The organism is Sphingobium chlorophenolicum (genome assembly GCF_000722875.1).
Taxonomy (GTDB): Bacteria; Pseudomonadota; Alphaproteobacteria; order Sphingomonadales; family Sphingomonadaceae; genus Sphingobium; species Sphingobium chlorophenolicum.
Window position 1 is genome coordinate 1 of sequence record NZ_JFHR01000038.1, and the last position, 50095, is coordinate 50095.

Annotated in this window: 38 protein-coding genes and 2 pseudogenes; 17 read left to right on the plus strand and 23 right to left on the minus strand. The window is 65.3% G+C overall.

Annotation, left to right across the window (positions count from 1 at the left end):
- Positions 1 to 77: 77 nt before the first annotated feature.
- The 10 genes and pseudogenes from BV95_RS15145 to BV95_RS15190 form a co-directional block, all read right to left on the minus strand.
- Positions 78 to 698: pseudogene (locus tag BV95_RS15145) on the minus strand (heavy-metal-associated domain-containing protein); the annotation flags it as partial.
- Positions 698 to 1174, minus strand: a complete 477-nt coding sequence (locus tag BV95_RS15150; protein WP_037453656.1) for a FixH family protein — start codon at positions 1172 to 1174, stop codon at positions 698 to 700. The pseudogene BV95_RS15145 and the gene BV95_RS15150, both read right to left, overlap by 1 nt.
- A gap of 3 nt (positions 1175 to 1177) precedes the next feature.
- The gene (ccoG, locus tag BV95_RS15155) at positions 1178 to 2608 is read right to left on the minus strand and encodes a cytochrome c oxidase accessory protein CcoG (RefSeq protein ID WP_037453657.1); all 1431 of its coding nucleotides are present in this window, start codon (positions 2606 to 2608) and stop codon (positions 1178 to 1180) included.
- Positions 2609 to 2652: 44 nt separating this feature from the next.
- A complete protein-coding gene (gene ccoP / locus BV95_RS15160) occupies positions 2653 to 3540 on the minus strand; it encodes a cytochrome-c oxidase, cbb3-type subunit III (RefSeq protein WP_037453659.1) in 888 nt (295 codons plus the stop codon).
- Positions 3533 to 3697, minus strand: a complete 165-nt coding sequence (locus tag BV95_RS15165; RefSeq protein WP_037453663.1) for a cbb3-type cytochrome c oxidase subunit 3 — start codon at positions 3695 to 3697, stop codon at positions 3533 to 3535. Before BV95_RS15165 ends, ccoP begins: the two co-directional genes overlap by 8 nt.
- A complete protein-coding gene (gene ccoO / locus BV95_RS15170; protein WP_037453667.1) occupies positions 3694 to 4440 on the minus strand; it encodes a cytochrome-c oxidase, cbb3-type subunit II in 747 nt (248 codons plus the stop codon). Before ccoO ends, BV95_RS15165 begins: the two co-directional genes overlap by 4 nt.
- Positions 4441 to 4454: 14 nt before the next feature.
- Positions 4455 to 6113, minus strand: coding sequence for a cytochrome-c oxidase, cbb3-type subunit I (gene ccoN / locus BV95_RS15175; protein ID WP_037453670.1), 1659 nt, complete (start codon positions 6111 to 6113; stop codon positions 4455 to 4457).
- A 267-nt stretch (positions 6114 to 6380) separates the two neighbouring features.
- The gene (locus tag BV95_RS15180) at positions 6381 to 7148 is read right to left on the minus strand and encodes a Crp/Fnr family transcriptional regulator (protein WP_037453748.1); all 768 of its coding nucleotides are present in this window, start codon (positions 7146 to 7148) and stop codon (positions 6381 to 6383) included.
- 225 nt (positions 7149 to 7373) lie between these two features.
- Positions 7374 to 8036 carry an OmpW/AlkL family protein gene (locus BV95_RS15185; protein WP_037453674.1) on the minus strand — a complete coding sequence of 221 codons (663 nt, stop codon included), beginning with the start codon at positions 8034 to 8036 and terminating at the stop codon, positions 7374 to 7376.
- A gap of 114 nt (positions 8037 to 8150) precedes the next feature.
- Positions 8151 to 9755, minus strand: coding sequence for an amidohydrolase (locus BV95_RS15190; protein WP_037453676.1), 1605 nt, complete (start codon positions 9753 to 9755; stop codon positions 8151 to 8153).
- On the opposite strand from BV95_RS15190, the gene BV95_RS23815 reads away from it, so the two are divergent.
- Together BV95_RS23815 and BV95_RS15195 are read left to right on the plus strand one after the other, a co-directional pair.
- A complete protein-coding gene (locus BV95_RS23815) occupies positions 9742 to 9897 on the plus strand; it encodes a hypothetical protein (RefSeq protein ID WP_156028674.1) in 156 nt (51 codons plus the stop codon). The two genes, BV95_RS15190 and BV95_RS23815, sit on opposite strands and share 14 nt — an antisense overlap.
- Positions 9898 to 10118: 221 nt before the next feature.
- The gene (locus BV95_RS15195; RefSeq protein WP_037453680.1) at positions 10119 to 14885 is read left to right on the plus strand and encodes an autotransporter domain-containing protein; all 4767 of its coding nucleotides are present in this window, start codon (positions 10119 to 10121) and stop codon (positions 14883 to 14885) included.
- A gap of 316 nt (positions 14886 to 15201) precedes the next feature.
- Here BV95_RS15195 and BV95_RS15200 read toward each other — a convergent pair whose 3' ends face one another.
- The 5 genes from BV95_RS15200 to BV95_RS15220 form a co-directional block, all read right to left on the minus strand.
- The gene (locus BV95_RS15200) at positions 15202 to 16800 is read right to left on the minus strand and encodes a sensor histidine kinase (protein WP_037453683.1); all 1599 of its coding nucleotides are present in this window, start codon (positions 16798 to 16800) and stop codon (positions 15202 to 15204) included.
- Positions 16773 to 17483 (minus strand): response regulator transcription factor, encoded by a 711-nt coding sequence (locus BV95_RS15205; RefSeq protein WP_051749807.1) that lies wholly within the window; start codon positions 17481 to 17483, stop codon positions 16773 to 16775. The genes BV95_RS15200 and BV95_RS15205 overlap by 28 nt, the downstream gene beginning before the upstream one ends.
- An 11-nt stretch (positions 17484 to 17494) precedes the next feature.
- The gene (locus BV95_RS15210; protein WP_037453689.1) at positions 17495 to 19078 is read right to left on the minus strand and encodes a DUF4153 domain-containing protein; all 1584 of its coding nucleotides are present in this window, start codon (positions 19076 to 19078) and stop codon (positions 17495 to 17497) included.
- A 350-nt stretch (positions 19079 to 19428) separates the two neighbouring features.
- A complete protein-coding gene (locus tag BV95_RS15215; RefSeq protein WP_156028676.1) occupies positions 19429 to 20571 on the minus strand; it encodes an acyl-CoA dehydrogenase family protein in 1143 nt (380 codons plus the stop codon).
- Between the two features lie 95 nt (positions 20572 to 20666).
- Positions 20667 to 21305 (minus strand): TetR family transcriptional regulator, encoded by a 639-nt coding sequence (locus BV95_RS15220; RefSeq protein WP_037453695.1) that lies wholly within the window; start codon positions 21303 to 21305, stop codon positions 20667 to 20669.
- Between the two features lie 251 nt (positions 21306 to 21556).
- Between BV95_RS15220 and BV95_RS15225 the strand changes: the two genes are divergently transcribed.
- A complete protein-coding gene (locus BV95_RS15225; protein ID WP_037453698.1) occupies positions 21557 to 22858 on the plus strand; it encodes a cytochrome P450 in 1302 nt (433 codons plus the stop codon).
- Between the two features lie 75 nt (positions 22859 to 22933).
- Positions 22934 to 24991, plus strand: a complete 2058-nt coding sequence (locus BV95_RS15230; RefSeq protein WP_037453701.1) for a 3-hydroxyacyl-CoA dehydrogenase NAD-binding domain-containing protein — start codon at positions 22934 to 22936, stop codon at positions 24989 to 24991.
- A gap of 168 nt (positions 24992 to 25159) precedes the next feature.
- Here the strand turns inward: BV95_RS15230 and BV95_RS15235 are convergent, their stop codons facing one another.
- The 3 genes from BV95_RS15235 to BV95_RS15245 are packed head-to-tail and all read right to left on the minus strand — an operon-like array spanning position 25160 to position 28331.
- Positions 25160 to 25966 carry an SDR family oxidoreductase gene (locus BV95_RS15235; protein WP_037453704.1) on the minus strand — a complete coding sequence of 269 codons (807 nt, stop codon included), beginning with the start codon at positions 25964 to 25966 and terminating at the stop codon, positions 25160 to 25162.
- 10 nt (positions 25967 to 25976) lie between these two features.
- Positions 25977 to 26864, minus strand: a complete 888-nt coding sequence (locus BV95_RS15240; RefSeq protein WP_037453707.1) for a crotonase/enoyl-CoA hydratase family protein — start codon at positions 26862 to 26864, stop codon at positions 25977 to 25979.
- Positions 26865 to 26891: 27 nt separating this feature from the next.
- Complete coding sequence (locus tag BV95_RS15245) at positions 26892 to 28331, minus strand: aldehyde dehydrogenase family protein (RefSeq protein ID WP_037453710.1); 1440 nt, start codon at positions 28329 to 28331, stop codon at positions 26892 to 26894.
- 451 nt (positions 28332 to 28782) lie between these two features.
- Here BV95_RS15245 and BV95_RS15250 point away from each other — a divergent pair, with 451 nt between their 5' ends.
- From BV95_RS15250 to BV95_RS23225, 4 genes are all read left to right on the plus strand, one after another.
- Entirely contained in the window at positions 28783 to 29946 is a 1164-nt protein-coding gene (locus BV95_RS15250) for an acetyl-CoA C-acetyltransferase (RefSeq protein WP_037453713.1), read from the plus strand.
- Positions 29947 to 29959: 13 nt separating this feature from the next.
- A complete protein-coding gene (locus BV95_RS15255; RefSeq protein ID WP_037453716.1) occupies positions 29960 to 31492 on the plus strand; it encodes an acyl-CoA synthetase in 1533 nt (510 codons plus the stop codon).
- A gap of 353 nt (positions 31493 to 31845) precedes the next feature.
- Positions 31846 to 33153: an oxygen-independent coproporphyrinogen III oxidase gene (hemN, locus tag BV95_RS15260; RefSeq protein ID WP_037453719.1), complete on the plus strand. Its 1308-nt coding sequence runs from the start codon at positions 31846 to 31848 to the stop codon at positions 33151 to 33153.
- Positions 33143 to 33355 carry a hypothetical protein gene (locus BV95_RS23225; RefSeq protein WP_081873403.1) on the plus strand — a complete coding sequence of 71 codons (213 nt, stop codon included), beginning with the start codon at positions 33143 to 33145 and terminating at the stop codon, positions 33353 to 33355. Before hemN ends, BV95_RS23225 begins: the two co-directional genes overlap by 11 nt.
- A gap of 20 nt (positions 33356 to 33375) precedes the next feature.
- Here BV95_RS23225 and BV95_RS15265 read toward each other — a convergent pair whose 3' ends face one another.
- Positions 33376 to 34464, minus strand: a complete 1089-nt coding sequence (locus tag BV95_RS15265) for a helix-turn-helix transcriptional regulator (protein ID WP_234703204.1) — start codon at positions 34462 to 34464, stop codon at positions 33376 to 33378.
- A gap of 85 nt (positions 34465 to 34549) precedes the next feature.
- On the opposite strand from BV95_RS15265, the gene cysD reads away from it, so the two are divergent.
- The 5 genes from cysD to BV95_RS15285 all read left to right on the plus strand — a co-directional run bounded on the left by cysD (position 34550) and on the right by BV95_RS15285 (position 40404).
- Positions 34550 to 35461 carry a sulfate adenylyltransferase subunit CysD gene (cysD, locus tag BV95_RS15270; protein WP_037453723.1) on the plus strand — a complete coding sequence of 304 codons (912 nt, stop codon included), beginning with the start codon at positions 34550 to 34552 and terminating at the stop codon, positions 35459 to 35461.
- Positions 35462 to 35582: 121 nt separating this feature from the next.
- Positions 35583 to 37496 carry a sulfate adenylyltransferase subunit CysN gene (cysN, locus tag BV95_RS15275; RefSeq protein WP_037453727.1) on the plus strand — a complete coding sequence of 638 codons (1914 nt, stop codon included), beginning with the start codon at positions 35583 to 35585 and terminating at the stop codon, positions 37494 to 37496.
- A 47-nt stretch (positions 37497 to 37543) separates the two neighbouring features.
- Positions 37544 to 38293 (plus strand): 3'(2'),5'-bisphosphate nucleotidase CysQ, encoded by a 750-nt coding sequence (locus tag BV95_RS15280; protein WP_409372077.1) that lies wholly within the window; start codon positions 37544 to 37546, stop codon positions 38291 to 38293.
- A 184-nt stretch (positions 38294 to 38477) separates the two neighbouring features.
- Positions 38478 to 38636 (plus strand): hypothetical protein, encoded by a 159-nt coding sequence (locus BV95_RS24370; RefSeq protein ID WP_169804647.1) that lies wholly within the window; start codon positions 38478 to 38480, stop codon positions 38634 to 38636.
- A 196-nt stretch (positions 38637 to 38832) separates the two neighbouring features.
- A complete protein-coding gene (locus BV95_RS15285) occupies positions 38833 to 40404 on the plus strand; it encodes a glycoside hydrolase family 16 protein (RefSeq protein ID WP_037453729.1) in 1572 nt (523 codons plus the stop codon).
- A gap of 167 nt (positions 40405 to 40571) precedes the next feature.
- On the opposite strand, the gene BV95_RS15290 is transcribed toward BV95_RS15285, so the two are convergent.
- Positions 40572 to 41912, minus strand: a complete 1341-nt coding sequence (locus BV95_RS15290; RefSeq protein WP_037453732.1) for an anti-phage deoxyguanosine triphosphatase — start codon at positions 41910 to 41912, stop codon at positions 40572 to 40574.
- Positions 41913 to 42083: 171 nt separating this feature from the next.
- On the opposite strand from BV95_RS15290, the gene BV95_RS15295 reads away from it, so the two are divergent.
- The 3 genes from BV95_RS15295 (at position 42084) to BV95_RS15305 (ending at position 45749) form a co-directional block, all read left to right on the plus strand.
- A complete protein-coding gene (locus tag BV95_RS15295; protein WP_037453735.1) occupies positions 42084 to 43280 on the plus strand; it encodes an AAA family ATPase in 1197 nt (398 codons plus the stop codon).
- Between the two features lie 59 nt (positions 43281 to 43339).
- Positions 43340 to 44425 (plus strand): ParB/RepB/Spo0J family partition protein, encoded by a 1086-nt coding sequence (locus tag BV95_RS15300; RefSeq protein WP_037453738.1) that lies wholly within the window; start codon positions 43340 to 43342, stop codon positions 44423 to 44425.
- A gap of 157 nt (positions 44426 to 44582) precedes the next feature.
- Positions 44583 to 45749 carry a replication initiator protein A gene (locus BV95_RS15305; protein ID WP_037453741.1) on the plus strand — a complete coding sequence of 389 codons (1167 nt, stop codon included), beginning with the start codon at positions 44583 to 44585 and terminating at the stop codon, positions 45747 to 45749.
- Between the two features lie 467 nt (positions 45750 to 46216).
- Here the strand turns inward: BV95_RS15305 and BV95_RS15310 are convergent, their stop codons facing one another.
- From BV95_RS15310 to BV95_RS15320, 3 genes are all read right to left on the minus strand, one after another.
- On the minus strand, positions 46217 to 47146 hold the full coding sequence (locus tag BV95_RS15310; protein WP_037453757.1) for a hypothetical protein: 930 nt from the start codon (positions 47144 to 47146) through the stop codon (positions 46217 to 46219).
- An 823-nt stretch (positions 47147 to 47969) separates the two neighbouring features.
- Positions 47970 to 48728 carry a Ros/MucR family transcriptional regulator gene (locus BV95_RS15315; RefSeq protein WP_037453743.1) on the minus strand — a complete coding sequence of 253 codons (759 nt, stop codon included), beginning with the start codon at positions 48726 to 48728 and terminating at the stop codon, positions 47970 to 47972.
- Between the two features lie 487 nt (positions 48729 to 49215).
- Complete coding sequence (locus BV95_RS15320) at positions 49216 to 49491, minus strand: HU family DNA-binding protein (protein ID WP_013849042.1); 276 nt, start codon at positions 49489 to 49491, stop codon at positions 49216 to 49218.
- Positions 49492 to 49899: 408 nt separating this feature from the next.
- Here BV95_RS15320 and BV95_RS23820 point away from each other — a divergent pair.
- Positions 49900 to 50095, plus strand: a pseudogene (locus BV95_RS23820) (ShlB/FhaC/HecB family hemolysin secretion/activation protein); the annotation flags it as partial.

Sequence of the window (50095 nt, forward strand, 5' to 3'; positions counted from 1 at the left end):
CGACACCCCCCCCCCCCCCTTTCCGCGGCCGCCCAAAGTTGTTAAAAAAAGACGCCCCCCTTCCTCCCCCCCCCCCCCCGCCCCGCCAGCAGGAAGAACAGCAGCATCACCGCCCCGTCGAACCAGGCATGCGCCCCGCCGATGACGGTCTCATACAGGCTCATTCCGGTGGTCAGCAGCACCCCGATGCTGATCGGCACGTCCATGTTCGTCCGCCGTTGCCGCAACGCCGCCCAGGCCGAACGGAAGAAGGGCTGCCCCGCATAGGCCACCGTCGGCAGCGCGATCAGCGCGGAAAGCCAGTGGAACATCCCCCGCGTGGCCCCCGCCGCCCCGGACCAGACCGACACGGACAGCAGCATGATGTTCATCGCCGCAAAGCCCGCCACCACCAGCGCCCGCGTCAAACGACGACTTTCCGCCGCCGCCACGTCCAGCCCCGCATCGGCCAGCGGCTCCGCCTCGAACCCCAGGGCGGCGATGGCCGCGCGCAGGTCAGGCGGGGTCAGCGCCGGATCGTGCCGGATGGCGACCCGCTTCGCCCCCATATTGACCCGCGCCGACAGGATGCCGGGCCGGCGGGGCAATCCCTCCTCGATCTTGGCGATGCAGCCCGCGCAATGGATGCCGGGGACGGCGAACAGGCTTTCGACCGCCTCCTCCGCCACGGGATCGGGGATCAGCGCTTTCGTGGCCATCAGTCGACCTCCCTCAACAGATGCTCCTCGCGCCCGGCAAGGCGCAGGTCGAAACGGATTTGCCAACGCCCCTCCGGCAAGGCCCGGTCGCTGGCATAGACGCCCGGCGCGCGCTCGCGGAAAACCAGCGGCAGGTCAGCCGCCCGCCCCAGCGGATGCTGCGCCACCGCCGTCACGACGCCCCCCGCCAGCGCCGCGCCCTTCGCATCGTTCAGCGTCAGCGCGACGCGCCGCCCCGCATCCAGCGTCACCTTGTCCCGCCACCCCAGCCGCTTCTGCGCCCGCGCCTCCGCCAGCCAGCCGTTGAACTTCTGGCTGGCGACATAGCTGTTCTCGACCACCGTCCCGCCGAAGGACCGCACCGCGACGGTCGCCATCAGCATGTTAACCGCGATCACCACGGCGAAGAAGGCGACCAATATCACCGTCATGTGCCAGCCGGTGAAGCGGCGGACGGGGGATGGTGCAGGGTTCATGTCTCAGGGCCTTTCAAATCGGGCGGGTTCGCTGGCGCTGCCGCCCTCGCGATCCAGAGCGCGCACAGTGAAACGGAAATCCTGCCGCGCCGGACCGCCGGACGGCAGCGTCAGGAAGATGCGCAGCTTCGCCACGCTGTCGGCGGGCACGGTCGTCCGCACCGTCGCGGCGGCACTCTCCCGCGACCCCGCGTCGGTCCACATCCGGCCGCCGGGCAGTCCGTCCAGACCCACCTCCATCGACCGGGGCCGCGCCTCCATATTGCGCAGCTTGACGGTATAGGCGTTGCGGATCGCGCCGTCCGACAGGCGCACGAAGATCGGATTGCGGTCCTGCTGCGCGCTGATCTCCAGCCGATCCCGCGCCCCCAGCGCGAACAGCATGGCAGCGCCGATCCCCGCCCAGACCGCGAAATAGGCAATGATGCGCGGCCGCAGCAGCGTCTTCAGCACCGGGCGCGCCGCCGCGCCCTTCTGCTCCGCCTCCGCATCGTCCTGCGTGCAATAGTCGATCAGCCCGCGTGGCCGCCCGACCTGCGCCATCACCTTGTCGCAGGCGTCGATGCACAGCGCGCAGGTGATGCAGCCAATCTGCGGCCCTTCGCGAATATCGATGCCGGTCGGGCACACCGCGACGCACTGGTTGCAGTCGATGCAGTCGCCAAATTCACCCGGATGCGCCTCCGCCTTCTTCAGGCTGCCGCGCTTCTCCCCGCGCCAATGCTTGTAGGTGACGATCAGCGACTTTTCGTCCAGCATCGCGGTCTGGATGCGCGGCCAGGGGCACATGTAAATGCACACCTGCTCCCGCATGAACCCGCCCAGCACGAAGGTGGTCGCCGTCAGCACGAAAGTCGTCGCATAGGCTTGCCACGCGGCGGTCCCGCTCCAAAACTCCCTTTGCAACGTCGGGGCGTCCGCGAAATAGAATATCCACGCGCCCCCCGTGACAAAGGCGATCCCCAGCCAGACCGACCATTTGAAGAGCCGCCGGACGATCTTCGCCGCGCCCCATGGCGCCTTGGCCAGCCGCAACTGCGCATTGCGGTCGCCGTCCACGAACCGCTCGACATGCTGGTAGAGGTCGGTCCACACCGTCTGCGGGCAGGCATAGCCGCACCAGGCCCGCCCCACCGCCGAGGTGACGAGGAACAGCCCGACCCCCGCCATGATCAGCAGGCCCGCGACATAATAAAATTCCTGCGGCCATATCTCGATGGAGAACATGTAGAAGCGCCGATGGGCGAGGTCGACCAGCACCGCCTGATCCGGCGCATAAGGCCCCCGGTCCCAGCGCAACCAGGGCGTGCCCCAGTAAATGGCCAGCGTCACCGCCATGATCGCCCATTTCAGGCGACGGTAGAAGCCATCCACCGCCTTGGGATAGACCCCCTTGCGCTTCTCATAGAGCGAGGCGGAATCCGACATCAGCACCCCCTATTCCTCCCCATGCCTGCATGGGGAGGATTTGGCGAACGTCACCGCCCCCCATTGCCCTCACCCCCGCCAAGGCTATGCACATAGGCCGCCAGCATTCGGATGGTCGCCTTGTCCAGCTTGTCGTCCCAGCGCGGCATCACGCCATGGCGGCTGTTCCACACGGTCTCACGGATCGTCCCAACATCCCCGCCATAAAGCCAGATCGCATCGGTCAGATCGGGCGCTCCGAGTTCCCGGCTCCCCTTGCCCGCAGCCCCATGGCAAACCGCGCAATTGTCGGCAAAGACCCGCTCGCCCCGCCGCGAAGCCGCGCTCGCCCGGTCTTGCCCGCTGATCGCCCGAACATGCGCCACCACATCGTCCACCTGCGCCGCCGTCAGCAACTGATCCTTGCCGAAGGCGGGCATCAGCGACTGGCGCGTCGCATCATGGTCCGGATTGCGGATGCCGTCAGTGATCGTCTTCTCGATCGCCGCCAGATCGCCGCCCCACAACCAGTCGTCGTCATTCAGGTTCGGATAGCCCTTCGACCCCGCCGCCCCCGACCCATGGCACTGGACGCAATGCACCCGGAAAGCGGCGCGCCCGCCCTCGACCGCCTGCTGCATCAGTTCCGGCCGCCCCGGCAGCGCCGCGACCGGCGTCTCCGCAATAGCCTTCCGGATCGGCGCGATCTGCCTTTCCCGCGCCGCCAGTTCCTTGTCCAGCGCCCCCCGGCTCGACCAGCCGAGCATGCCGCCGGTCGCCCGGTCGATCATCGGGATGGCCGGATAGGCGATCACATAACCGACCGAAAACAGGATCGTCGCATAGAAGGTCCACAGCCACCAGCGCGGCAGCGGCGTGTCCAGTTCCTGGATGCCGTCCCATTCATGATGCTTGATCTCCGTCCCGGTGGCGGGATCGATGCGCTTGTCGTCAGCCATGATCGGCTTCCTCTTGTTCGAAAATGGCGAGCGCGGCCTCGGCGCTGCGCTCGCGGCCCCTGGGCAGGAAGTGCCAGCCGATGAGCACGACATAGAGCACCCCCATGAACACCAGCCCCCAGCTATCGGCGAAATGCCGCAAGGCGTCGTAGCTCATCGCCCGACCTCCTGCGGTTTCGCGCTGTCCACATCGACCAGCGTGCCCAGCATCTGGAGATAGGCGACCAGCGCATCCATCTCGGTCAGCCTGCCCGGATCGCCGTCGAAATCGCGGGCCTGCGCCTTGGGATAGCGTTTCAGCAGACCGCTGCTGTCCGCATCCGGATCGGCCTGCGCCTTCAGGTCGTCATTGGCGCTGGCGATATCCTCCTTCGCATAAGGCACGCCGACATCGTTCAGCGCCGTCAGATCCCGGCGCATGTCGCCCGCCTTCAACTCGCGCTCCGCCAGGAAGGCGTAACCGGGCATGATCGATTCCGGCACCACGGCGCGGGGGTCTTTCAGATGCTGGACATGCCACTCATCCGAATAGCGCCCGCCCACCCGCGCCAAGTCCGGCCCGGTCCGCTTCGACCCCCATTGGAAGGGGTGGTCGTACAAGCTCTCGGCGGCCAGACTATAATGGCCATAGCGTTCCGTCTCGTCCCGGAAGGGCCGGATCATCTGGCTATGACAATTATAGCAACCCTCGCGGATATAGATATTCCGCCCCGCCAGCTCCAGCGGCGTATAGGGCCGCACGCCCTCCACCTTCTCGATAGTGTTGTCGATCCAGAAGAGCGGCGCGATCTCCACGATGCCGCCGATGGCGACGACGATCAGCGACGCGATGCCCAGCAGCGAAACATTCCGCTCCAGCCTGCCATGGTCGAAGAACTTGCCCTTGGTCTTGGTTTCCATGTCCGGATACTCCTTCAGGCAGGCTGCGCGACGATTGGCCGGTCGGCCTCGGCATCATAGGCGGCGTCGTTCATCGGCTTCTCAACCCGCAGCGGACTGCCCGCGATGGTCCTGCCGATGTTCCAGGCCATGACGATCGCGCCGCTAAGGTACAGAAGGCCCCCGGCCGCCCGGATCAGATACATGGGGAACATGGCGCTCACGACTTCGGAAAAGGCGTAGACCAGATAACCGTCGCTGCCATATTCGCGCCACATCAGCCCCTGCATGATGCCCGCGACCCACATCGACGCGGCGTAGAGAACGATGCCCACCGTCGCCAGCCAGAAGTGCCAGTTCACCAGCCGAAGACTGTACAGCCGCTCCCGCTTCCACAGTCGTGGCGTCAGATAATAAAGACAGGCGAAAGTAATCAGCCCGTTCCACCCCAGCGCGCCGCTATGCACATGACCGATGGTCCAGTCGGTATAGTGGCTAAGACTGTTGACCGCCTTCACCGACATCATCGGCCCTTCGAAGGTGCTCATGCCGTAGAAGGCCAACGCCATCACCATCATGCGGATGATCGGATCGGTGCGGATGCGGTCCCACGCGCCGTTCAGCGTCATCAACCCGTTGATCATCCCGCCCCAGCTCGGCATCCACAGCATGACCGAAAAGACCATGCCCAAGGTCTGCGCCCAGTCGGGCAGCGCGGTATAATGAAGATGGTGCGGCCCCGCCCAGATATAGAGGAAGATCAGCGACCAGAAGTGGATGATGGAAAGCCTGTAACTATAGACCGGCCGCTCCGCCTGCTTGGGCACGAAATAATACATCATGGCCAGGAAGCCGGCGGTCAGGAAGAAACCGACCGCATTATGCCCGTACCACCACTGCGTCAGCGCATCCTGCACGCCCGCGAAAGCACTGTAACTCTTCGACCCCAGCCAGCTCACCGGCATGGAAAGATTGTTGACGATATGCAGCATCGCAATCGTCAGGATGAAACTCAGGTAGAACCAGTTCGCGACATAGATATGCGGCTCGCTGCGGCGCAGGATGGTGCCGCCGAACACGACCAGATAGGCGACCCAGACGATGGTCAGCCACAGGTCGACATACCATTCCGGCTCGGCATATTCCTTGCCCTCGGTAATCCCCAGCAGATAGCCGGTCGCCGCCAGCACGATGAATAGCTGATATCCCCAGAAGACGAACCGCGCCAACGCCGGAAAGGCCAGCCGCGCCCGGCACGTGCGCTGCACCACGTAAAAGCTGGTGGCGATCAGCGCGTTACCGCCGAAGGCGAAGATGACGGCGGAGGTATGCAACGGCCGCAGCCGCCCGAAGCTGGTATATTCGATCCCCAGATTGAGCGCCGGAAAGGCCAGTTGCAACGCGATGTACAACCCCGCCAGAAAGCCCGCCAACCCCCAGAAGACCGTCGCGATCACGCCCCAGCGGATCGGATCGTCGTCATATTTCCCCTGGGCTTCGGGCATCTTCAACAACCCGCGAGTGATCGCCTGATAATCGGCATGCCGCATCGTCAGCACGGCGACCGCGAGCGCGGCGGCGCACACGATCCCCATATGCACGGCAAAGCCGAAGTCCGCCGCCGCCAACGCCGCCAGAAAGGCCAGCGTCGCGAGCGCGAACCAGCCGCCCGTCTTCCACACCAGTTGGTCCATAGGATTTCCCCGTCAAAGGCTTCGCGGCGTCCTTCGTCCGGGAGCCGCCCTTATGCATTGACCTCTGTCAAAGCCGGAGGCGCAGGTATGTACGGGAATGTCCGTATCGGCCTGGAAAGCGGACCTATCCTATTCCTCCCCATCGAAAGATGGGGAGGGGGACCGCCGCCGAAGGCGGTGGTGGAGGGGAAGATTCGGAGGTCGTGCCCCCTTCCCCTCCACCAGCCTACGGCTGGTCCCCCTCCCCATGCTTCGCATAGGGAGGATTTAATGTTCCCCCTCAGCCATCCCCTCCAGCCGCTCTTCATCCACAACACGCACGCCCCGCCGCCCGGCCAGCGCAATCACGCCCATCCGCTTCAAATCGCCGATCTGCCGCGACACCGTCTCTATGGTCAGCCCCAGCACGTCCGCGATCTGCTGCCGCGACAGGGGCAGTTCGATCACCCCGTCCCGGTCCGCCCGCAACCGCCGCCGCATGTCCAGCAGCAGGGTCGCGACCTTCTCCCGCGCATTCTTCCGCCCCAGCAGCAGCATCCACGCCCGCGTCCGGTCCAGATCGTCCAGCGTCCGTTGCAGCAATCGATGTTCCAGCGCCGGATGCTCCCGCGCAAAGCCGTCGAACGCCCCACGCGGATAGAGGCACAGCCGTGCATCGGTCAGCGCCGTGACGCTGTGCGGCGTCCGCGCTCCAAAGGGCCGGCCGATGAAATCCGATGCATAGACGACGCCGACGATCTGCTCGCGCCCGTCGCCGGTGGAGGTGGACAGCTTCAGCGTCCCCTCGATCACATTGGCGACCAGCGTCGAACTGTCGCCTTCCCACATCACGGTCTGCCCGGCCTGCAACGACACGCGCCGCCCGATCCGGTTCAGCGCCCCGCGCTGCTTTTCGTCGAGATCGGCGCAGATCGCCTGATCGCGCACCTCGCACCGGTCGCAATATTGCCCGCCGCAGCCCCTGGACGGCACCGCCGCCATGACGAAGGCCGCATCCTCCTGCGCCCTTTGCGCCAGATCAAATCGCATATCCATGCGCCGATCCATGCCGCCCCGGCACGCCGCGACCTATCCGTAATTGTCCCTAGGGTGTTGGGAAGGCGAACCTCTCCTATTCCTCCCCATCGAAAGATGGGGAGGGGGACCGCCGCTGAAAGCGGTGGTGGAGGGGAAGATACGCAGGTCACGCCATTTCCCCTCCACCAGCCTTCGGCCGGTCCCCCTCCCCACGCTTCGCGTAGGGAGGATTTCGTCATCCCATCAAAACTTCATCCCCACGCCCACACCAAAAACGAAGGGATCCAGCTCCATCTTCACCCTCTGCACGCCCGCACCGGCGGTCGACAGCCGCGCCGTCGTATCGATGTCGATATATTTAACGTCCAGATTCAAAAACATCCGCTCGTTAAGGTCGATATCGACCCCCACCTGCCCCGCCCAGCCGAAACTGTCGGACATATGCACCCTGGTCGCGCCCACCGCGCCCTCCAGCGCGCCCGAAGCCTTCTCATTATAGAAGAGCGTATAATTCACCCCCGCCCCGACATAGGGCCTGATCTTCCCTTCCGGCAGGAAATGATATTGCGCCGTCAGCGTCGGCGGCAGCACCCAGGTGGAGGCCAGCCGACCGATCCCCCCGGTCGTGCCCGTCCGCCCGCTCGCGCTATGCTTGGTGGTCGCGGCGATCAGTTCGAAACCGATATGGTCGGTCGCCATATAGGTGACGTCCACTTCCGGCATCACGCTGTTGTCGACCTTCACCTTCTCGCCCGGAAAGGCGGGCAGCACGCTCCCGCTCTTCTCGTTGGGCGCGACCATGATGCCGCGCAGCCGCACCAGCACATCGCCCTGCGCCGCCTGAGCAGGCCCGGCCAGCAGCGCGCAACCGGCGGCCGCGCCCAGCAGGATCGTCTTGACGCTCATATCCTTGAAACTCCATCCCTGTTGTCGATGGAGTCTCTTCTGCCGCGCCACGACGCCCCCGGCATTGATCCCGCGCAACCGGCAATTTGACCTGCCTCAACGCAGGCCCTTCCACTATTTCCCCGCGCTGGACTGGTCGCGGCCCGCCGCTTCATAATCCACGCCAAGCTGCTTCAGATAGCTGTCATAGGCCTTGGGATTATAATAATAGCGCTGCATCGTCGGGCGCATCTGCGCCATGATGCGGGCGTTGCGGTCGATGGCGGGCATGTCAGTCGGGGCGATCAGCGGATCATATTTCTGATCCTTCAACTGCACGTCCTTCATCCACGCCTTGGCGTCTGTGATCAGTTGCGGGGTGGTGACCAGATCCAGGATCGTCATCGCCACCGCCTTGGCGCCGACCAGCGTGCCCTTGTGCGCGATCGGCGTGGCCATCGCCATGCCCGCGGTGGCATGGTGGAAGATCACGTTGGGGATGTTCGCCGGATAGCCGATGGTGACGGTCGGCACCGTCCACATCACGTCGCCGATATCGTCCGATCCGCCCATGCTGGCCCCGCCGCGCAGTTCCGGCGTGGAAAGCGGGCCGACCTTGGCGGCCAGCGGCTCCACCTTCAGATGGTTCTTCACCTGCACCGCCCTGGCGAAGGCCTGGTCGGCCGCCGACCATTGCGGCATGCCCACCGTCTCTATATTGGCGTAGAGCGCCTCGGCCAGCGGCTTGTTGCCGACATTGGGCGCGGCGAAGCCCAGCACCTTGCGGCTGACCGTGGTACCCGTCGCCATCGCCGCCGCCTCCGATATCTGGTTGCCGATCTCATAGAGGTTGCGCAGCGACGCGAAGTCCTTCTCGCGGAAATAATACCAACTGCTGGCGCGGTCCGGAACGACGTTGGGCTGGCCCCCGCCATTGGTGATGACATTGTGCGAACGCTGCGTCGGCGGCAGATGCTCCCGCCGGAAATTCCACATGACGTCCATCAGCTCGGCGGCGTCCAGCGCGCTGCGCCCTTCCCATGGCTTCCCAGCGGCATGGGCGGTCCTGCCCTTCCACTCATATTCGACGGAGATCATGCCGGTCAGGCCCAGATCGCCCCAACCGGTGCTGAAACTGGTATAGACATGCGCGAAGATCGACGCATCGACATCCTTGAACATGCCCGCCCGCACATAATAGGCCTTCGACCCCAGCAGTTCCTCCGCCACGCCCGGCCACAGCATCAACCGGCCCTTCAGCCCATGCTTGATCATCACCTGCTTGGCCGCCAGCGCGGCGGCGACCATCAGCGGCATGCCCGAATTATGGCCCTCGCCATGGCCGGGCGCATCCTCGGTCAGCGGCTTCATCTCCGCGACGCCGGGCATCTGCGACACGCCCAGCAGCCCGTCGATATCGCTGCCCAGCGCTATCTTCGGCCCCTCCGTGCCCCAGGTCGCGGTGAAGGCGGTGGGAATGCCCGCCACGCCGCGCTCCACCTTGAACCCGTTCTTCTCCAATATGCCGGTCAGATATTCGCTGGTCTTCACTTCCTGGAAGCCGGGTTCGGCGAAGGAATAGATTTGGTCCACCATGACCTGGATCTGCTTGCGCTGCGCCTCGACCGCGACGGCGACCTCATCCTTCAACGCCTGCGGAGCCTGCGCATGGGCGGGCGCACCCGCGAGCGCCGTTGTGGCAAGAGCGGCGGCAAGGGCGACGGGCTTGAAGATCTTCATGAACCGATATCCTTTTAAACGCGATCCTGGCGGAGACGCCGCGATGTTGAAGCTGATGGGATCGGGATCATGGAAAGCGCATGCGGACGGCACGGTCGGGGAAAGCCCGCACGGACGCCTGCACGATCAATCGGGAAGCTGATGCCGTCATCTACGATTTCCCGATATAGCGAACGGCCTGACCACGCAAGCGCAAGTGAGGGGAACGTCCGGCAAGAAAAACCCGTCTGGTGGAGAAGAAAATTCAGACCGATCCGGCCAAAACATATTCCCGCGGCACGCCGAATATACCCCAATCAGGGGATGCGGACCAACAGCGGGTTGAACTAGATCGCCTCGATATTCTTCTGGAGGGGGTTTGCCATGATCGGCCGGAATAACATGCGTTCGTCTATTCGTCTCGGACTGGCGGTCGGCGTCAGCATGTTCGCGCTGGGGACGGACAGCGCGCTGGCGCAATTTTCGCCCGTCTGCCCGGACGGCAGCGCAGGCCCGCTCTGCATCATCGGCAATACGGGTTCGACCGGACCGATCGTCGGGACGCTGGGCACCGCCATCGTCGTCAACAACAGCGGCACGATTTCCGGCAGCCCGGCCATCACGGCGGGCCAGGCGGTCGTGCTGTCGGTGAACAACGCCAGCGGCGGCACGATTGGCGGCTCCATCATCTCGCCCGCCCGGACCGGCATTCCCCTGCTCGGCTTCAACGTGACCAACGCCGGGACCATCGACGGCGACGTCTCCTTTGTCGAACCGACCCCGACATCTCCGCAATTTCCCCTGCCGGGCGGGATTTATTATTATCTCTCCGACGGCGGCACGCTGAACGGCAACCTGCAACTGGGAACGGCTTTCAGCACCGCCAACTTCATCCAGCGCGGCGCGGACGACGGCGTGACGGGAACGATCTCGGCAGGCGCGGGCATCGACATCTACACGCGCAGCTATTCGCAGACGCAATCGCTGGAACTGGGCGCGCGCGCCCTGCCCGCGACGTTCGAGGTGGAGGGGTTCGAGGTGCGCGGCAGCGCCACCACCGTGACGCTGACCGGCCAGGGGACGACGATCAGCCTGATGGGCGACGGCCATGTCGTGAACAACGGCACGATCAACCTGCTCAACACCGCCGGTCTCTATCCGCAGGGCGTGAACGTCGTGCCTGCCGCGATCACTTATTATCAAAGGCAGTTCACGACGTTCCAGCGCGCCTTCGTGCCGCCCGGCACCGTCCCGCTCTACACGCCCACCTATGGCGACGCGCTGGCCAGCTTCGTCAACGAAGGCACGATCAACGGCGACATCCGGATCGCCACAGCATCCTTCGTCAACAATGACGAGATCAACCTCAACACCAACGGCCTGGGTTCGGTCATCACCACGTCGGCGGGCGACGCCTTCGTCTTCGCGAACAGCGGAACGATCGACATGACGTATAACGGCCTGCGGTCCCCGACGATCAATATCGAACGCGAATTCGACGACGACGTGAACGCGGCCATCCGCATCCGCCAGGCGCTGGAGACCACGACGCTGGCGGGCGCGACGATCGGCAACAGCGGCCGCATCGTGGGCGGGCTGGCCGCCAATGTCGCGGCCGACAGCTTCTCCTTCACCAACAGCGGCCTGATCGCGGGCATCGACGACGGCGGCCATTTCCAGCGCGGACTGACGTTGAAGCTGGGTGAACTGGACCTTGTGCTGCCCAACGCCAATGATGAATTCAACGCGGACGATGCGACGATCGTCAACACCGCCGACGGCGAGATTCGCGACGGCTTCTACGCGGGCGTCGCGTCCCGGAACCTGCGGTTCGAAAATCACGGCAGGATCGCCGCCTCCGCGCGGGAGGGCGGCACTGCCCTCCTGATCGAGACCGGGCTGTTGCAGGATGACGGGCCGGGCGACGACGACGTCATCGACATCCCTGCCGAAAACTTCGCCTTCACGAACAGCGGGACCATCGACGGCGCGGTGGAGATCGACATCGGCAACCGGGTGGCGACCTTCGTCAACAGCGGCACCGTGACCCGGACGAAACTGGCCATCGACCAGAACAACCGTCCGCTGTTCGGCGGCGTCGCCGCCTTCGACATGGAATCGGAAACGGACGTCAGCCACAGCATCGCCTTCAACAACAGCGGCAGCATCGTCGGGCAGGATCGCGGCGGCTCCGGCCTGCTGATGGAGGTCGAGGCGGGCGACGGCGACGAACCGGGCACCCCGACGGCGGATTCGACGATCACCCTGGTCAACAGCGGCACGATCAAGGCGACCGGCGGCGCGACCGTGGCGATCCTCAACCCCAACACCCAGCAGCTTGTCATCAACCAGATCGCGGCGGTCGGCATCGACCAGGAAAGCAGCGGCGCGGGCGTGGTCACCATCGAAAACCGCGAAGGCGGACTGATAGAGGTGTCGGGCACGCCGACCCTGCTCGTCCCGACGCCGCCGGTGGGCGACTTTGTCTACAGCCCCGTCCCCAACGGCGTGAACGGCGCAATGGCGACCGCCATCGGCGTGGCGGGCAAGACGGTGAACATCGTCAATGCGGGCATCATCCGGGGCGGCGCGGGCAGCGACTATTCGGCGGGCGGCGACTTCATCATCGACAATGCGCTGGGCCAGCCCAACCGCTATCTGGCGGGCGCGATCCACACCAGCGGCGACCAGCTTGACGACGACAGCGGCTTCCTGCCCTCGACCGACCATGTGACGAACGCCGCGACTGGCGTCATCATCGGCTCCATCGACCTCAACGCAGGCGACGACCGCATCGACAATGGCGGGCAGATCAGCGGCGACATCTACATGCGCGAGGGCGACGACATCATCGTCAACGCGGGCGTCATCACCGGCACGGTGCGGATGGGCGAGGGCAATGACAGCTTCATCCACCTGCTCGCCTCGGCCGTGATGAACGGAACGGTGGACGGCGGCGCGGGCGATGACACGCTGTCCTTCGACATCACCGGCACCACCTATACCGGCTCCATCGACCCGGCGCTGCGCCAGTTGTTCACCGGCTTCGAGGTGGAAAAGATCATCGGCACCGGCCAGGTCGTCGTCCAGCAGACGGTGGAGGTCGCCAGCGGCGGCCCGCTCAACCTGACCGAGGGGTCCAGCATCGTCGTCGCCCCCGGCGAAACGGCGATCAGCGGCGGCGAGGCCAGCGTCAGCGTGGCGAACAGCGGCGTGGTGGTCGGCAATGTCGACCTGGGCGGCGGCGACAATGTGCTGACCAACACGGCGGGCGGCTCCATCACCGGCAATATCGTCACCGGCGACGGCGCGAACATCATCAGCAACCAGGGCGGAACGATCACCGGCAACGTCACCGCGGGCAGCGGCACTGACAGCCTGGTCAACAGCGGCGCCATATCCGGCGACGTCGACCTGGGCGGGGGCGCGGACATGCTGACCATCGGCACCGGCGGCAGCTTCGGCGGCACGGTCGCCGCGGGCGACGGAACCGACGTGCTGGCGTTCAACACCGGCAGCACCTATGCCGAACAGACGACGATAGACGGTTCCAGCTTCACCGGTTTCGAACAGGTCACCAACAGCGCCGGCGTGAACGGCTTCACCGGCAATCTGAACGTGGAGACCGTGAACGTCACCGGCGGCCGCCTGATCGGCCAGGCCGGATCGACCCTTACCGGCACCGTCGAGGTCGCCAGCGGCGGCACGTTCGGCACGGCGGGCGCGGTCAACGGCGACGTCACCATCGGAACGGGCGCCAATCTCTCGCCGGGCGCGTCGCCGGGCATCATGACGATCAACGGCAATCTGACCATCGCCAACGGCACGACCACGACCTTCGAATTCGTGCCGGTGGGCCAGAGCGACCAGATCGTCGTCAATGGCGGTTCGGTGACGATCGGCGACAATACGACCGTCAACCTGACCGGATCGCTGACGCCGGGCGCCTCCCGCGACCTGATCGTGGTCAATGGCGGCGGCACGATCACCGGCGATTTCGACATCGTCAACCGCGATCCCGGCATTGTCGGCGTGCTGCGCAACAACGGCGCGACGCTGCAACTGCTGGGCACCTTCGTCGCGCCCGCCGTCGTCACCGTCCAGGCGGACGCCGCGATCGACTATGTCAACGGCCTGCTGGTCGCCGGAACCGCCAGCGCTCCGCTCATCAACGCCGTTCCCCTGCTGCTCAGCGGCGGCACCGCCAATGCGGCGGCGTTCGGGCAGTTGACGCCGGAGGCTTATGCCAGCGCGTCGCAGCTTGGCGTGGAACAGGGGCTGGCCCTTGCCAGGGCCGGGCGCGCAGGCCTGGCCGCGACCACCCGCGAGACGGCGGGCATCTTCAGCTTCGCGCAGGGTCTGGGCGGCTGGCGCACGCTGAAGGGCAATGCGGCCATCGGCACCGCCACGGCGAAGAGCCACAGCTACGGCGTCGTGGGCGGCATCGGCTTCGGCAACGCCAACAGCTCCATCGGCGCCTTCATCGGCTATGTCGACAGCCGCCAGACCCTCCTCGGCCGTGGGGCGCGCACCAATTCCGACGGCGTGGTCGCGGGCCTGTCGGGCCATTTCCAGAGCGGCGGGTTCGAGGGGACCGCAACCATCGCCTATGACTGGAGCGAGGCCAGCACGCGCCGCGCCGTGCCCGGCGCCGCGACCGCCCTGTCGGGCGACTATCGCCTGCGCAGCCTCGTGCTGGACGGCACGCTGGGCTACAGCTTCCCCATGGGCGGCTGGGCCGTCCAGCCTGAAGTCGGCGTGACCCATGTCGCCACGCGCCGGGGGGCGACGACGGAAACCGGCAGCGCCGCCTTCGCGCTGGCGGTCGACCGGGCAAAGACCAGCGCGACCTTCATCGACGGCGGCATCAGGCTGAAGGACTCCGGCGATGGCACGGGCTTCCATCCCTGGGCGTCGCTGGGCGTGCGCCACCAGTTGGACGGCGAACGCTCCGCCGCCCGCGCCGGCTTCGTCGGCAACGCGGCGCGGTTCACGGTGCTGGGCGCTGGCCGCAAGGAAGTGATGGCCACCGCCGGGGCCGGGGCCAGCTACGACCTTGGCACGGGCCTCAGCCTCTACGGCGCCTATCAAGGCGAATTTGGCGGCGGCCGCAGCCATAACGTCAACGTAGGCGTCCGCTTCGCCTTCTGATCGGGAGGGGGCCTTCTGTTCGAGAGGGGGGCCTCTCGTCGGTCGGGCTGCCGGTCACAGAACCGGCAGCCCGCCAACAAATAGCGGACCTCAATTCCTCCCTACGCGAAGCGTGGGGAGGGGGACCGCCGCCGAAGGCGGTGGTGGAGGGGAAGATTCGGAGGTCGTGCCCCTTTCCCTCCACCAGCCTTCGGCCGTCGAAGAGAGTCACCTGCCTCTCTTCGACCCTCCCATCCCCCGATGGGGAGTAATAGGATAGCAACCAAATCACTCAGCCCGGCGTGTCTTGCATTTATCCAAGCGGCCTCATCGCCTTTCAGGCCGCGATTCCCACAACCAGCCTGAAATGCGCGCCCCGTTCCGACGGCACCAGATAAAGCTCGCCATGATAGGCGCCCAGCAGCGACCGGGCGATGGCCAGGCCCAGCCCCGTCCCGCCCTCTTCCCTCCTGCTGGTGAAGAACAGGTCGAAGACGCGCTGCCGGTCGCCGGGCGGGATGCCGGGGCCGTCATCGGCGCAGTCAATCCATGCCGCGTCGTCCCGCACCGTCACGCCGATGTCCAGCCGCGACGCCCCCGCCTGCCGCGCATTTTCCGCCAGCGTGGTCAGCACCGCCTCCAGCGCGCCCGCATCCACGGCCAGCGGCGGCAGCGCGTCCGGCACGTGCAGGCCGATGGCGAAGCCCTCGCCCGACAGCGCGTCCGCCACCGCCGCCAGCACCGGCGCGGCGTCCATGCGGGCGCCGCTCTCGCCCACCAGAACGTCGGCGCGGGCCAGCTCCATCAGCCGCTGGACAAGGCGCGTCAGCCGCCGGGCATCCGCCGCCATGTTGGTCAGGAACCGCTGCCGGTCGGCGGGGGCCATGTCGGCCCCATGATCCTGCAACAATTCGATCGCCCCGGAAATCCCGGCTAGCGGCGTCTTGAATTCATGACTGACGGCGGAGGCGAAATCGCGCAGATAGCGGGACCGCTTCCCGATGCTCTCGGCCATCTGCTCGAAATCCCGGTAGAGCGCCTGGATCTCGACCACCTGCAAGGACGGGCGGCGCGGCGTGACCCGGCGGCCCAGCGCCAGTTCCCGCGTGGCGCGGCTCAGGCTTTCGATGGGGCGGACGATGGCGCGGGACAATATGGCCGACAGCAACAGCAGCATCAGGAAGATCGCCACCACCCCCAGCGCGATCTTTCCCCGGTCCTCATACAGGCCCAGGAACAGCGCGCGCGGCGACCGCGACACCAGCAGCGCGCCGACCACCTGACCATCGACGCTGATCGGCCGCGCATGGTGCAGGCGGATGCCCGCCGCCCGGCTCAGCCATTCCAGCGGATAATGGGCGGTCACGCCCTGATTTTCCCGCAGCACCGTCACCGCCCTGCCCGCCAGCGCCGCCCTGATCTCCGGCAGCGCGGCCAGGCTCCGTCCCCCTTCCCGGCCGTTCAGCACCACCCCGCGCCGGTCGATCATCAGGATGGACGACAGGGTCGTGACCTTCGTCTCGGCAAAGGCGGGCACCATCCGCCGGGCGATTTCCACGGCGGCGGCGTCCGGCCGGTCCCGCGTCGCCACGGCGCGGGGGCGCGGCGGCAGGATGGGGGATGAACGCAGGTCCACCGCCGTCATCCGGTCATGATAGCGCATCGGCGCGGCGGACGGGGCGGGACGGGCGGCCATGCCCCTGCCCACCACCGCCGCGCCCGCCGCCAGCGCCGCGCCCTGCGCCACCAGTTCCGCCTCGGTCCGCCGCACCAGCGCATTTTCATAGACCCGCAGGAAGATCGCCCCGAACCCCGGCAGCGCCGCCACGAACAACAGGGTGCACAGCAGGATCGTGCGCAACCGCAGCACCGGCCAATGCCGGGCGATCCGCGCTTTCAGCCCCGCCGTCATGCAGGCGGCGCCGTCCCGCTGCATCCGCCCAGCCGATAGCCTATGCCCGGCCGCGTCTCTATGATGTCGAAGCCGCCGACATCCGCGAATTTGCGCCGCAGGTTGCGGATATGGCTGTCCACCGTCCGGTCGGTCAGCGCAAAGCCCGGCCCCCGGAACCGGTCGATGATCTGGTCGCGGGAAAAGATGCGCGACGGCATGGCCAGCAGGGTGCGCAATATGGTGAATTCCGTCACCGTCAGGCTGACCTCCGCCGCGCCCCAATGCGCGGACCAGCTTTCCGTGTCCAGCGACAGGCGGCCGTGCCGGATCGCGCCGATCGCCTCCACCGCCGGGGGCCGGGCGGATGCGCGGCGCAGGATCGCCATGGACCGCGCCACCACCTCCCGCGGGGAAAAGGGCTTCACCACATAATCGTCGCCGCCCAATTCTATGCCCAGCACCCGGTCGATCTCGTCATCGCGGGACGACAGGAAGAAGATCGGCACGTCATTATGCGCGCGCAGCCTGCGGCAGACCTCCAGCCCGTCCATGCGTGGCATGTTGATATCCAGGATGACAAGGTCCGGCGCATGCCGCTCCACCTCCGCCAGCGCCGCCTCCCCGTCGGCCGCCTCGATCGTCTCCAGCCCCGCCTTGCCGAAGGCGAAGACGAGCAGTTGGCGGATATGGGGATCGTCGTCAACGATCAGGATCGTGCTGGGCATGGGGCATAGGATCATTTCCCCCGCTCCCCTGTCAACGCGGGAAGCGCCTTGGCAGGCGGCACGAGTGGCGGCGGCGGCGGCGGCAGGGGCCTGCCCGCGCAATCCCTCGCCCCCAGTTTCAGCGCGGCAGGCGCGGCGTCGGCCCGCATCGCCCGCGCCCGGTCCAGCCGCCTCTGCCCCAGCCAGGTCCAGCGCCGGTCCAGTTCCGCCTCCAGCCCGGCATGAATCCGCAGCCTCACCGCCTGCACCCGCTCCCGGAATTCGGGCTGCAAGCCGGGCCGCCGCTCCAGCGACAGCAGGGGCAGCAGCGCCGAATCCCCCAATTCGTCCAGATAGCAGAGGTCCAGCGCGACGCCCCGCCCGCCTGCCTCCCGCGCATGGCGCACATTCCATTGCGCCGCCATCGCCCCCGTATCGACGAAGCAGAGGACCGTCAGCACCAGCCCCGCCGCCGCCAGATTGACGTTGATCAGCCACGCCGCGCTCCGCTCGCGCAGCAGCCGCCAGCAGATCGCCGCCAGCCCGAATCCGACCAGCGCCATCCAGATCAGCGCCGCGATCCGCAACCGGGTGAGCGAATAGGCGTCGATATAATCCGCCGTCCGCAGCATGGAGGAAGCGACGAGGAAGACATTCTGGCCGATCCACAGCATCACCAGCCTGCGGATCGACCCCGTCCGGGCCGTTTCCGATCCGGGCCGCAGCGTCACCAGCACGAACAGCGCCGCCAGCAGGGCAGTCGCGATCAGCGGATAGGCGCCCCGATGGGCATAGTCCGCCATGGTCATGCCCTGCGGCATCGGCGCCCAGCCCCAGAGCCACGCGACATCCATCATATTCTGAAGCGCGAAGATCAGGTTGAAGACGATCAGCGACAGCGTGACCGAAGCCACCGACACGCCGGGCAGCGCCCAGTCGCCCCGCCCGCTGAAACCCGGCAGCAGCATTCGCGCCAGACGCGGCCGCAACAGGCCCCAGATCATCGCGAACAACAGCGCCCAGAAGGCCAGCCGCGCCATCAGTTCAGGCGACAGGTCCGGCAGCAGCAGCGAGGAGAAAAACCGCTCGATCAGCGGATTGGCCGCCGAAAACAGCGTCAATATCACCACGCTCCCCGCCACCGGCAGGGCCAGCGTGCCCAGCGCCGCATGCAGGCTCCAGCGCCCGGCCCGCCCCGCCGCGCGCAGCTTCAACAGGCGCTTCAGGTCGATCAGCGGCCCGAACGGCGCCCGCAGGCCCAGCCAGACCAGCCGCTGAAACCAGCGCCACCCATCGTCGAAGCGCGCCGTCGCCGGTATCAGCGCGGCCACGCCCGCCGCCGTCCAGAACAGCAGCCACGCCAGCAGGCTGGCGTCGTAGAGCAGGGCGAGCGCGAACAGCGCCGCCGCCGCCATCCCCGCCCAGGCCCGCCGGTCGCGCCGCAACACGGGCCGCCCCGCCGCCAGCGCCAGCAGCACAATCAGCGCGAACAGCCCCAGATAGCCACCATGAAGATGCCGTTGGTAGAACAGCCAGTCTCCGGCCGCGACGACCGTCAGCGCGGGCGCCAGCTTCCACCGGAAGCGCGCCGCAAGGGGCAAGGCAGAGGAACGCATGATCTATCTCCCTGAGATGTCAGGGCAGAATGCCTTTTCCCCAAGCAGATCGATGGGCCGCGCCGGTCGATAATCGGCGCAGATTCAGTGCAGAAAATATGCAGGCCGCGCAGACAAATTTGGTTCGGGAAATGTCCAATAACGGACATCAATTCCTCCCTACGCGCAGCGTGGGGAGGGGGACCGCTCGCGAAGCGAGTGGTGGAGGGGAAATGGCGTGACCTGCGTATCTTCCCCTCCACCAGCCTTCGGCCGGTCCCCCTCCCCATCTAACGATGGGGAGGAATAGGATAGGTCCGCTTTCCACCCAAAATCCCCCCGTCCGGCGAGGCCATCGATCCGTTCGCGCCCTAAATATCGCGGGAGATGATTTCCTTCATGATCTCCGACGTGCCGCCATAGATGCGCTGCACGCGCGCGTCGCGCCACAGCCGCGCGATCGCATATTCGTTCATATATCCCGCGCCGCCATGAAGCTGGAGCGCCTTGTCGCACACCTCGAAATTCAGCTCGCTGTGGAACAGCTTGGCGGCCGACGCCTCGGCTGCGGTCAGTTCGCCGCGCAGGTGGCGCGAAAGCGCCCAGTCCAGATGCGCCCAACCCACCTGCAACCGCGTCGCCAGTTCGGCCAGGGTGAAGCGCGTATTCTGGAAATCGAACACCGTCCGGCCGAATGCCTTGCGGTCCTTGGTATAGGCGACCGCCTCGTCGAATGCCCGCTGCGCGCCCGCCTGCGCGGAAATGGCGATGCTCAGCCGCTCCTGCGGCAACTGGGTCATCAGATAGGTGAAGCCCTTGCCTTCCTGTCCCAGCAGGTTGGACACGGGAACGCGCACGTCGCTGAAGAAGAGTTCGGACGTGTCGGCTGCCCGCTGCCCGATCTTGTCCAGATTGCGCCCGCGCTTGAAACCCTCCCGCGTGGCCTCCACCAGGATCAGCGAGACGCCCTTAGCCCCGGCATCCGCGTCGGTCTTGGCGACGACGATGATCAGGTCGGCATTCTGCCCGCTGCTGATGAAGGTCTTGGACCCGTTGATGACATATTCGTCGCCGTCCCGGCGCGCCGTGGCCTTCACGCCCTGCAGGTCGGACCCGGCGCCCGGCTCCGTCATGGCGATCGCCGTGATGACCTCGCCCGATATCATCTTGGGAAGCCAGAACTGCTTCTGCTCCTCCGAACCATAGTGCAATATATATTCGGCGGTGATGTCCGACTGCAGCCCCAGGCCCAAGGTGGCGCCCAGATAGGCCAGTTCCTCGTCGATCACGGCATTATAGCCGTAATCCAGGCCCAGGCCGCCATATTGCTCCGGCAATGTCGGGCACAACAGTCCCGCCGCCCCGCATGCGCGCCACAGGTCACGGTCGACGATGCCTTCCTCTTCCCAGCGGTCGAGATGGGGGACGACTTCGCGTTCGGCGAATTTCCGCACCTGATCGCGAAACAGGTCATGATCCTGGTTGTAGGCGGTACGTTTGGACAGGTTCAGCACAATATTCTCCAGCTCCGCTTCGCGTCAGACGCGCCGTTTCACCGGTTCATGCCGTTAATTAGTCAAATAATCAATCACCAATCGGCCAGAGGCTGTCAGCCAGGCCGCACCAGCAGCCCCTCCGTGATCACCCGGTACAGATGCTCCACGAACCTCTGCCTTAGCTGATCGGTGATCTCATGGACGCCGAACACATGCAGCAGTTGATGCTTGCTGTAGAAAAGATGGTCGCAGGAACCGACCAGTTGAAAATAGAATAGCATCGGGTTCACGGGACGAAAAACCCCGGCCTCGACGCCCTGCTCCAAAATCCGGCGCTGCGCTTCGGCGACCGGCTTGCTGAATTCTTCCGCTATCAACTGACCATATTTTTCCGAATCCTCCGCCAGCAACTGGTGCATCAGGCGATTGATATAGGGAAATTGATAATAGCTCTTCACCATTCCGCTGATATGAATGCGCAGCTTCTGTTCCGGCGGGATGTTCATATCCGGCAACGACTTCAGTTGCGCGATGCCGGTCCCCATGACCTTGCGCAGCAGCGCGACCATCAAACCGGCCTTGTTGCCGAAATAATATTTGACCAGCGCTGAATTGAGCCCGCTCTTCGCGGCAATATCGCTCAAGGACACGTCGGTCGACCGGCGTTCCGTCATCAATTCGCCCGCCGCGATCAGCAATTGATCGCGCGTCCCGACATCAGAACCCGCCGATTGCGCCTGCCGATCTTTCAACGAATTTCCCCGCATGTTCGCTGCCAAGCCAACTCCATAGCCGCCCCGCCTTGCTTAGCCAATCCCATCGTCGGAATTCAGCCGGCGGCTTTTCCGCACCGAACAGCGTCGGCCGCAAAGGGCGCGAATGATTTTCATTGATTGATTGATTACTAACGGCGCGATTGCTAGAAACAGGCGCGGACCGCGACGTCCGAAAGCCGCCCGAACGAAGCGGCAGCGGGTTTTCCCGCTCCAAGGGAAGGATTGGAATGACGATTTCACATGCCCCCGCCAGCGCCGCGCAAGCGCCGTCCGACATCGCCGCGCTGATCACCGATTCCCGCAGCTTCGCCCATCCGGAAAAGGTGCATGGCGCCTTCGCCTGGCTGCGCGCCAACCAGCCCGTCTCCAGGGCGGTCACGCCCAATTTCGACCCCTTCTGGGTGGTGACCAAGCATCAGGACATACTCGACATCGAACGCCAGTCCGACATCTTCCACAATGGCGACCGTTCGACCGTCCTGATCCCGCAGGATCTGCTGCGCGGCATAGAACAGACGATGCATTCGCCCCACCTCACCCGGTCGATCGTCAACATGGACGACCGCGAACATCGCCTCTACCGCTCCCTGACCCAAAGCTGGTTCATGCCCGGCAATGTCAAGAAATTGTCCGACCGTATCCGCTCCATCGCCCGGTCGCATATCGACCGCATGATCGCGCGCGGCGGCACATGCGATTTCGTGTCGGACGTGGCGCTCCATTTCCCCCTGCATGTGGTCATGGAGATATTGGGCGTGCCCGAAGAGGATGAGGGCCGCATGCTGGTGCTTACCCAGCAATTGTTCGGCGCCCGCGATCCGGACCTCGGCCGGAAGCCGGACGCGACGACCGATTCCGTCTCCGACCTCAGCATGCTGGAGGCGGTGCTGGGCGATTTTCACAGCTATTTCGCGAAGCTGACCGCGGACCGGCGGGAAAATCCCCGCGACGACGTCGCCACCGTGATCGCCAACGCCCTGATCGACGGGAAGCCCATCGCCGAGCATGAAGCCAATGGCTATTATGTGCTGATCGCGACTGCGGGCCACGACACCACCTCCGCCTCCACCGCGGGCGCAATCTGGGCGCTGGCGGAGCGTCCCGACCTGCTGCGGCAGGTCCAGGCCGACCCCTCGCTCATCACCGGACTGGTCGAGGAAGCGATCCGCTGGACCACCCCCGTCAAGCATTTCATGCGCACGGCGACGCAGGATTATGAATTGCGGGGCCAGCAGATCAAGGCGGGCGACTGGCTGTTGCTCTCCTTTCTGTCGGCCAATCGCGATGAAGAGGTGTTCGACGATCCCCACGACTTCCGCGTGGACCGCCCGCTCAACCGGCAGGTCGCCTTCGGCTATGGCGCGCACGCGTGTCTGGGCCAGCATCTCGCCAAGCTGGAGATGCGCATCCTGCTCGAAGAATTGCTGCCGCGCATCCGGTCGATCGAACTGAACGGCACGCCCGAATGGACCCAGTCCATATTTGTCAGCGGCCCAAAACATCTGCCGATCCGGTTCGAAGCCGCCTGAATCGCCAGACGGTTGCATGGAGTTGGTCAATTAATTAAGGGGCGCGGGTCAGGACATGGTGCAAGGAAACACAGAATGAGTGAAGCGGGTTCTTATGTCATCGAAGAAGGCGGCATCGGCGTAATCACGGTCGACAATCCGCCGGTGAACGCCCTGGGCATCAAGACCCGCCTGGCCATTGCGGAAGGTTTCGAAAGGTTCGGCGGCGACGACGCGGTGAAGGCGATCGTCCTGATATGCGGCGGCCGCACCTTCTTCGCCGGGGCCGACATTTCCGAATTCGGCCGTCCGCCCCAGTCGCCCGTCCTGCACGAAGTGATGCGCATCATAGAGGATAGCAGCAAGCCGGTGGTGGCGGCCATTCACGGCACCGCACTGGGCGGCGGCTATGAATTGTCGCTGGTCTGCCATTATCGCATCGCCGTGCCCTCGGCCATGGTCGGCCTGCCCGAAGTCAATCTGGGCCTGCTCCCCGGCGCGGGCGGGACGCAGCGCCTGCCGCGCATCGTCGGCGTGGAGGCCGCGCTGGACATCATCACCGGCGGCAAGCCGATCAAGGCCAAGCAGGCCCTGCACCTCGGCATGATCGACGCGCTGGCGGAAGAGGGCAAGCTGCGGGAGGACGCCATCGCCTTCGCCCGCCGTATCCTGGCGGAGGGCAAGCCGCTGCTGCGCGTGCGCGACCGCAATGAAAAGCTGGAAGGCGCGAAGGGCAATCCCGGCCTGTTCGACGATTATCTGAAGAAGAATGCGCGCGCGTTCCGCGGGTTCAAGGCGCCGACGAACATCGTGCGCGCCATCCAGGCCGCTGTCGACACCGCGCCCGATTTCGAAGCGGGCAGCAAGCGCGAGACCGAATTGTTCCGCGAACTGGAACCCAGCACCGAATCCCAGGCGCAGCGCTATTATTTCTTCGCCGAACGCGAAACCGCCAAGATTCCCGACATCGGCAAGGATGTGCCGACCCTGCCGATCCAGACGGTCGGCGTGATCGGCGCGGGCACGATGGGCGGCGGCATCGCCATGAATTTCCTGAACATCGGCGTGCCGGTGACGCTGGTGGAAATGAGCCAGGAGGCGCTGGACCGGGGCATCGCCGTCATCCGCCGCAACTATGAAGGCGCCGCGAAGAAGGGCCGCCTCACCCAGGATCAGGTGGAACAGCGCATGGCGCTGATCGCCCCCGCCATCGGGCTGGAGGCGCTGTCGCAGGCCGATCTGGTCATCGAAGCCGTGTTCGAGGAGATGGGCGTCAAGAAGGACGTCTTCGCGAAGCTGGACGGCATCTGCAAGCAGGGCGCGATCCTGGCGTCCAACACCTCCTTCCTCGACGTGGACGAAATCGCCGCCGCCACCGGCCGCCCGGAATGGGTGGTCGGCCTGCACTTCTTCTCGCCCGCCAATGTGATGCGCCTGCTGGAAGTGGTGCGCGGCGCCAAGACGTCGAAGGAAGTCGTCGCCACCGCCATGGCTCTGGGCAAGAAGATCGGCAAGGTTCCGGTGCTCAGCCGCGTCTGCTTCGGCTTCATCGCCAACCGCATCATGGCCAAGCGCTCGGCGGAGGCCAGCGCCATCATCCTGGAAGGCCCCAGCCCGCAGCAGGTCGACAAGGCGCTCTACGACTATGGCTTCGCCATGGGCCCGTTCCAGATGAACGATCTGGTCGGACTGGACGTGATCGGGCGCGGCAGCACGGAACGCTCCGTCGCGGGCGATCTGGTGAAGCTGGACCGGCTCGGCCAGAAGAAGAATGGCGGCTATTACGACTATGACGAGAACCGCAAGGCCACCCCGTCGCCCGTCGCGGCCCAGGTGATCGCCGACTTCGCCCAATTCAAGGGCGTGCAGAATAAGGGACCGCAGAGCGACGCCGACATCGTGGCGCGGCTGCTCTACCCGGTCGTGAACGAAGGCGCCAAATTGCTGGAGGAAGGCATCGCCCTTCGCGCTTCCGACATCGATGTGGCGGCGATCCTGGGCTATAACTGGCCCGTCTACACCGGCGGCCCGATGTTCTGGGGCGACACGATCGGCCTGCCGAAGATCGTGGAGGGATTGAAGGCCCTGGGCATCGAACCCTCCAAACTGCTGCTGGAAAAGGCCGCCGCCGGGAGCACCTTCACGAGAAGCTGATACAAAAATTCCTCCCCATGCTTGCATGGGGAGGGGGACCGCTCGCGAAGCGAGGGGTGGAGGGGAATTGCGGAGGTCGCGCCCCATTCCCCTCCGTCGACGCTACGCGCCGCCCCCTCCCCATCTCCCGATGGGGAGGAAAAGGACAGGTCCGCTCTCTACCTAGCGCTAAGCGCGCCCCGGCACCGTCAAGGCATCGGCGGAAGCATCCCCCAGCACCGACCCCCCATCGCAATCGATGATCGCGCCGGTAATATATTTCGCATTGTCGCTGCACAGGAACAGCGCCAGATCGGCAATATCCCGCTTCGTGCCATAATCGCGCAGCGCGATGCGTCCCTTCAGCGCCGCCGTCGCCTCGTCGGACGGGGCCAGCCTCGCCATCCCCTCCGTATCGCCGATCGGCCCCGGCGCGATCGCATTGACGCGGATGCCCGCCGGACCCCATTCCATGGCCAACGTCTGCGTCAGATTGTTGATCCCCGCCTTGGCCGCCCCGGCATGGGCCTGGAACATCATCGGGCGCACCGCCTGCCCCGCCGTGATCGAGATGATGGACGCGCCGGGCTTGCGGATATGGTCGTAACAGGCGCGCAGCACGTTGAACGTGCCCAGCAGGTCGATGTCGATCACCGTCTTGAACGCATTGGCCGACATGCCGACCACCGGGGACAGGAAATTGCCCGCCGCCCCCGATATGACGATGTCGATCTCGCCATACGCGTCCTTCACGCTGGCGAGCGCCGCATCCACCGCCGCATAGTCGCGCACGTCCGCCTCGATCCCCATCGCCACGCCCCCGGCGTCGACGATGGTGGCGGCCGCCGCCGATATCCGCTCCTGCTTGCGGCTGATCAGCCCCACCCTGGCGCCGAACTCCGCGAAACGCTGCGCGATGCCCAGGTTGATCCCGCTCGACCCGCCAGCCACGAACACCGTCTTGCCGGCGAAAATTCGTTCCTTGAAGATATCCATCGCAACGCCCTCAATGATAATCCGGCTCTTCCCACCAGGGGAAGTAATCCGGCATGTCCGCCGAAACCCTGTCCGGAAAGTCGGGGGGCCGCTTTTCCAGGAAAGCCGTCACGCCTTCCGCCACATCCCGGCTGCGGCCCCGCGACAATATGCCCCGGCTGTCGATCCGGTGCGCCTGCATGGGGTCGGTCATGCCCGCGCCGCGCCACATCATCTGGCGGATCAGCGCGACGGAGACAGGCGACGTATTCTCTGCGATTTCCCTGGCCAGCGCATAGGCGGCGGGCAGCAATTCGTCCGCGGGCAGCACCGTCTTCACCAGTCCGCCGTCCTTCGCCTCCGCCGCCGAAAAGACCCGGCCGCTGAAGCACCATTCCAGCGCCTGCGCCATGCCCACCAGACGCGGCAGGAAAAAGGAGGATGCCCCCTCCGGCACGATGCCCCGGCGGGCGAAGACGAAGCCGATCCGCGCATTCTCGCTCGCCAGGCGGATGTCCATGGGCAGCGTCATCGTCGCCCCGATCCCCACCGCAGGCCCGTTGATGGCGGCGATGACGGGTTTCAGGCAGCGGTGGATGCGCAACGTCAACAGCCCGCCGCTGTCCCGCGCGCTCTGCTTCGAATAGTCCAGGCTGCCGTCGGCGCGCACCGGCGAATCCTCCGCCTTCGCCAGGTCGAAGGTGGACGTGCCCCCCTCCAGGTCCGCCCCCGCGCAAAAGGCGCGCCCCGCGCCGGTGACGACGACCGCCCGGACATCGTCGTCCGCGTCGATCCGGTCGAACGCGTCGATCATCTCTTCCATCATCTTCCGGGTATAGGCGTTCAGCCGGTCGGGCCGGTTCAGCGTCAGCGTGGCGACCCGGTCCGCCACGGCATAGTCGATCGTCTCGTAACTCATCCCGTCTTCCCCTTTAACGTGGCGCGCTCAGCCTCTGGCGCCGGCCGCCGCCTTGCGGAAGGAAATGGTCTGCGGATTGGTATATTCAAGCAATCCGTCCGCGCCATTCTCTATTCCCACGCCCGACTGCTTGTGCCCGCCGAACGGGGTCCAGGGCATGATATATTGCGCCTCGTTGATCCAGACGGTGCCGGTTTCCAGCCGCGCCGCAATCTCCACCGCCCGGTCGACGTCGCCCGACCAGACCGACCCGGCCAGCCCATATTCGGACGCATTGGCCCGCGCCACCGCCTCGTCGACCGTGTCGAACTTCAACAGCGGCAGGACGGGGCCGAACGCCTCCTCCTGCACCACGCGGCTGTCCTCCGGGGGATTGTCGACGATCGTCACCGGCAGGAAATAACCCTTGCCCTCCGGCACCTCGCCGCCGACCAGGAATTTGAGGCCGGACGATTTCGCATCCTCGATCAAATCCTTCACCCGCTCATATTGCACGCGGTTCTGGACCGGGCCCAGGTCCGTGCCCTGCTCCAGCCCGTTGCCCACCTTCATCTTGCGCGCCGTCTCGACCAGCGCCTGCGCCACCGCGTCATAGACGTCCTTGTGCACATACATGCGCTTGGTCGCGACGCAGATCTGGCCGCTATTGCCGAACGCCGCCCAGAACAGCTTCTCCGCCACTTCCTTCACGTCGACGTCGGGCAGAACGATGGCCGCGTCGTTGCCGCCCAGTTCCAGCGTCAGCCGCTTCAGATTGGCGGACGCGCTTTCCATCACGCGCCGCCCGGTGGCGGTCGATCCGGTGAAGCTGACCTTGTCGATCCCCGGATGCGCCGTCAGCCAGGGGCCGAGCCGGTCGCCGCCGCTGACGACGTTGAACACGCCCGGCGGCAGATGCTCGCGCATCAGCTCCGCCAGCTTCAACATGGTCAGCGGCGTGAAGGGCGACGGCTTGACGACGATGGTGTTGCCGGTCAGCAGCGCCGGGGCGATCTTCCACACGCCCAGCAGCATCGGGAAATTCCAGGGCACGATGCCGCCGACGACGCCGATGGGGACATGCCGGGTTTCCGACCGCCGCTCCGCGCTGTCCTCATTGACGATCACCGGGATTTCCTGCTGCGACACGGTCTGGCACCAGAAGGCCGCGCCCATGATCTCCTGCGCCGCCTTGTCGACGGGGCGGCCCTGCTCCAGCGTGAAGAGCCGGGCGAATTCCTGCGCATGGACGGCCAGCACCTCGGCGAATTTGGCGACGGCGGCGCGGCGCTGCGCCAGCGGCGTGGCGCGCCACGCGGGGAAGGCCCGGCGGGCCGCCTCGACCGCCTGGTCGAGTTGTTCGGCGGTGCAGTCCGGCACCTGGGCGACGACCTCTCCATTGGCCGGATTGACGACATCGATGGTGTCGGGCGCCGACACCCCCTTGCCGTCGATCGTCAGGGTGAAGTCGCCATCAAATCGTGCCATCTCGTCCTCTTCCCTCATATGCGCCCCATCGGTCGGGCGGGTTTAATTACTTAATTGAATGATGCCGGTCAATTCATCCCGGAAGCTTTTCGCGACACCCCGGCTTCCGGCGCGGCGGGACGATCCGAACCCAGGCCGCGTGGTCGGGAAGTGGCCAATTGCGGACATTAAAATCCTCCCTACGCGCAGCGTGGGGAGGGGGACCGCCGCCGAAGGCGGTGGTGGAGGGGAAATGGCGTGACCTGCGTATCTTCCCCTCCACCACGCTACGCGCGGTCCCCCTCCCCATCTCCCGATGGGGAGGAATAGGATGGGTCCGATTTCCACCCAAAACCCCATCCGGCAAGTCCTGAATTTGCCCACGCCACCTAATTCATTGTTCGATTGATTAGGTTTTTGAAGGATGATATCCCACCCTCCTGTCCCAGATCGAATTTAAAAGGGTTGCACATTGGCTGAAGCATATATCGTTGCCGCGACGCGTACCGCCGGCGGTCGCCGGAATGGACGGCTGTCGGGCTGGCACCCGGCGGACCTGGGGGGCGCGATCCTCGATTCGCTGATCGCCCGCTCCGGCATCGACCCCGCCGCCGTGGAGGATGTGATCATGGGCTGCGTGACGCAGGCGGGCGAACAGTCGGGGCAGATCGGGCGCAGCGCCGTGCTCGCCTCCTCGCTTCCCGTCAGCGTCCCGGCCGTCACCATCGACCGCCAGTGCGGATCGTCGCAGCAGGCGATCCACTTCGCGGCGCAGGCGGTGATGTCCGGCGCGCAGGACGTCGTCATCGCCAGCGGCACGGAAAGCATGACGCGCGCGCCCATGGGCCTCTCCCGCGTGCCCGATTCCGGATACCGCCCCTGGAGCGAGAAGCTGTTGGCCCGCTTCGGCGTAAAGGGTTTCAGCCAGTTCCAAGGCGCGGAGATGATCGCGGCCAAATATGGCTTTAAGCGCGATGTGCTGGACGCCTACGGCCTGGAAAGCCAGCGCCGCGCCGCCGCCGCGACCCGCGCGGATGCGTTCAGGGATGAAATCACCCCGCTGGAAATCGTGACCGCCGACGGCAGCCATGAACTCCACACCGTGGATGAGGGCATCCGTTTCGACGCGACGGCGGAATCCATCGCCTCGGTCAAGCTGCTGGCCGAAAACGGCACGCTGACGGCGGCGACATCCAGCCAGATCTGCGACGGCGCGTCGGGCGTGCTGATCGTGAATGAACGGGGCCTCAAGACCCATGGCCTGACCCCGCTCGCCCGCGTGCATTCCATGACCGTGACCGCTGGCGACCCGGTGATCATGCTGGAGGAACCGATCCCCGCCACGCAACGCGCCCTGCAACGCGCAGGCATGAAGATCGAGGATATCGACCTCTATGAGGTCAACGAAGCCTTCGCCCCCATCCCGCTCGCCTGGCTCCAGGCCATCGGCGCCGACCCGGCGAAGCTCAACGTCAATGGCGGCGCCATCGCGCTTGGCCATCCGCTGGGCGCATCGGGCACCAAGCTGATGACCACGCTGATCCACGCCCTGCGCGCAGGCGGCAAGCGCTACGGCCTCCAGACGATGTGCGAGGGCGGCGGCGTCGCCAACGTCACCATCGTAGAGGCGCTCTGACCCCGGAGAAGCCATGCACCCTTCGATCCACGCCCGGTCGAACCCCGACAAGCCGGCCATCGTCCTGACGCCCGGCGGCCGGACGGTCACTTATGGCGAACTGGATGCGCGCTCCAACCAGGGCGCGCACCTGTTCCGCTCATTGGGGCTGAAACCGGGCGACGCGATCGCCCTCTGCCTGGAAAACACGCCCGCCTTCCTGGAAATCGCCTGGGCCGCCCAGCGTTCGGGCCTTTATTTTGTCGCGGTCTCGACCAAGCTCCAGGCCGATGAAGTCGCCTATATATTGACGGACAGCGGCGCGAAGCTGTTCGTCACCTCGGCCGCCATGGGCGATCTGCCCGGTCAGTTGCTGGCGCGGCGGCTCGACCTCATCCACTTCGCGCTGGGCGAAGCCATGGAGGGCTATCGCGATTTCCTGGCGGAGCGCGCGGCCCAACCCGCGACCCCGGTCGCAGACGAGCAGGCGGGTTTCGACATGCTCTATTCGTCCGGCACCACCGGACGGCCCAAGGGGATCAAGCCCCGCGCCATCGCCGGGGAGCCGATCACGACGCCGGACCCGATGACCGTCGCGCTGGCGGAAACCTACGGCGCGACGGCGGACAGCGTCTATTTCGGCCCCGCGCCGCTCTATCACGCGGCGCCGCTGCGCACCTCCATGGCGGTGTCGCGGCTGGGCGGCACCGTGCTGCTCACCGAAAAATTCGATCCCGAAGCCGTGCTGGCGGCGATCCAGCATCATCGCGTCACCGTGGGCCAGTTCGTGCCCACGCATTTCATCCGCATGCTGAAGCTGCCGGAGGAGGTGCGCGCGCGCTACGACATATCCTCGCTCAAGACGGTGATCCACGCGGCCGCGCCCTGCCCCGTCCCGGTCAAGGAAGCGATGATGGAGTGGTTCGGGCCGATCATCTACGAATATTATAGCGGGACGGAGGGTAATGGCGGCACCAGCATCACGCCGCAGGAATGGCTGACGCACAAAGGGTCGGTGGGCCGTCCCCGCACCATCGGGCTCCATATCTGCGACGAACAAGGCAGGGAGGTGCCGCCGCGCACCGAAGGCATGGTCTATTTTTCCGGCGGGCCAAGCTTCGAATATCATAACGACGCGGCAAAAACCCAGGAATCGCGCCATCCCAACGGCTGGACCACATTGGGGGACATTGGCTGGGTCGATGAGGATGGCTATCTCTACCTGACCGACCGCAAGAGCTTCATGATCATCTCCGGCGGGGTCAACATCTACCCGCAGGAGATTGAGAATCTGCTCATCCTCCATCCCAGGGTGGCCGACGTCGCCGTCGTCGGCGCGCCGGACGAGGAAATGGGGGAAAAGGTCGTCGCCGTCGTCCAGCCGCTGGACTGGGCCGAGGCGAGCGACGCGCTGGCCGCCGACCTCATGGACTATGCCCGCGCCCATCTCAGCCATGTGAAGTCGCCGCGCCAGATCGACTTCATGCGGGAACTGCCCCGCCACGCCACCGGCAAATTATATAAAAGGCTGATCCGCGACAGCTATTGGGCGGCGGCTAGGCCGTAAACTCATAAATGGCGCGTTCGAGGTTTGAGGCAAAAAGGCCCAGCACAAGGAGAGAGGGCGTAGGAATATGTCGATATTTATAGCCCTCTCGACGCCGGGATGGGCCTTTTTGGTCAAATCCGCAGGACGCCAAAATGGCTTCCATCTCGAACCGAAATGCGCTTGCAAAGGTGTCCCACCTTCGCGGCGCGCATTTCGGCCCGATATGTTCGCCATTTTGGCGCCTCGAACGCGCCATTTATGAGTTTACGGCCTAGGGGGCAGGAACCGAAGGCTTCCTGACGGCAGCCGAATTTCCGATGGATTGAGATAGATCAAGGCGCGGGCGCGCCCGGCATCCTACCCCCTTGCCGATGTGGACCTATCACCCCGACCTGCTCGCCCGGCCCGTGCCGCGCTACACCAGCTATCCCACCGCCGCGCAGTTTAGCGGCGACGTCGGCGCGGCGGAACTGGCCGCCCGGCTGGACGCCGTGGACCGGGAAGACGCCCTCTCCCTCTACGTCCACATCCCCTATTGCCACGATATCTGCTGGTATTGCGGCTGCAACACCGGCGCGGCCAACCGGGTCCAGCGCCTCGCCGCCTATGTCGAATCGCTGGAGCGGGAGATCGCCACGGTCGCCGCCCGGCTGAACGGACGCGGCCGGGTGCGGCGCATCGCCTTCGGCGGCGGCAGCCCCAACAGCCTGCCGCTGGTCGATTTCGTCCGCCTGCTCCAGCAATTGCTGCTCTGCTTCGACGCGCATCATGCCGAATTGTCGGTCGAACTCGACCCCCGCCGCCTCGACGGGCAATGGATTTCGACCATGGCCGCGATGGGCGTCGACCGCGTCAACCTGGGCCTCCAGACCTTCACCCCGCATGTGCAGGCGCGGATCGGCCGCATCCAGCCGCTCGACATGGTGGAACGCGCCGTCGACCAGCTTCGCGCCGCCGGAATCGCGACCGGCTTCGACCTGATGTACGGCCTGCCCGGCCAGACGCAGGACGACCTCGCCGCCACGCTGGAGGCCGCCGTCGCCATGCAGCCCGCCCGCATCGCCCTGTTCGGCTATGCCCATATGCCGCGCCTCCTCCCCCGCCAGCGCCGCATCGACGCCAGCGATTTGCCCGATCTCGCCACCCGCTTCGCCATGGCGGCGCAGGGCCATGAGATGCTGACCGGCGCGGGCTATCAGGCGATCGGCTTCGACCATTTCGCCCTGCCCGACGACGGCATGGCCCGCGCTGCCCGCGAAGGCCGCCTGCGCCGCAATTTTCAGGGCTTCACCGACGATCCGGCGGACATATTGCTGGGCTTGGGCGCCAGCGCGATCAGCCAGTTTCCCGACCTCATCGTCCAGAATGAAAAGCAGGCAGGCCCATGGCGCGAATTGGCCGACGCCGGACGGCTGACCGCCACCCGCGGCACGCTCCGCACGGCGGAGGACCGCCGCCGCGGCCGCATCATCGAATCCCTGCTCTGCCAGGGCGAGGCGCATGTCGGCACGGCGCACCCCCTGCCCGACCTCAGCCGCTTCGAACGACTGGGCCTCGTCCGCATCAGCGAAGGCCGCATCGCCCTGACCCGCGACGCCCTGCCCTATGCCCGCAGCATCGCCGCCTGCTTCGACGCCTATATGGAACCGGCGGAAAGGCGCTTCAGCCATGCGGTCTAGCGCACTGGCATTCCTTGCCATCCTCCCGCTGACGGCGGTTCAGCCACCCGCAGCCGCCGCCCAAAGCCCCTGGTATTGCGGCTCCGCCCCGCCCGGCTGGACGCCCCCCTGGCAACGCAAACCTGCCCCGGACGACAGGAAGATGGGCTGCCACCCGATCCTCTGCGACCGCAAGAAAGCACGCGCCGAAAGCGGCCGGTGACACGGCGCAACGCAAGACCCTCAAGCCAAAGCCAACACACTCGTCAAAATATTCCGCACCAGTTCCGCCTGCCCCCGCGCCCCGGTCTTGGCATAGATCTTCTTCGAATAATTCCGCGCCGTCTCCACCGTCAGCCCCAGATCGTCGGCCGCCTCGCCGATGGACATGCCCTGCGCGATGGCCCAGGCCAGCCGCGCCTCGCTGGGCAGCAGGCCGAACAGGTCGACCAACTGGTCGCACCGGTCCGCCTGCGACCATCGGTCGCCGCTGATATAGGCGATGGCGACCGGCGGCGACTGGGTGGACAGGGACCGGTCCTGAATCGGCCGCACCAGCATGTCGATCATCGGATCGCGGCTGAGGTTGATCGCCTTGGGCCGCCCGTCCGCATCCTCCGCAAAGCCCTTGACCAGCGCGGTCAATTCCCGGTCCACCGCCGGGGACGCGGGCATCAGCCGGTCGTACCGCCCCCGCCGCAACACGCTCGACCGCTGGAAAAGCTGCTCCAGATGCGGCGTCATGTCGACGATGCGGCACCGCGCATCCAGCGTCAGCCAGCCGAAATTCAGCCGCCCGAACGCCTCCGACGTCACCGACGACCGGAATTTCTCCCGCTCGAACGCGACGAAGCTGCGCAGCGCGATGCGCAGATGCGGCACCAGCGCGGTCAGCAGCGCGCCGACCCCGGCCCCCACTTCCCGCCCGCCCGCGCAGCTCAACCAGGCATCCATCCCGCTCGGCTCCGTGACGCGGACCGACCGCATGTTGCTGATGCCCAACGGCTCCAGAAACTCGGCGCGATAGCCCTGCTGCACCGCGTCGCCGGGGTCGAGCAGTTCGTCCAGCGTATAGACGCGCGCCTCCCGCATCTGCCGGTACGGCAGGGGGTCGCGCCCATATTTTTCATTGAACAACCGGCCCAGATGCAGCGGCGTCGGCGGCCCGGCATAAAGTTCGACGATCCGTTCCTCATCCACCGGACGGAACGCCAGACTGGCATAGGGCGCCCCCGTCCGCGCCCGCAGCTTTTCCAGAAACCCGTGCCAAAGGGGTTGCTCGAACATACCCTCATGGAGGGCCGCCAATAATCCGCCATCGTCCAGTCGCATGACTAATATGTATATCCTCCCATATGGGAGGTCCAGCCCCCGCCCGCTTCTGCCATCAGGCCTTCAGGAAACAAGGCGGTGAACGATGATCGATTCGAAAAGGCTGACGCATCTGGAGCGTCTGGAGGCGGAGAGCATCCACATCCTGCGCGAAGTGGTGGCGGAGGCTGAAAAGCCCGTGATGCTCTACAGCGTCGGCAAGGATTCAGCGGTGATGCTGCATCTGGCGCGCAAGGCCTTCTACCCCTCGCCCCCGCCCTTCCCGCTGCTGCACGTCGACACGACGTGGAAGTTCAAGGCGATGTACGACCTGCGCGACCGCATGGCGCGGGAAAGCGGCATGGAATTGCTGGTCTACCATAATCCCGAAGCGCAGGAACGCGGCATCAACCCGTTCGATCACGGCCCGCTGCACACCGACATGTGGAAGACGGAGGGGCTGAAGCAGGCGCTCAATCTCTACGGCTTCGACGCGGCCTTCGGCGGCGCGCGCCGCGACGAGGAAAAGAGCCGGGCGAAGGAACGCATCTTCTCCTTCCGCACCGCCTCCCACGGCTGGGACCCGAAGAACCAGCGCCCGGAATTGTGGAACCTCTACAATGCCCGCAAGAACAAGGGGGAGAGCATCCGCATCTTCCCGATCAGCAACTGGACCGAACTGGATATCTGGCAATATATCCACCTGAACGACGTCCCCATCGTCCCCCTCTATTTCGCGGAGGAACGCCCGACCGTGGAGCGCGACGGCATGCTGCTGATGGTCGACGACGAACGCTTCCCGCTGAAACCGGGCGAGGAACCGCTGATGCGCTCCATCCGCTTCCGCACGCTCGGCTGCTACCCGCTGACCGGCGCGGTGGAAAGCACGGCCAAGACCCTGCCCGAAGTCATTCAGGAAACCCTGCTCACCACCACCTCCGAACGCCAGGGCCGCGCCATCGACAAGGACGCAGGCGGCGCGGGCATGGAGAAGAAGAAGCAGGAAGGTTACTTCTGACTTCACATCTTTCCTCCGTTCGCCCTGAGCCTGTCGAAGGGCTCAACCGACCGGAGGGAGGCACTTCGCTTCGCTCAGTGCTGGGCTTCGACTTCGCTCAGCCCGAACGGGATTTTAGAATATGACCGACACGCTCGACGACCCCATCTACAAGACCGACGCCCTCATCGCGGAGGATATCGACCAGTATCTGGAGGTGCACCAGCACAAGACGATGCTGCGCTTCATCACCTGCGGATCGGTGGACGACGGCAAGTCGACGCTGATCGGCCGCCTGCTCTACGACAGCAAGATGATCTTCGAGGATCAGCTCGAAGCGCTGCAATCGGACAGCAAGCGCGTCGGCACGCAGGGGCAGGAGATCGACTTCGCCCTCCTCGTCGACGGCCTGGCCGCGGAGCGCGAACAGGGCATCACCATCGACGTCGCCTACCGCTTCTTCGCGACGGAAAAGCGCAAGTTCATCGTCGCCGACACGCCCGGCCACGAACAATATACCCGCAACATGGTGACCGGCGCGTCGACCGCCGACCTTGCCGTCATCCTGATCGACGCGCGCAAGGGCGTTCTGGTGCAGACCCGCCGCCACAGCTATCTGGCGCATCTGATCGGCATCAAGAATATCGTGCTGGCCGTGAACAAGATGGATCTGGTCGACTATGACCCGGCGGTCTACGACGCGATCCTGAAGGACTATACGGAATTTGCGCGCTCGATCGGCATCACCGCCTTCACGCCGATCCCCATCTCCGGTTTCAAGGGCGACAATATCACCGGCCCGTCGGCCAACACCCCCTGGTATACCGGCCCGGCGCTGATCGAACATCTGGAAACGGTGGAGGTCGATCAGGTCTCCGATCAGGAAAAGCCGTTCCGCATGGCGGTGCAGTGGGTCAACCGCCCCAATCTCGACTTTCGCGGCTTTTCCGGCCAGATCGCGACCGGCACGGTCAAGGTCGGCGACGCCATCCGCGTCCTCCCCTCCGGTAAGACATCGACCGTCTCGCGCATCGTCACGCTGGGCGGCGACCTCGACACGGCGGTCGCGGGCCAGTCCGTCACCCTCTGCTTCGCGGACGAGGTCGACTGTTCGCGCGGCGACGTGATCGCGGCGTCCGACAATCCCCCGCAGGCCGCCGACCAGTTCGAAGCGACCATCGTCTGGATGGCGGATGAGGAAATGCTGCCCGGCCGCCCCTATTGGCTGAAGATCGGCACCCAGACCGTCACCGCCACGATCCAGCAGCCCAAATATCAGGTCAACGTCAACACGATGGAGCATCTGGCGGCGAAAACGCTGGAGCTGAACGCCATCGGCGTCGCCAACCTGTCGACCGACAAGCAGGTGGTGTTCGAACCCTATGAGGCGAACCGGACGCTGGGCGGCTTCATCCTGATCGACAAGATCACCAACGCCACGGTCGCGGCGGGGATGCTGCACTTCTCCCTCCGCCGGGCGCAGAATGTCCATTGGCAGGCGACCGACGTCAGCCGCGACTTCCACGCGGGCCTCAAGAACCAGAAGCCCGCCGTGCTGTGGTTCACCGGGCTTTCGGGGGCGGGCAAGTCGACCATCGCCAATCTGGTGGAAAAGAAACTCGCCCGCATGAACCGCCACACCTTCCTGCTGGACGGCGACAATGTGCGGCATGGCCTGAACAAGGATCTGGGCTTCACCGACGCCGACCGGGTGGAAAATATCCGCCGCGTGGGCGAAGTGGCGAAGCTGATGACCGACGCGGGCCTGATCGTCATCACCGCCTTCATCTCCCCCTTCCGCGCGGAGCGGGAGATGGTGCGCCAGATGATGCAGCCCGGCGAGTTCATCGAAGTGCATATCGACACGCCGCTCGCCGATGCGGAAGCCCGCGACGTCAAGGGCCTCTACAAGAAGGCGCGTTCCGGCGAACTCAAGAATTTCACCGGCATCGACAGCCCCTATGAAGCGCCCGAAGACCCCGAAATCCGCATCGACACCACCGCCATGACCGCCGAACAGGCGGCAGAGGCCATCGTTGCCCGGATCATTCCATGACGGGACAGGCCATGACCGGACAGGCCATGACCGGACCGGGCGCAACCATGACCGACGCCGAACTGGCCGCGCATCTGGCCGACGTGGCCGGGCGCATATTGGTCAATGTGCGGGAAAGCGGCCTGTTCAGCCCCGCCGCGCTGGGCAAGGCGGGCGACCAGACCGCCAACCAGTTCCTCTGCCGCGCCCTGCGGGAGACGCGGCCCGAAGACGGCCTGCTGTCGGAGGAGGAGAAGGACGATGAGGCCCGGCTGACCAAAGGCCGGGTCTGGATCGTCGACCCGGTCGACGGCACCCGCGAATATGGCGAGGCGCGGGCCGACTGGGCCGTGCATGTGGGCCTCGCCATAGACGGCCAGCCCGCCATCGGCGCGGTCGCCCTGCCCGGCCTGGATGGCGGCACGCTGCTGCGGTCGGACCAGCCGGTCGCCATCCCGCCCGCGCCGGAAAAGCTGCGCATGGTCGTATCGCGCACCCGCCCCGCCAAGGAAGCGATCGCGGTGGCCGAACGCCTGGACGCCGAACTGGTGCCGATGGGATCGGCGGGGGCCAAGGCGATGGCAGTGATATTGGGCCAGGCCGACATCTACCTGCACAGCGGCGGCCAATATGAATGGGACAGCCTGGCCCCGGTCGCCGTCGCGCAGGCCCACGGCCTCCACTGCTCCCGCATCGACGGCTCCCCGCTCATCTACAACCAGCGCGACGTCTATCTGCCCGACCTGCTGATCTGCCGGAAGGACCATGCGGAACAGGTGCTGCAACTAATCGCGGAACTGACCGAGAAGGACGGCTGAACGGACTCGCCTGACTGACCGACCTGGGGCGGAGGAGGGACCCATCCCATTCCTCCCCATCGAAAGATGGGGAGGAATGAATCGCGCCATTCCGCATCCGTCCACTCCACCTAACCCTTTCGCTCGATTGAGCCGGCGCGCATTTCATGCGACACTCCTGCCCGCATTCATGCGGAGACTCGCCGTGCACGATCATCTGAAGGACGCCGCCGACGCGGCTGGCCTGACGGATGCGCAACTCGCCGCCATCCGCCGCCGGATCGCCGATCCGAAGCGCCCGACCGGCTTCGAACAGGCCGTGCTGGACGAAATGGAAAGACGGCGCCTCAGCCCCCGTTCCTGATCCCTACGCGGGCCGAACCGTGCAGGAACGCCGACGCATCGCCGCCACGCCCTTCCTAACGGCCTGAAAATCCATTATTATTCAATGCCATAGGCACCCATCATCAAGGAACCGAAACGGCCGGGGGCATCGGCCGCTTTCGAAGAAGGAGGTTCAACAAAGCGGCGCAGAGCCGCTCAACAACAGGGGTCGCACCATGCGCATTTTCTTTTTTCGCCCGCTTGCGGGCGCCTTGTTCGCATGCACGCTGATATTCTGCCTCAGCGAGTGGGGCTTGTCCCTCACCGCCGACACCGAAAGGATCGCCGCACCCGCCCCCGCCGCGAAAGGCAGGCCGGGCGCCGCCGCCATCCTCACCAACGGCTTCTTCGGCCAGACGAAAGGCCCCTCGCCCGAAATCGACCTGTCCTCTCCCCTGCCCAGCCCCTGGACCACCGCCCTGGGCAGCAGCAACCCCGCCGCGCTCTTCCCCTCTTCCACGGCGCGGCACGCCCCGGCAGGCCCATCGCCATGGGCGCCCAGTCCGAAAATAGCCGCCGCCAGCCTGTCGCTTGCCTTCGCCACCACGGCGCAGGCCACCGATTTCGCCAATTTCGACTTTGCGGGCGGCACCCGCTATCCGGAACTGGCGACGGCCTCGGTCGGCCCGGCCTTCTACCGCCCCGGATCGACGGTAGCCTATGTCCCCATCTCGCTCGACCGGCCGACGCCCAACACGGTGATCGCCCGCGTCATGACGGAGGACGGCCCCCGCCTGGTCCGCGGCGTCGCGGGCATTAATTATCAAAGCATCTACAAGGCGGTGATCTTCCGCCCCGGCGACCCGCTGACCAAGACGGTCTCGGTCCCCATATTGCTGGGCGTGCCGCAGGCCGATTTCATCGTCCGCTTCGTCGAAGCCCCCTGGGGCGGCAAGATGGGCACCGACCGCGCCTTCGTGCAATGCGATTTCCAGCAGGAACCGACGGCGGAACAGACGGCGGGCCGCGACCCCCGCAGCTTCCAGCCCAGCGGCACGCTCCAGTGGAAGATGAGCCGGGAGACGCTCAAATGGTCGGACGCCGGCCATGACAAGGCCTGGTCGACCAAACTGCCCAACGGCCGCTCCCAACCGGGCAATCAGGAAACCGGCATCTATCTCGACGGCTGGGTCTATCGCGACTATGGCATAGAAGCGCCGCTCCGCTACACGGACGAGGGGCTGATCATGCACACGCAAAAGCTGCGGGAGCCCATATCCTGGGACGGCGTCCCCTATGATTATGGCGCGATCGTGCTCAGCGGCCACAACACCCGCCCAGTCCAGATCGGCTACGGCCAATATGAATTCACCGCGAAAATGCCCACCCGGCGCGGTTCCTGGCCCGCCTTCTGGCTGATCTCCACCGCCGGATGGCCGCCGGAAATCGACATTTACGAAGGGTTCGGCTTCGAAAGCTGGTGGGATTTCGACCGCTATACCGCCAACACGCTGCACGGCGGCGCGAACATCACCCGCACCTTCCAGCAGGGCGTCTTCATGAACACGGACGAGATTTACGGCATAAGCGGCTTCACCACCGGCTTCCACAGCTTCGCCGTCGACATCCAGCCCGACTATATCACCTGGTTCATCGACGGGCAGGAAACCTATCAGGCGGTGAACCCCTTCGCGGGCTTCCGCTGGTACCCGATCATGAACGTCGCGGTGAAGACCAACAGCGATTACACGGATGGCACCGGCGACATGATCGTCGAGGATGTGAAAATCTACTCCAACGGCGGCTGAGTCCTCCCCTATTCCTCCCTACGCGAAGCGTGGGGAGGGGGACCGTCGGCGCAGCCGATGGTGGAGGGGAAATGCGGAGGTCGTGCCCCCTTCCCCTCCACCAGCCTTCGGCCGGTCCCCCTCCCCATGCAAGCATGGGGAGGAATAGGATAGCTCAGCCCTACCTTTCAAAACCGATCGAAAATCGACCCCATCCGCGGACTGAACAACCGGTCATAGGCCTTCAGCAAAGCCCCATCCGTCATCCCCGCAATATAATCGCAAATCACCCGCGACACTGCCTCCCCCGCCCGCACCAGCGCCCATTGCTCGGCAGGCAGCAAAGTCTCCGGCTCCGAAGCCAGCGCCTCGAACACCGACACCACCATCTGCTGCCCCTTGAACTCCAACTGCCGCACCCCCGCGCTCTGGATCACGGCCCGATAGACTGCATGCTTCAACGCCGCCAGAAACCGCGCCGGTCCCTCCTCCATCCCCGCCCGATAGCGGATCAGCGGCTCCTCGAACGGCTCCACAGTCTCGATCCGGCAATGGGTAATCAGATGATGCACCATCCGCCCGATGCAGCGCTTGCGCTCGCCCCCCTCCCCGAACAGCGTCTCGACCAGCCGCTCATAGACGTTATTCTCGGACTCGCCGGGATATTTCCGCTTGAGATGCACCAGGAAGGACGCGCATTCCTCCTCCGGCACCAGCGCCCGGAACGCCTCCTCCCCCATCAGCCCCAGCGCCAGCGCATCCTCCAGGTCATGGACGCCGAAACCGATATCGTCGGCCACGTCCATGATGCTGCAATCGAAGCTTTTGTGGATCGCCCGATGATGCTCGCCGCTCCGCGTCTCCAGCGCGGTGAACGCCTCCCGGTCGGCGCTGGACAGCGGGGCCAGCACCCATTGCGCCACCGCCCGCTCCGTATCCAGATAGCATTTGGGCGGCTTCGACGCGGCCCGGTCGATGATGCGGATGGCGCTCGGCCCGTCATTCAGCCGGGGGGCGCAGGCGGGATTATAGGCTTGCGAAAAGGGCACCGGATATTTCAGCACCCCCAGCAGGGTCCGCCGCATCAGATTGGCCCCCGCCCCGGCCGAGAATTTCTCCAGCCGCGCCAATATGCGCAGCGTCTGGCCATTGCCCTCAAACCCGCCCGCCTGCCGCATGCAGTAATTTAGCGCCACTTCCCCGCCATGGCCGAAGGGCGGATGGCCCAGATCGTGGGTGATGCCGATGGCCTGAATCAGGCTATGGTCGGGCAGATGCGGGATGGCGGGATGGTCGGGAAAATCCTGCCGCAACTGGCGCGCGACCCCGCCCGCAATCTGCGCCACCTCCAGCGAATGGGTCAGCCGCGTGCGGTAGAAATCGCTGTCGCCCAGATTGAGGATCTGCGTCTTGCCCTGCAACCGGCGGAAGGACGCAGAATGAATGACCCGCGCATAGTCGACATCCGCCTCGTTCCGGGCGTCCTCGCTCTGCGCCTGCCAATTTTCCTGCCGGTCGTACCAGTTCATCGGGAATCCTTCATACGAATCCCTGCATAACCCGAACGCTTCCCCGGCAAAACGGATTCATGGCGGAGCCTTCCCCGCCATCCGCATCCCAAAGCCCCATCATTTGCCAATTTGAACAATTTATGCCATCTCTATCCCAAACAAGCTTCAACTTCGGGCATGAGGGCAGGAATGAACGCAGTGGTAACCCAGATCGGCGATCTGGCGGAGGCTGGCGAAAAGATGGTCGAACGCCTGCGCCGCAAGGCTTTTCTGCCCGATAGCCGCAAGGAACTCAATGTCCGCTTCGGCATTGCGGAGGCCGCGCAACTGCTCGGCTGCTCCACGAATCGGATTCGCATGGCGGAGGAGGATGGACGCCTTCCCCCTGCCCCGCCGACCGAAAACGGACGCCGCCCCGGCTATAAGGTCGAAGAGCTGCTGAACATGCGCCAAGTGCTGGGCGCGTCGCCCGAACGCGCCCCGCTGGACATTCCCGCCATCATCGCGGTCCAGAATTTCAAGGGCGGCGTCGGCAAGTCGACCGTCACCACCCATCTCGCCCATTATTTCGCGGTGCAGGGCTATCGCGTGCTGGTGGTCGACTGCGACAGTCAGGCGACGACCACCACCCTGTTCGGCTTCAACCCGCATTTCAACATCCAGCGGGAAGAGACGCTCTACCCCTATCTCTCCATCGATCCGACGCAGGTTGACCTGCTTTACGCGGTCAAGCACACCGCCTGGCCCAATGTCGACCTGATCCCGTCAAACCTCGAACTGTTCGACGTGGAATATGAGCTGGCGGCGGCGGGTAGCGACGGCGGCTCCGTCCTCGCGGCGCGCTTCCGCAAGCTGAAACAGGGGTTGATGGACCTTGCCCGCCATTATGACGTGGTGCTGCTCGATCCGCCGCCAGCCTTGGGCACGATCAGCCTTGCGGTGATGCAGGCGGCCAACGCGCTGCTGGTGCCGCTGGCCGCGACCACGCCCGACTTCTGCTCGACCGTCCAGTTCCTCTCGATGATGGATCAGGTGATCGGCCAGTTGCAGCAGGCGGGCATAGAGGTGGACTATCAGTTCGTCCGCCTGCTCTGCTCCAAATTCGACAGCAACGACCCCAGCCATTCGATGGTCCGCGCCATCATGGAACAAAGCTTCGGCCCTGCCCTCCTCCCCATCCCGATCCTCGACAGCGCGGAGATCAGCCATGCGGCGCTGCGCATGATGACGGTCTACGAACTGGAAAAGCCGATCGGCACGCCCCGGACCCACAAGCGTTGCCGCGCCAATCTGGACGAAGCCATGGGCCAGATCGAGGCGCTGGTCCGTCAGGGCTGGGGCCGCGTGGCCCCGGCGCGGGAGGAGGATATCGTCAATGCGGCATAAAATCCTGTCCTACACGCATATGTTCACCATATGTTCCCGATTCGTCAAGGGGAACCATCATGGCGCGTAAACAATCGGACTATCTGGCGGACATATTGTCGGACGAGGCGGAGGCGACGCCCCCCGCCCGGATCGAGGAGTCCAGCGCTCCAGCCCCCCTTGCCTCCCCGGCCCCGGCCGCCACCCGGCAGGAACGCGCCCGCGGCACGACCCTGCTCGGCCGCGAATCCGCCCTCGCCCGCCTCGCTTCCGGCGAAGTGCGGCAGGTCACGCAATTGCTGCTCGACCCGGCCAGGGTGCGCGTCTGGACCGGCAACGCCCGCCATTACGCCCATCTCAACGAGGATAATTGCCGCGAACTGATCGACTCCATCATCGCGGAGGGCGGGCAGAAGGTGCCCGCCGTCGTCCGCCGGATAGAGGACGACCCGGATCACGACTATGAGGTGATTGCGGGCACCCGCCGCCACTGGTCGATAAGCTGGCTGCGCGCCAACAGCTATTCCGACATGATGTTCGTGGCGCAGGTCGCCCAGCTTGACGACGAAGCGGCCTTCCGCCTCGCCGATCTGGAGAACCGGGCGCGAAAGGATGTGTCCGACCTCGAACGCGCCCGCAACTATGCCGAAGCGCTCAAGGCCCATTATGGCAGCCACCTGACCCGCATGGCGGAGCGGCTGAAGCTCAGCAAGGGCTGGCTGAGCAAGATGATCAAGGTGGCCGGGATCGAAGACGCGGTGATCGACGCCTTCGCCTCCCCCGCCGACGTGCAGTTGAAGCCCGCTTATGCGCTGGCCCAGGCGCTCGACGACGCCAAGGCCGCCCCCGCCATAAGGGCCGAGGCAGACCGCCTCGCCTCCGAACAGCGTGCGCTGCGGACGGCGGGCGCATCGCCCATCCCGGCGGCCGACGTGCTGAAGCGCCTGCTCGACGCCCCCCGCGTCGCGCAATCCGCGCCGAAGCGGGAACCCTTCACCTGGACCACCCCCTATGGCCGCCCCGCGCTGACAGTGCAGTCGGTCAACCGGCAGGGCGTCACCATCCGCCTCCATGCGGGGTCGGGCGCGGACATGGAAACGCTGGCGTCGGCGCTGCGCGACACGCTCGAACATCTCGAACGGCAGGGCATGGGGCTGCAACGCTGATGGCGATCGGGGGGGCATCCAGAAACAGCGACATAAGCGGGCCAACCAGCGCCCGCCCCTTTCCTGTTTCCCCAGGGAAACACCTCCCCCGTTTCCCCAGGGAAACATCGCGCCGATCCCCCGTCACTTCTCCAAAACGCTCATGGAAGTGCCGCCCATGACCCGCGCCGCCCGGACAGCGATCAACGACCAGTTCGAACTCTTCCTCCCCTATATCGCGGACATGCCGCTGCGCGACCAGCGCGAGATGATGGAGCGCCCCTTCTTCAGCCTCGCCAAGACCAAGCGCGTCAAACCGATCGATTACACCTCCCCAGACGGCAAGGCGTGGGTCCATGTCTCGGCCAATCCCGATTATGGCATGGCCACCATCTGGGACGCCGACATCCTCATCTACTGCGCCTCGGTCCTCGCCGACATGGCCCGGCGCGGCCTCAACGACATTCCGCGCAAGCTGCACCTCATGCCCTATGACCTGCTGCGCGCCATCCATCGCCCGACCACCGGCCGCGCCTATGAACTGCTCGGCCAGTCGCTCGACCGGCTCGTCTCCACCACCATCAAGACCAATATCCGCGCCGAAAACCGCCGCGAAGCGACCTTCAGTTGGCTCGACGGCTGGACCCAGTTGGTCGACGAACGCACCGAACGCTCGCGCGGCATGACCATCGAACTCAGCAACTGGTTCTATGAAGGCGTGCTGATGCAGGGCGGCGTGCTCAGCATCGACCGCGCCTATTTCGACCTGACCGGCGGCCGCGAACGCTGGCTCTACAAGGTGGCGCGCAAACATGCCGGCGGGGCAGGGGAGGGGGGGTTCGCCATCTCCATGCCCACCCTGTTCGAAAAATCCGGAGCCGAAGGCGCCTATCGCCGCTTCAAGTTCGAGATCGCCAAGATCGCCGAACGCGACCCCCTGCCCGGCTATACGGTCGAACTGGAACAGCCCGACGGCAAGCGCGAACCCTCGCTCCGCATGCGCCGCCGCACCCAGGCCGCCCCGCTTCCCGCCGCAACGCCTGCCACGGCGCCCGCCCCAAAACCAGCCGCCCCCGTCGCTACCGAAGAGGAAAATCTGGTCGACGCCGGTACGATGATCCGCCGCACTCTGGCCGGTCTTTCCGCCAAGGCCAGCGCCGGAGAAGTCACAGACGCCACCATGGCGACCCTGCGCGCCGAATATCCCGGCTGGGACTACCAGACCCTCCACCAGGAATTTCGCGACTGGCTGGACGCCGATCCGACCCGCACCCCGGTCAATTATCAGAAAGCCTTCATCGGCTTCGTCCGCCGCTTCCACGAAAAGAACCGGCACCGCCTCTAGGCCGCAAACATCCCGGCACCACCTGCTCCTGCGAAGGCAGGAGCCCAGGAGCAAAAGCGCGTTCCCGAAGTGTCGGGTTGGTCCGCCGCGAAACCCCCGACACCCTCCTCCCTGAATCCAGGCCCCTCAACCCGCCGAAACTTTTGAACGTCCTTTCGAATCCACCCCCTCAATATGATTCAATCCCCCCGGCAAAATCCCACGGATCCGTCAGGCTTCGACACTATAGGAACGCCCTACGCACCTTCGGGAACGTTTCCCCGACACAATGGGAACGCCTCATACGACACTATGGGAACGGACATTCGATCCTATGGGAACAGCCCCCTATTCCCGACTCGCGTGATCCCGGCGATTCGCCCGTTTCCGCCGCCGTTTTAACTCTTTAACTTCATTAGAAACCTTGTAACGCTTTGGGAGATTTCCCTTTTGGGAAAGTCTGGACGGGCGCCAGCGGCACCGTTCCGCTATTCCCTCTCCGTCAGCCCCTGGACCTGCGCCAGCAGCTTGGTCGCGCCCTGGTGCGAAATGCCCAGCAACCGGGCGACGGCCGTCTTGCCAAGCCCCGGATAGGCCAGTTGCAGCCGCATCAGCAGCGGCGCCTTGCTCCGCCGCGTCACCCCCGCCACCGCAGGCAAGCGCGCCAGCCTCGCCTCCAGCCGGTCCAGCTCCGCCAGTCCCATCCTCGCCTGCCGCGCGACCATGGCCGCGATCCGCTCCGCCAGCAGGCCCGCATCCTCCGGCAGGAAGCGCGGCAAATCCACCAGCATGGGCAATTGCCGCAGGCTCAGCCCGGCCGCCGCCAGCGCCCCCGGCAAATGGCAGGCGAGGATCCAGCCCTTGTCGAAACGCTTGGGCTCGACCCGCCACTGCCGCCCGTCGGCGGTCGTCACCAGCGGCCCTTCCGCGGCCGGCTCCTCCAGGCTGGCCCTGGCGTCGATCAACCGCTGGGCGACCGCCTGGAAGGAAGCGACAGGGTAGGGGGCCTCCACCAGCATCCGCGCCGTCCGCCACGCCGGACCGAAGCGCACCAGATCCTCCGGCGCCCACAAATCCGCCTCCTTCCGGTCGTCCAGCAGGGTCCGCGAGACATTGAGCGTCGCCCGCGCGATCGCGTCATGGCCGTCCGCCGCCGACAGGGCGAAATGAAATAGAGCGGCGACCGACAGGGGATCGTTCAGCCCCTCGCTATGGCGCGGCGGCGGCGTCCGTCCGCAAATCCAGTTTTGCAGGTCGGCGACCGACACCGGAACACCCGCGCAGCCTGCCAGCGCCGCCGCGCCCCGCAACCGTGCCCTGGCCAGCCATATGTCCGCCGCCGGACTGTTGCAAAGCCGTCCATCGAGCCGCCCCAGCAGCAGCAGGGCATGATCCGCGGAAGAGGAAAAATCGCGCATTTCCGACTTATAGCGCATAGGTCCATACAACCAAAGACCAGCGTTGGTTGTACCGGCTATGAGGCTCGCGGAAAAGGGGAGGGGACCAGTTCGGAAAATTTCGCTGGGCCGCCAACCTTATGCCACGGAAGCACATCCGCCGCCAGCCTAGAATTGAACCGATCTCCTCAAAGCAGGATGCGACATTCAAGGGCAGGGGCAGCCACCTAGGGAACAAAGGGGAAAATTCCCAAATTTGCCCTCAGAAGCCCACCAGCCACCGATGACTCTCTCGATATAGGATGGCATGGGAAGAGAAGCTTTTGCCTCTCAGCGAGGCTTTGAGGCTGCCTAATTTTTAGGCAGCGAGGGCCAATTCAAGACTAGCCGGACGGAGTGATTTGGGGTGGGTTTAAGACATTCCCCTCCCGCAGGCGGGAGGGGGTTAGGGGGTGGGCGCGAGCGGAGCGAGCTTCCGCCTTCTCGGCTAGGGAAGAACGCCGCTGACGCGGCGGCCCACTCCCGGCCCCTCCCGTCTACGGGAGGGGAGAAGAATGCTCGCCATTGGCCAATTCCCGAAAATTCCGCCCATCTGACTTCATGCTGCCGGATGAGTAAGTTCGATCGGGGAAAGAGGAGATCGGTTCATCATTCGTACCCGGTTGCAGACTTTCGGCAGCCCCACCGCCCAAGTCGTGCCGCAAGACTGGATCGCATTCAGGATCATGAAGCATCTATCGTCGCCAACTCTGTTCCCCCCGTCACCGCCCGGCACAAGAAAACGCCCCGACGGCATATGCTGTCGGGGCGTTTTCGATCAGGTAAAGCGGAGAGGCCGGAAAGATCAGGCCGTTTGGGGCGTGGGCGCCTTGGCCGCGGGTTTCTTCTTGGCGGGCTTGGCGGCGGCCGGAGCCGCTTCCTTCTTCGGAGCGGCGGGCGTGGCGATGGACAGGCGCTTGCGCGAATCCGAAGACTTCGCCGCCGGAGCCTTGGCAGGCGCCTTGGCCTCGACCGGCTTCTTCGCCTCGGCGGGCTTTGTCGGGGGAGTCTTGGCGGCGGGCGCCTTCACGGGCTTCGCCGCCGCCGGTTTGGCAGCGACGGGCTTGGCAGGGGCAGCCTTGGCGGGCGCAGCTTTCGCGACGGCGGGCTTCGGCGCGGCCGGAGCCGCCGCCGCTTCGGGCGCCTTCTTCGCGCTCACCACCGGCTTGCGGCCCAGGCCCAGCTTCGTGGCGACGGCGCGCCGCGCTTCGGAATAGTTGGGCGCGACCAGCGGGTAGGATTTGGGCAGGCCATAACGTTCGCGATAGTCGTTGGGCGTCAGGCCATGGCTGGCAAGGTGACGCTTCAATGTCTTGTAAGGCTTGCCGTCGATCATGCTCAGAATATGTTCGGGTGAAGACAGGCTTTTGCGGACGGACACGGCGGGCGTGTAAGTCGGCGCGGCCGCTTCGTCCGGCTTCGCCGCCGGATCATCAGTCAAGGCCAGTCGCGTGGTGCGAATGAGGTCGGCAAGATTTTCGCTCGCGACATTATTGTTGGAGACAAAGGCGCTCACCAGCTGAACAGTGAGCGTCGTGATGTCAGGCTGGTTGTTTTCAGACATTGGCCCCGCTTCCCTTTTTTGACTAATAGAGACGGTCTTTTGCGCGGTTTTGCGTGAAATGTAAATCTGAAACGACCCAAATCCTTCCGGCGGCTGTTTTTACAAGAAATAAACCGTCCTAATGTTTCGGGATGGTACAGATGGCGCGCGCCAATTCGGTTCCCGCGCGGCGATGCAGCCTGACCGGGCGGCGAATAGTTTCAAAATGCATCCTTGATAGTGCTTGCGCGCACCGCGCCAATATTTCGGCGGCGCGAAATCTGTTCCTGACCGATGAAAACGGTCGCGCCATGCCGGGAAGATTTGAAAGAGGGGGAGGGGGGAGAGGAGGCGCCAGGGCCGAATGCCGATGCGGCCCGCGCCCAAAATAACGATGGCGCGCCTCCGACGAAACGGAAGCGCGCCATTCGATGATCTCGTCCGGTCGTCCGGATGGACCGTCCCGGTCTTTCGGCCGCGATCATGATCGCGGCCGCCGAAGATCGGTTCAGCCGTTCAACTGGTCCTTCACGGCCTTCGCCGGGGTGAAGGTCAGCTTCTTCGAAGCGGCGATCTGGATCACGGCGCCGGTGGAAGGATTGCGGCCTTCGCGGGCGGGCTGATCCTTGACCTTGAACTTGCCGAAACCGTTCAGCGAAACTTCGTCGCCCTTCGCGGCGGCGCCGGCGATCGCGGCGAACACGCCGTCGACATATTTGCGCGCATCGGCCTTGGTCAGGCCATGGTCGGCTGCCAGTGCTTCGGCGAGTTCAGTATTGTTCATGATGATCTCCCTTTCGTGGACGCATGGTCTTAACCTGTCTCTTCACGCTCAACCAGTCCCTTTGCGACCGATTATCGGCGAAAATCAGCGTTAAAATCGCGTCATTCCGGCTTTTTGGGGCCGGATCGACGCGGCCGCGCCTTCCTCCGCCGACTTTCCCGCCCCGCCGCGACTCCATTCTCCGGCAAGGGGAGGGGGGTGTTTCGCCCGCTTCGACGCGGTCGAACAAGGGTGTCGCGGGGTCTCGCCAAAACGGTCGCAATTGTCGAACCGCCTGCAAAAGCTCTTCCTGCGCAACGACTGGCGACAGCCTGTTTCGAACTTTACGAATGCTTGCCGATAGAACCGATCCGGTCCCGGTTGCGGGTGAAGCCCGCGCCATTTTCTCTCATCCTGTGGGGGGAGGGCATGAACGGGACAATGGGAAATATGGGGGAAAAGACAGGGGAAAAGATAGGGAAGGCGGCGCGGGCGATCGCCATCGGCATCGGCCTGATGCTGGCGGTTCCAGCCGCCGCGCAGGATGGCGGATCGAACCAGCCGGTCATCGACCGCGACCGCACCGACCGGTTGGAACCGCGCATCGCCGCCCCCGCCGCCGAAC

Excerpts from the sequence above, each read along its gene's own strand:
- BV95_RS15150 (WP_037453656.1), bottom strand. The coding sequence starts at position 1,174 with ATGAACCCTGCACCATCCCCCGTCCGCCGCTTCACCGGCTGGCACATG.
- ccoP (WP_037453659.1), bottom strand. The coding sequence starts at position 3,540 with ATGGCTGACGACAAGCGCATCGATCCCGCCACCGGGACGGAGATCAAG.
- BV95_RS15165 (WP_037453663.1), bottom strand. The coding sequence starts at position 3,697 with ATGAGCTACGACGCCTTGCGGCATTTCGCCGATAGCTGGGGGCTGGTG.
- ccoO (WP_037453667.1), bottom strand. The coding sequence starts at position 4,440 with ATGGAAACCAAGACCAAGGGCAAGTTCTTCGACCATGGCAGGCTGGAG.
- ccoN (WP_037453670.1), bottom strand. The coding sequence starts at position 6,113 with ATGGACCAACTGGTGTGGAAGACGGGCGGCTGGTTCGCGCTCGCGACG.
- BV95_RS15180 (WP_037453748.1), bottom strand. The coding sequence starts at position 7,148 with ATGGATATGCGATTTGATCTGGCGCAAAGGGCGCAGGAGGATGCGGCC.
- BV95_RS15185 (WP_037453674.1), bottom strand. The coding sequence starts at position 8,036 with ATGAGCGTCAAGACGATCCTGCTGGGCGCGGCCGCCGGTTGCGCGCTG.
- BV95_RS15190 (WP_037453676.1), bottom strand. The coding sequence starts at position 9,755 with ATGAAGATCTTCAAGCCCGTCGCCCTTGCCGCCGCTCTTGCCACAACG.
- BV95_RS15195 (WP_037453680.1), top strand. The coding sequence starts at position 10,119 with ATGATCGGCCGGAATAACATGCGTTCGTCTATTCGTCTCGGACTGGCG.
- BV95_RS15200 (WP_037453683.1), bottom strand. The coding sequence starts at position 16,800 with ATGCAGCGGGACGGCGCCGCCTGCATGACGGCGGGGCTGAAAGCGCGG.
- BV95_RS15205 (WP_051749807.1), bottom strand. The coding sequence starts at position 17,483 with ATGCCCAGCACGATCCTGATCGTTGACGACGATCCCCATATCCGCCAA.
- BV95_RS15210 (WP_037453689.1), bottom strand. The coding sequence starts at position 19,078 with ATGCGTTCCTCTGCCTTGCCCCTTGCGGCGCGCTTCCGGTGGAAGCTG.
- BV95_RS15225 (WP_037453698.1), top strand. The coding sequence starts at position 21,557 with ATGACGATTTCACATGCCCCCGCCAGCGCCGCGCAAGCGCCGTCCGAC.
- BV95_RS15230 (WP_037453701.1), top strand. The coding sequence starts at position 22,934 with ATGAGTGAAGCGGGTTCTTATGTCATCGAAGAAGGCGGCATCGGCGTA.
- BV95_RS15235 (WP_037453704.1), bottom strand. The coding sequence starts at position 25,966 with ATGGATATCTTCAAGGAACGAATTTTCGCCGGCAAGACGGTGTTCGTG.
- BV95_RS15240 (WP_037453707.1), bottom strand. The coding sequence starts at position 26,864 with ATGAGTTACGAGACGATCGACTATGCCGTGGCGGACCGGGTCGCCACG.
- BV95_RS15245 (WP_037453710.1), bottom strand. The coding sequence starts at position 28,331 with ATGGCACGATTTGATGGCGACTTCACCCTGACGATCGACGGCAAGGGG.
- BV95_RS15255 (WP_037453716.1), top strand. The coding sequence starts at position 29,960 with ATGCACCCTTCGATCCACGCCCGGTCGAACCCCGACAAGCCGGCCATC.
- hemN (WP_037453719.1), top strand. The coding sequence starts at position 31,846 with ATGTGGACCTATCACCCCGACCTGCTCGCCCGGCCCGTGCCGCGCTAC.
- BV95_RS23225 (WP_081873403.1), top strand. The coding sequence starts at position 33,143 with ATGCGGTCTAGCGCACTGGCATTCCTTGCCATCCTCCCGCTGACGGCG.
- BV95_RS15265 (WP_234703204.1), bottom strand. The coding sequence starts at position 34,464 with ATGCGACTGGACGATGGCGGATTATTGGCGGCCCTCCATGAGGGTATG.
- cysD (WP_037453723.1), top strand. The coding sequence starts at position 34,550 with ATGATCGATTCGAAAAGGCTGACGCATCTGGAGCGTCTGGAGGCGGAG.
- cysN (WP_037453727.1), top strand. The coding sequence starts at position 35,583 with ATGACCGACACGCTCGACGACCCCATCTACAAGACCGACGCCCTCATC.
- BV95_RS15280 (WP_409372077.1), top strand. The coding sequence starts at position 37,544 with ATGACCGACGCCGAACTGGCCGCGCATCTGGCCGACGTGGCCGGGCGC.
- BV95_RS15285 (WP_037453729.1), top strand. The coding sequence starts at position 38,833 with ATGCGCATTTTCTTTTTTCGCCCGCTTGCGGGCGCCTTGTTCGCATGC.
- BV95_RS15290 (WP_037453732.1), bottom strand. The coding sequence starts at position 41,912 with ATGAACTGGTACGACCGGCAGGAAAATTGGCAGGCGCAGAGCGAGGAC.
- BV95_RS15295 (WP_037453735.1), top strand. The coding sequence starts at position 42,084 with ATGAACGCAGTGGTAACCCAGATCGGCGATCTGGCGGAGGCTGGCGAA.
- BV95_RS15300 (WP_037453738.1), top strand. The coding sequence starts at position 43,340 with ATGGCGCGTAAACAATCGGACTATCTGGCGGACATATTGTCGGACGAG.
- BV95_RS15305 (WP_037453741.1), top strand. The coding sequence starts at position 44,583 with ATGACCCGCGCCGCCCGGACAGCGATCAACGACCAGTTCGAACTCTTC.
- BV95_RS15310 (WP_037453757.1), bottom strand. The coding sequence starts at position 47,146 with ATGCGCGATTTTTCCTCTTCCGCGGATCATGCCCTGCTGCTGCTGGGG.
- BV95_RS15315 (WP_037453743.1), bottom strand. The coding sequence starts at position 48,728 with ATGTCTGAAAACAACCAGCCTGACATCACGACGCTCACTGTTCAGCTG.
- BV95_RS15320 (WP_013849042.1), bottom strand. The coding sequence starts at position 49,491 with ATGAACAATACTGAACTCGCCGAAGCACTGGCAGCCGACCATGGCCTG.